47 protein-coding genes (2 of these 47 cut by a window edge) are annotated in these 57,671 nt (G+C 43.6%); 22 read left to right on the top strand and 25 right to left on the bottom strand.

The annotated features are described in order from the left end of the window. Positions 1-1,123: the start of a zinc-dependent metalloprotease gene (locus tag KYS23_RS09710; RefSeq protein ID WP_220099903.1), read on the bottom strand. It extends 1,253 nt beyond the left edge of the window; only the first 1,123 of its 2,376 coding nucleotides appear in the window; its start codon is at positions 1,121-1,123; its stop codon lies off the left edge, out of view. A gap of 432 nt (positions 1,124-1,555) precedes the next feature. On the opposite strand from KYS23_RS09710, the gene KYS23_RS09705 reads away from it, so the two are divergent. The 3 genes from KYS23_RS09705 to KYS23_RS09695 all read left to right on the top strand — a co-directional run bounded on the left by KYS23_RS09705 (position 1,556) and on the right by KYS23_RS09695 (position 4,579). Next, positions 1,556-2,764 (top strand): aminotransferase class I/II-fold pyridoxal phosphate-dependent enzyme, encoded by a 1,209-nt coding sequence (locus tag KYS23_RS09705; RefSeq protein ID WP_218418475.1) that lies wholly within the window; start codon positions 1,556-1,558, stop codon positions 2,762-2,764. 209 nt (positions 2,765-2,973) lie between these two features. Further along, complete coding sequence (locus KYS23_RS09700; protein ID WP_159531519.1) at positions 2,974-4,149, top strand: saccharopine dehydrogenase family protein; 1,176 nt, start codon at positions 2,974-2,976, stop codon at positions 4,147-4,149. 166 nt (positions 4,150-4,315) lie between these two features. Further along, positions 4,316-4,579: a DUF7218 family protein gene (locus tag KYS23_RS09695; RefSeq protein WP_159531521.1), complete on the top strand. Its 264-nt coding sequence runs from the start codon at positions 4,316-4,318 to the stop codon at positions 4,577-4,579. A 156-nt stretch (positions 4,580-4,735) separates the two neighbouring features. On the opposite strand, the gene KYS23_RS09690 is transcribed toward KYS23_RS09695, so the two are convergent. Next, the gene (locus KYS23_RS09690; protein ID WP_218418474.1) at positions 4,736-5,920 is read right to left on the bottom strand and encodes a pyridoxal phosphate-dependent aminotransferase; all 1,185 of its coding nucleotides are present in this window, start codon (positions 5,918-5,920) and stop codon (positions 4,736-4,738) included. Positions 5,921-6,530: 610 nt separating this feature from the next. Continuing rightward, on the bottom strand, positions 6,531-10,955 hold the full coding sequence (locus KYS23_RS09685) for a hypothetical protein (RefSeq protein WP_218418473.1): 4,425 nt from the start codon (positions 10,953-10,955) through the stop codon (positions 6,531-6,533). Positions 10,956-11,147: 192 nt separating this feature from the next. Between KYS23_RS09685 and KYS23_RS09680 the strand changes: the two genes are divergently transcribed. Continuing rightward, a complete protein-coding gene (locus tag KYS23_RS09680; protein ID WP_159531527.1) occupies positions 11,148-11,558 on the top strand; it encodes a hypothetical protein in 411 nt (136 codons plus the stop codon). Positions 11,559-11,684: 126 nt separating this feature from the next. Here KYS23_RS09680 and recD read toward each other — a convergent pair whose 3' ends face one another. Genes recD through recC form a run of 3 tightly spaced genes read right to left on the bottom strand, consistent with a single transcriptional unit; the run spans position 11,685 to position 21,543 of the window. Then, entirely contained in the window at positions 11,685-13,706 is a 2,022-nt protein-coding gene (recD, locus tag KYS23_RS09675; protein WP_159531529.1) for an exodeoxyribonuclease V subunit alpha, read from the bottom strand. Continuing rightward, positions 13,703-17,914 (bottom strand): UvrD-helicase domain-containing protein, encoded by a 4,212-nt coding sequence (locus tag KYS23_RS09670; RefSeq protein WP_218418472.1) that lies wholly within the window; start codon positions 17,912-17,914, stop codon positions 13,703-13,705. Before KYS23_RS09670 ends, recD begins: the two co-directional genes overlap by 4 nt. Next, a complete protein-coding gene (gene recC, locus KYS23_RS09665; protein WP_218418471.1) occupies positions 17,911-21,543 on the bottom strand; it encodes an exodeoxyribonuclease V subunit gamma in 3,633 nt (1,210 codons plus the stop codon). Before recC ends, KYS23_RS09670 begins: the two co-directional genes overlap by 4 nt. Before the next feature lie 574 nt (positions 21,544-22,117). On the opposite strand from recC, the gene KYS23_RS09660 reads away from it, so the two are divergent. Then, positions 22,118-22,771, top strand: coding sequence for a dUTP diphosphatase (locus tag KYS23_RS09660; protein ID WP_159531535.1), 654 nt, complete (start codon positions 22,118-22,120; stop codon positions 22,769-22,771). Positions 22,772-22,878: 107 nt separating this feature from the next. Here KYS23_RS09660 and KYS23_RS09655 read toward each other — a convergent pair whose 3' ends face one another. The 3 genes from KYS23_RS09655 to KYS23_RS09645 all read right to left on the bottom strand — a co-directional run bounded on the left by KYS23_RS09655 (position 22,879) and on the right by KYS23_RS09645 (position 30,427). Then, on the bottom strand, positions 22,879-24,558 hold the full coding sequence (locus tag KYS23_RS09655; protein ID WP_159531537.1) for an AMP-binding protein: 1,680 nt from the start codon (positions 24,556-24,558) through the stop codon (positions 22,879-22,881). Positions 24,559-24,825: 267 nt separating this feature from the next. Beyond that, positions 24,826-29,007, bottom strand: coding sequence for an EAL domain-containing protein (locus KYS23_RS09650; RefSeq protein WP_218418470.1), 4,182 nt, complete (start codon positions 29,005-29,007; stop codon positions 24,826-24,828). Between the two features lie 112 nt (positions 29,008-29,119). Beyond that, on the bottom strand, positions 29,120-30,427 hold the full coding sequence (locus tag KYS23_RS09645) for a ribonuclease J (protein ID WP_373996592.1): 1,308 nt from the start codon (positions 30,425-30,427) through the stop codon (positions 29,120-29,122). Between the two features lie 166 nt (positions 30,428-30,593). Between KYS23_RS09645 and KYS23_RS09640 the strand changes: the two genes are divergently transcribed. Beyond that, positions 30,594-31,250: a YceH family protein gene (locus tag KYS23_RS09640; protein ID WP_159531542.1), complete on the top strand. Its 657-nt coding sequence runs from the start codon at positions 30,594-30,596 to the stop codon at positions 31,248-31,250. Here KYS23_RS09640 and KYS23_RS09635 read toward each other — a convergent pair. The 4 genes from KYS23_RS09635 to KYS23_RS09620 all read right to left on the bottom strand — a co-directional run bounded on the left by KYS23_RS09635 (position 31,247) and on the right by KYS23_RS09620 (position 33,042). Then, positions 31,247-31,477: a DUF2789 domain-containing protein gene (locus tag KYS23_RS09635; protein ID WP_159531544.1), complete on the bottom strand. Its 231-nt coding sequence runs from the start codon at positions 31,475-31,477 to the stop codon at positions 31,247-31,249. The two genes, KYS23_RS09640 and KYS23_RS09635, sit on opposite strands and share 4 nt — an antisense overlap. A gap of 65 nt (positions 31,478-31,542) precedes the next feature. After that, positions 31,543-31,893: a DUF2750 domain-containing protein gene (locus tag KYS23_RS09630; protein ID WP_159531546.1), complete on the bottom strand. Its 351-nt coding sequence runs from the start codon at positions 31,891-31,893 to the stop codon at positions 31,543-31,545. Between the two features lie 16 nt (positions 31,894-31,909). Next, entirely contained in the window at positions 31,910-32,746 is an 837-nt protein-coding gene (locus tag KYS23_RS09625) for a LysR family transcriptional regulator (RefSeq protein WP_159531548.1), read from the bottom strand. 128 nt (positions 32,747-32,874) lie between these two features. Further along, on the bottom strand, positions 32,875-33,042 hold the full coding sequence (locus KYS23_RS09620; protein ID WP_201299263.1) for a hypothetical protein: 168 nt from the start codon (positions 33,040-33,042) through the stop codon (positions 32,875-32,877). 389 nt (positions 33,043-33,431) lie between these two features. On the opposite strand from KYS23_RS09620, the gene KYS23_RS09615 reads away from it, so the two are divergent. Together KYS23_RS09615 and KYS23_RS09610 are read left to right on the top strand one after the other, a co-directional pair. After that, on the top strand, positions 33,432-33,791 hold the full coding sequence (locus KYS23_RS09615; RefSeq protein WP_218418469.1) for a MaoP family protein: 360 nt from the start codon (positions 33,432-33,434) through the stop codon (positions 33,789-33,791). A gap of 266 nt (positions 33,792-34,057) precedes the next feature. Continuing rightward, complete coding sequence (locus tag KYS23_RS09610) at positions 34,058-34,801, top strand: PRC-barrel domain-containing protein (RefSeq protein WP_218418468.1); 744 nt, start codon at positions 34,058-34,060, stop codon at positions 34,799-34,801. Positions 34,802-34,841: 40 nt separating this feature from the next. Here KYS23_RS09610 and KYS23_RS09605 read toward each other — a convergent pair whose 3' ends face one another. Continuing rightward, positions 34,842-35,183, bottom strand: a complete 342-nt coding sequence (locus KYS23_RS09605; protein WP_159531554.1) for an ArsR/SmtB family transcription factor — start codon at positions 35,181-35,183, stop codon at positions 34,842-34,844. Between the two features lie 187 nt (positions 35,184-35,370). On the opposite strand from KYS23_RS09605, the gene KYS23_RS09600 reads away from it, so the two are divergent. Together KYS23_RS09600 and KYS23_RS09595 are read left to right on the top strand one after the other, a co-directional pair. Beyond that, positions 35,371-35,721 carry a rhodanese-like domain-containing protein gene (locus KYS23_RS09600; RefSeq protein ID WP_159531556.1) on the top strand — a complete coding sequence of 117 codons (351 nt, stop codon included), beginning with the start codon at positions 35,371-35,373 and terminating at the stop codon, positions 35,719-35,721. A 73-nt stretch (positions 35,722-35,794) separates the two neighbouring features. Continuing rightward, on the top strand, positions 35,795-36,730 hold the full coding sequence (locus tag KYS23_RS09595; RefSeq protein WP_159531558.1) for a LysR family transcriptional regulator: 936 nt from the start codon (positions 35,795-35,797) through the stop codon (positions 36,728-36,730). A 72-nt stretch (positions 36,731-36,802) separates the two neighbouring features. Here KYS23_RS09595 and KYS23_RS09590 read toward each other — a convergent pair whose 3' ends face one another. Next, positions 36,803-37,408: an exopolysaccharide biosynthesis protein gene (locus KYS23_RS09590; protein WP_159531559.1), complete on the bottom strand. Its 606-nt coding sequence runs from the start codon at positions 37,406-37,408 to the stop codon at positions 36,803-36,805. A 577-nt stretch (positions 37,409-37,985) separates the two neighbouring features. Between KYS23_RS09590 and KYS23_RS09585 the strand changes: the two genes are divergently transcribed. The 9 genes from KYS23_RS09585 (at position 37,986) to KYS23_RS09545 (ending at position 45,648) form a co-directional block, all read left to right on the top strand. Continuing rightward, the gene (locus tag KYS23_RS09585; protein WP_218418467.1) at positions 37,986-39,317 is read left to right on the top strand and encodes a sigma-54-dependent transcriptional regulator; all 1,332 of its coding nucleotides are present in this window, start codon (positions 37,986-37,988) and stop codon (positions 39,315-39,317) included. A gap of 17 nt (positions 39,318-39,334) precedes the next feature. After that, entirely contained in the window at positions 39,335-39,559 is a 225-nt protein-coding gene (locus KYS23_RS09580; protein ID WP_057791242.1) for a hypothetical protein, read from the top strand. Between the two features lie 4 nt (positions 39,560-39,563). Further along, positions 39,564-41,078 carry a sensor histidine kinase gene (locus KYS23_RS09575; protein ID WP_159531563.1) on the top strand — a complete coding sequence of 505 codons (1,515 nt, stop codon included), beginning with the start codon at positions 39,564-39,566 and terminating at the stop codon, positions 41,076-41,078. Continuing rightward, positions 41,068-41,520, top strand: a complete 453-nt coding sequence (locus tag KYS23_RS09570) for a response regulator (RefSeq protein WP_013783668.1) — start codon at positions 41,068-41,070, stop codon at positions 41,518-41,520. The genes KYS23_RS09575 and KYS23_RS09570 overlap by 11 nt, the downstream gene beginning before the upstream one ends. Positions 41,521-41,678: 158 nt before the next feature. Beyond that, entirely contained in the window at positions 41,679-43,664 is a 1,986-nt protein-coding gene (locus KYS23_RS09565) for a response regulator (RefSeq protein WP_159531565.1), read from the top strand. A 254-nt stretch (positions 43,665-43,918) separates the two neighbouring features. Next, entirely contained in the window at positions 43,919-44,236 is a 318-nt protein-coding gene (locus tag KYS23_RS09560; protein WP_159531567.1) for a DUF883 domain-containing protein, read from the top strand. A gap of 3 nt (positions 44,237-44,239) precedes the next feature. Beyond that, positions 44,240-44,752, top strand: a complete 513-nt coding sequence (locus KYS23_RS09555; protein WP_218418466.1) for a hypothetical protein — start codon at positions 44,240-44,242, stop codon at positions 44,750-44,752. 56 nt (positions 44,753-44,808) lie between these two features. Continuing rightward, positions 44,809-45,066, top strand: coding sequence for a hypothetical protein (locus KYS23_RS09550; RefSeq protein WP_159531571.1), 258 nt, complete (start codon positions 44,809-44,811; stop codon positions 45,064-45,066). 30 nt (positions 45,067-45,096) lie between these two features. Next, on the top strand, positions 45,097-45,648 hold the full coding sequence (locus tag KYS23_RS09545) for a CC0125/CC1285 family lipoprotein (protein ID WP_218418465.1): 552 nt from the start codon (positions 45,097-45,099) through the stop codon (positions 45,646-45,648). An 80-nt stretch (positions 45,649-45,728) separates the two neighbouring features. Here the strand turns inward: KYS23_RS09545 and yfbR are convergent, their stop codons facing one another. After that, entirely contained in the window at positions 45,729-46,382 is a 654-nt protein-coding gene (gene yfbR, locus KYS23_RS09540; RefSeq protein WP_159531575.1) for a 5'-deoxynucleotidase, read from the bottom strand. Between the two features lie 254 nt (positions 46,383-46,636). Between yfbR and KYS23_RS09535 the strand changes: the two genes are divergently transcribed. Both KYS23_RS09535 and KYS23_RS09530 read left to right on the top strand, forming a co-directional pair. Beyond that, entirely contained in the window at positions 46,637-46,813 is a 177-nt protein-coding gene (locus tag KYS23_RS09535; protein ID WP_041452796.1) for a DUF1328 domain-containing protein, read from the top strand. 54 nt (positions 46,814-46,867) lie between these two features. Beyond that, positions 46,868-47,062: a hypothetical protein gene (locus tag KYS23_RS09530; RefSeq protein WP_083820183.1), complete on the top strand. Its 195-nt coding sequence runs from the start codon at positions 46,868-46,870 to the stop codon at positions 47,060-47,062. A 50-nt stretch (positions 47,063-47,112) separates the two neighbouring features. On the opposite strand, the gene KYS23_RS09525 is transcribed toward KYS23_RS09530, so the two are convergent. The 7 genes from KYS23_RS09525 to KYS23_RS09495 all read right to left on the bottom strand — a co-directional run bounded on the left by KYS23_RS09525 (position 47,113) and on the right by KYS23_RS09495 (position 55,602). Further along, entirely contained in the window at positions 47,113-47,328 is a 216-nt protein-coding gene (locus KYS23_RS09525; RefSeq protein WP_159531577.1) for a hypothetical protein, read from the bottom strand. Position 47,329: 1 nt separating this feature from the next. Further along, positions 47,330-50,299: a DUF349 domain-containing protein gene (locus KYS23_RS09520; RefSeq protein ID WP_218418464.1), complete on the bottom strand. Its 2,970-nt coding sequence runs from the start codon at positions 50,297-50,299 to the stop codon at positions 47,330-47,332. Then, positions 50,289-50,582 (bottom strand): YeaC family protein, encoded by a 294-nt coding sequence (locus tag KYS23_RS09515; RefSeq protein ID WP_159531581.1) that lies wholly within the window; start codon positions 50,580-50,582, stop codon positions 50,289-50,291. The genes KYS23_RS09520 and KYS23_RS09515 overlap by 11 nt, the downstream gene beginning before the upstream one ends. Beyond that, entirely contained in the window at positions 50,579-50,908 is a 330-nt protein-coding gene (locus KYS23_RS09510; protein ID WP_013783656.1) for a M48 family metalloprotease, read from the bottom strand. Before KYS23_RS09510 ends, KYS23_RS09515 begins: the two co-directional genes overlap by 4 nt. 198 nt (positions 50,909-51,106) lie before the next feature. Continuing rightward, entirely contained in the window at positions 51,107-52,765 is a 1,659-nt protein-coding gene (locus KYS23_RS09505) for an alanine/glycine:cation symporter family protein (RefSeq protein WP_218418463.1), read from the bottom strand. Between the two features lie 102 nt (positions 52,766-52,867). After that, entirely contained in the window at positions 52,868-53,998 is a 1,131-nt protein-coding gene (locus tag KYS23_RS09500; protein WP_218418462.1) for a M14 family metallopeptidase, read from the bottom strand. Positions 53,999-54,156: 158 nt separating this feature from the next. Beyond that, positions 54,157-55,602: a glyceraldehyde-3-phosphate dehydrogenase gene (locus KYS23_RS09495; RefSeq protein ID WP_218418461.1), complete on the bottom strand. Its 1,446-nt coding sequence runs from the start codon at positions 55,600-55,602 to the stop codon at positions 54,157-54,159. 147 nt (positions 55,603-55,749) lie between these two features. Between KYS23_RS09495 and KYS23_RS09490 the strand changes: the two genes are divergently transcribed. After that, positions 55,750-56,619: a DUF2989 domain-containing protein gene (locus KYS23_RS09490; protein WP_232370638.1), complete on the top strand. Its 870-nt coding sequence runs from the start codon at positions 55,750-55,752 to the stop codon at positions 56,617-56,619. A gap of 180 nt (positions 56,620-56,799) precedes the next feature. On the opposite strand, the gene msrB is transcribed toward KYS23_RS09490, so the two are convergent. Further along, positions 56,800-57,198, bottom strand: a complete 399-nt coding sequence (gene msrB, locus KYS23_RS09485) for a peptide-methionine (R)-S-oxide reductase MsrB (RefSeq protein ID WP_159531591.1) — start codon at positions 57,196-57,198, stop codon at positions 56,800-56,802. 87 nt (positions 57,199-57,285) lie between these two features. Next, a protein-coding gene (gene gndA, locus KYS23_RS09480) for an NADP-dependent phosphogluconate dehydrogenase (RefSeq protein ID WP_159531593.1) crosses the window boundary here: on the bottom strand, positions 57,286-57,671 show its 3' end. Its footprint extends 1,168 nt past the window's final position; 386 of the gene's 1,554 nt are visible here — the last part of the coding sequence; the start codon falls outside the window, past its right edge; its stop codon occupies positions 57,286-57,288.

Raw genomic sequence — 57,671 nt, 5'->3', positions numbered from 1 at the left:
CGATTAAATAATCTTGGCGAACACGTAACGAACCTAATGTTACGTGACCTTTAATAATTTCGCCTGTACGAGGGTCGACCACCGATGAACCATAAGACCAACCTCGGGTAGCCCGATGTACCCAGTTAATCACGTTGTAACGGACATCCATGGGATCGGCATCTTGGGGCAATACTTTCACCTGAAAGGCATTTTTATAGCCTGCTGCTTCGAAAGCTTGGTTCCACCAGCTGGCCCCTTCTTTTAATGAAGACATCACCGGCTCTGGAATACCTGGGTCTAAATAATAAACAATAGGTTCAACCGCTTCGCTTATAGGCGCATGTGGCGATACCTTGGCTAGACGGTGGCGTGTAATAAAGCGCTGCTCCGTAGGCTCATTAATTGCCGTAGAATAATCGAAATAGCGGAACTTCCAATAACCTGAGTAGGGATGGTAAGCACGCGGTGTATAACCATCGTCAGGCAATGCAACAAATGAATGATGAAGGTGAACAGAAAGGTTCTCAGGATCTGGCGTGACATCAGATACATAGTTGCCAGGCTTGCTGCCAGCGAATGTGACTAAGGCTTCAAGCTCGGTGTTTTTCTCAAAACCCTTTGTGCGCGGTAAATACACCCCGCTGCGGTTTTTGTCTGCTTTAAAGCTGCCTTGTTTTTTAGCTGACAAGCGATTGCCAATGCCATGAATATCGCTGAATAAAAAAGGTGTGTAGTCGATTAAATTAGCACTATCGCTTTTTGCCACTATAACAAAGCCGGCTAATACCGAACTGGCAAAGGCTTCATTAATACTTTGCTTTTCAGCTGCGCTACCATGGTCCGCGCGGTACTTAGTATTTAACTGCTTCAACATCAGCTTATTGCCAAAGCGTTCGAAGGTAATTAAGCGAGTACGCCCTAACTGGCCTCTATCTAAACCAATATCGTTAGAGCCTACGCCGTAGGGTAAGCTGCTTTGAAATAAAAACTGCTGCTCATTGTTGGGTATCGATAAATACACTTTGTCAGTTTCATCATCGTAATATACGGGGATGAGGCCTTCTTTGGCGGACATCTCTTTGGTGAATTCACTAATGGTGGGTAACGTTGCCCACACAGGTGTCGCGAAAAAAGCGGACATGACAACAACCGTTAACCACCGAATAGCGCTAAATGAGAACCACTTCTCAACCTTTGCCTTTTTATCACTTTGTTTGTTTTCGACTAACACGACTGATTTCCTTTTAAATAACGCGAGCGCTGTATTTTACTTTTTATATCATCACAACTTATACCTCTTCTACCCTATCGTAAGTGTTTGATTATGCATATGGCTATTCATCGAAAAACACCGTGTATTGCGTGAATTTTTAATGGGTAAGGTTTTAGCTTAGTCGCTGATGATTAATGCTTGTGTGTATTGCTATTAAAAGTCGCAACTTGAACCACTATTGGTCATGGCTGCTGGCTAACGCTACCTGCTTTTGCCTATTAGATATGGCGACTTTGTTGGTAATTAGGTTTGCACAGTTGATATAGTACGGGGCATTGTTACCCTACGTTGTAAGAAAGCATGTTGAAGTACGCTACTCGAGCCACCACCCTATCCCCTTTTTTAGCCATGGCCTATGGTGAAAAAGCCACTGCGCTTAGCAATCTAGGACACGATGTTATTCGGTTAAATTTGGGTGAGCCCGACTTTGGCGCGCCCACGCCGGTTGTTTACGCTATGAAGCAATCGCTAGCTCAAGCTGATTACCCGTATACTTCAGCACTAGGCTTGCCTGAACTTCGTAGCGCCATTGCCCAGTTCTATAAAACACAGCACAATGTTGATATTCCAGCTTCGCGCATTGTGGTGACCGCTGGCGCATCTGCGGCTTTGTTATTAGTCAGCGCTGCGTTGGTTGAAAACGGCGATAAGGTGATACTTGGCGATCCTTCATACCCATGTAATCGTCGATTTTTAAACACGTTTGGCGGCGAAGTTACGCTAGTGCCGACTTCTAGCGAGCAACAATTCCAGTTAACGCATGATGATGTAATGCGTCACTGGGATAGTAAAACCAAAGGCGTGCTCATTGCCAGCCCGGCTAACCCAACCGGCACCGCTATTGCGGAACGTGAATTGTATAGCATTGGTGAAACCTGTAAGCAAAACGATGGCTTTCTTATTGTTGATGAAATTTATCTCAACTTAGATTTACGTGAGGGTTCACCTTCTGCTAAAAAGCAACATGCCCCACTTAACACCGTTTTGGCGAATGAGCGCCTTCACAACAACACCATTGTGATAAATAGCTTTTCCAAATATTTCGGTATGACGGGATGGCGTTTAGGTTGGTGCGTAGTACCCGAGGGTATGACACACGTTATGGAGCGGTTAGCGCAAAACTTATTTATTTGCCCCTCTACCCTTGCCCAGCAAGCTGCGCTAGCGTGCTTTACACCAGAGTCACTTGCCCAATGCGAACAGAAAAAAGCACAATTACGCACACGTGCTACGTTTGTGCTGCAAGCCATTGCAGACATGGGCCTGAGTATTGACGCTACACCAGACGGCGCGTTTTACGCGTATATCAATATTGAACCTACGGGCCTTACCGCCATTGAATTCTGTGACCATTTATTAGAAAAAGAATATATGGCCTTAACACCTGGCGATGACTTTGGTGAACATAATGCCACCCGTTATGTAAGGCTGTCGTTTGCAACAGAGATTGGCCGGTTAAAAGAAGGCTTAACCCGTATGAAACGATTTGTTGAAACCTATATTCGCTAACCGGTATCTCGTCGCTTTTATGTATTTTGTTTTATCTATTCTGCTTTATCGAGCACTGCGTGTTTAATAACTGGTGGCGAATTGCATGTGCATTCACACCCAAATCAATACTCAATTATTACCTAAAAAAATAATTTAATGTGTATGGATTGCGTATATTGGTTGCACATAAGTTTTCCATGAAATATACAAAACAGGACACGTTATTTATGAGTGATCAACGGGAATTTGATGTAGTGATTTTTGGTGCCACAGGTTTTACCGGTAAATTAGTTGCTGAGTATTTCCAGAAGCAGTATGGCAGCGACAGTAGCGTAAAGTGGGCTATTGCCGGGCGCAACGAAGCCAAACTTGCGGATGTTAAGGCCGATTTGGGCATCAGCGACACTGTAATAAGCATTGTTGCAGATGGTGAAGACGACGCTGCATTGAATGCGCTGACTAAACGCACCTCAGTGGTACTAACCACGGTAGGGCCTTATCAAATTTACGGCGAAAAACTACTTTCTGCGTGTGTTGATACCGGCACGGGTTATACCGACTTGTGTGGTGAGCCTGCGTGGATGCACCAGATGATTAACAAGTATGAAGCCAAGGCAAAAGAAACGGGAGCCAATATTGTTTTCTCGTGCGGGTTTGACTCTGTACCTTTCGATTTGGGGGTTCACTTCTTACAAGAACACGCTAAAAAGCAAACCGGCGAAGCGATTGAATACGTAAAAGGCCGTGTAAGAAAAATGCAGGGTACGTTTTCTGGTGGTACAGCAGCCAGCTTAAAAGCCACGATGGTAGCAGCACATAAAGACAAATCGATTATGTCTGCACTGATTAATCCGTTCTCGCTTGCTGATGCTAGCCAAAGTCACCCACAGCCAGATGGCACCAAGCCCTACTACGACGAATCTTTAGGTTCGTGGGCGGCGCCATTTATTATGGCGGCTATCAATACCAAGAATGTACACCGTTCTAACTACTTGGCAAACTTCGCCTACGGCAAAACCTTTCAGTATGATGAGATGATGCTTACTGGCCCTGGCGAGAAAGGCGAAGCGATGGCGAACCATGTTGCCCAAGACAAATCATTAGGTGGCGAGGGTGGCCCTAAGCCTGGTGAAGGCCCAAGTAAAGAAGAGCGGGAAAATGGGTTTTACGATGTTATGTTTATCGGTGAAGCAACTAATGGCGATACCCTTGCGGTATCAGTAACCGGAGACAAAGACCCGGGTTATGGCTCAACCAGTAAAATGATTTCAGAATCTGCCCTTTGTCTTTGTAAAGATGTGTCACTTTCTGGCGGCTTCTTTACACCTGCATCTGCATTGGGTGATAAGTTGATTTCTCGCCTCACTGAAAAAGCAGGGCTTACGTTTACTATCGAGAAGTAAGCGGTTTTCAAATAGTACCCATTTAACAAACGCCGGCTGCTTATTGTTAAGCACCGGCGTTTTTCTATTTAATCTTTCCCCATTGCATTACCTACACTCCAATTAAACTAATAGCTCGTCTGCAAAGTATGCATATGAGAGCAAAAGTTTAATAAGGAGCACCGCCATGGCCAAGCAACACGCAGCACAGATTAAGAACGACGACACGTATGAAGCGCTTCGGGATAAAGGCTACAGCAAAGAAAAATCAGCCAGAATTGCCAACGCGCAAGCTAACGATGAGCAATCGCCCTCGAAAAAAGGCGGTGAAAGTAAAAAATATGAAGAACGTACCAAGAAAGAGCTTTACGACAACGCTAAAGAAGTAGGTATTTCAGGCCGCTCAACCATGAGTAAAAGTGAGCTTATTGATGCGCTACGACATCATTGATACTGCATTGAGGGTGCTTTACTAGAGAAAGCGTATTTTGAATTCTAATGCGTACTAGTAAAGGTAGGGTTAAAAGCCGATGGTTTTGCTGTTGACGTACCCCATAGAGGTATCAACAAAACCACCAGCATTTAGTCTTTAGATTGCGTTACAAACTTATGCTAAAACCGTTTTTAATGCTTTTACGCAAGCATCCGTTTCTTCAGGAATACCTACACTAATGCGCGACCATGTGTCGTAGCCAGGCCATGTTCGGCCAACTACTTTAATTCCTTGCGCCTTCATTAACTTTGCAAACTCGTCGTGCGGCATACCGGTATCCATATAGATAAAGTTGCCTTGCGGGTTTTTCGCATAAGCGTGGCCTAGTGACTCAGCAGCAGCTGTTAGCTTCTCACGCTCAACTTTCACTCGCGTACGCATGGTATTTAAATTTGCATGATCTTCCATGCTAGCCATGCCCGCAACTAATGCTAAGTAGTTCACCCCCCCCATACGCAACATGCCACCTAATTGCTTTGCTTGTTCAGCGGGCAGAATGGCATAACCTAAACGTTGGCCTGCCATAGCATGGATTTTAGAGAAAGTACGGCAGATAACCACATCATGCCCTTCAGCCACTAACTTTGATTGTACGTTAGCAGGATAGGCGTCTGACATTTCGATATACGCTTCATCGATAAATACCTGCGCTTTTTTAGATACCCGCTTTGCAAACGCGGTAAGCTTAGCGGCATCTACCACTGTGCCCGTCGGGTTATTGGGGTTACAAATATACACAGCAGTGGTGTCTTCAGTAACCGCAGCTTCAATTGCGTCTAAATCGAAATTCATATCCGCATCTAGCGGAACGTAAGTGACGTCAGCGCCCATGAATTCGGCCCCACGAGGCACACCCTCGTATGTAGCCATAGACGTTACCAATTTATTGCCGTTCTTCGTAATCCAATCGGCGTAGCCAAATAAGATGGGAGAAGAACCATTGGTAACAATAATTTGATCTTCAGATACCCCCTCTTGTGCAGCAATTTTACTTTTAAGCACATTAACGGTTGCATCTGAGTAGCGCGCTAAGTTGAATAATTCACCTTGCATGGCATCTACCGCTTTAGCTGAAGGGCCAAAGGCGTTTTCATTAGACGATAAACGTACAAGGCCGTCACTCACATTAGGAGTAGCAGTAGGAAAATGATCCGTTTTCATACCCGCTGCGCTAAGCTCTTTAACGCTAGAGTCTACACATGCTGTTAGCGCCACTGCGCCTGCACCTATTCCTACTGACTTTAACCAATTACGACGTGATGAATTAACTGAAGGATTATTTTTTATTTCTTGTTTCATTTGCCACTATGCCTAATAAGTACACCGAACTTTAGATTAATGGGTAACAAGCGGGCATGCAAGAGAGAATTTTTAGTAACCCACTGAATTCATTGCACTTATTTAGTGCGCGCAATGCTCAAAAATGTACATCACTTATTAACTGCTACATTGAGATTTTAATTCTTCTTTAAATCAGATTTCGGACAATCCACATACAATGCGGTGAAAACCTGATATTTTGCTATAGCGGAGCATATGGTTTTGTTACGCTAGAATTTCGTCCGCTTTTTACCAAGAAAGGGTATTAGTGACGCATTTTCATCATTCACGTTTGACACTATTAGCTTAGAAATCAAAAGAAAATAGCCTATTTTAGCAGCAATGTTTTTATCATCGTGACTACAAGCCTTACTCTATTTTTTATAATCTTTCGGCTTAAAAGACGCAACTAAACATGAGTTGTAGTACCCTTTTTTGTATACTTCCCCATATTAAGCTGCTTGATCCTCAAGTTTATTAAAGCGCACCGAATACGATGAACATCATGCTACGTGTTGGTGCATTATGGTGCATATGAAGATTTAGAAAAATACGGCTTTTTCTGATCATCCTTCAGCATTTTTATTTGTCAGTCCTTAGGCAATATCTCTAATGTTCGAAGGCTCGATAAATTAGTAATTAACATGGGGAGTACACCGAGCACCGCCGCTAGCGTGGTAATGATGGAGTCGAATGCAATATTGGCACTAAAAATCACTAATAAAAATAGCAGCCCCACCAGCATAAATAATGGTGGCCGCAAGTTATGCCAAATACTAGACCGCGTTTCTGTAAGCCATGCCTCAATGTGCTTCGCAGACTCTGCACTCATGACAAACTGTCTAAAGCTCTCATTCACCAAGTGCCATCCACAATCTCGATAAATTAAGCCCCTTCGTTGTAAATGCCCAATAATTTCGGCACTTGCAGGGTTTAATTTGGCACCTTGTGCAAGCTGCAACAAAATGAGCCGTTCGTTTGTTGTACATTGCTCCCACCTCAAGCGATATGCAGGTCGTGCATGGTGAACAAAAAACTCAACGATTTGCTGGGGTGACCAGTAATCATCTAATTTCAGTGACTGTTGCCCCTCCTTTCGAGAGGAAACATTGGCACCATTTAGTGACGTTAATAGCCCATTAATATCTTCTGCTGAGCGTTTCAGTTTTATTTCTAGGTGGTAAATTAAAAACGCCTTTTGCACATCAAGTAAATCGGGCCAATGAGTAGATTCATGTGCTAGTACCGAAAAGGCGGAAGGCGATGTGGTGAGGGTATTCTTTTTACTGGCCACCCAGTAATAATGTATAGAAAAACTGCGAAGCAATTTACTCCATTGCCACAACTCGTTTTTACTCGGTAAATGCTCAAGCTCAAATGCAGGAAAGCTCTCAGCGTGGCTAATTAGCTGCATGGGTGACATTTCAGATACTAGAATTAAGTGACACTTGTGTTGTTGAAGCGTTTGAATAAGCTCGAATGCCGCATCTCGTTCGGTGTGATCAAGCAGTGCCTTATTTAGCCCTTTTAGGATAATAGTAGGCGTGTTTTCATGTTCATCTATTTTTATTATTTTATCAAAATTGGGTTCTTTCACGCGAGTGAGCCAATCTTGGATGTCACCCACTTTATTTTCAAAAATTGTGTGTTCATGCGCTAAGAATGCTTTTTCTAAGTCAGATTGGCTCAGTTGACTGATAAACTGCACCTGCATACGTTTAGAATGTTGTGGCGTAAGTTGCTTCCAAATGTACTCGCTTTCTTCCGCTTCAGAGGGAGGGCGCAAGCGGTAGCTATCAAAAATATGCTCACCTAACAGCTTGCGACTAATAAGCAAAAGGGCTGCACAAAACACACAGAATACGAAGACAGCGGTAATCACTAGTACTGGTAAAAAGTATAAGGCACTAGATGCTCGCATGAAACGTTGCGCTGAGTAGTGGAGTATTTTGTCACTGGTTGTTTTTATATCGGTACCCGCTTTAAATCGATACTCCGCTGCAGAGTCCGTTTGTAACTTTAAATTACTGACAATAGCGTTAATAAAGGTATCTGTGTTGTTGTTCAATACCGATGAATAGGCCTCTGCGTTGTCCAGTGTTACCCACTCTTCTCTTTCTAATGCTGGGAATATGCGCTTGAACGGGATCTCTGGGTTAGCAGCTGGCAGGCCTTCTCTTCGACTCAATGGATCCTGATACATTAATGCTCGATACTTCTGGCTTTCCAGTGAGACATCTTGCTGCATCTCCAACAGATGCTGATTCTGGAAGGTCGCCTGCCCTTCTAGCATGTAGCTGTTTACGCTATTCACTAATATAACGGTAGGCACAACCGCAATGAAGTAAATACATCCCGCTAAATACCAAATGTAGCTGTTCGGTACTCGACTGCTCAACTCAGACAAACTACTGGGTTTTTTATTTGATTGAACAGCAATCCCCTCTCGGACGGATTTCACCCACATTAGATAACTAGAAAGCAAAAATAGCCCGAAACCTACTAGTGGAAAGAGTAGCGAATCGTAGCTCGAATGAGATACATGACTGTTTTCAGTGTTGTTGTAAACCTCCGATAAAAGCACTAAAGACAACGTGACGAAGCACATCAACGGAATAAAAAAAGGCATTCGGATTAACAAACTAGGCCTGTTGAGGTATCGCCATGCTAAAGCCTTTAACGATAATTTTTTACCCTCCACTTCAACGGGTACAAAGATAAACTGCAAAATAATAAGCATGAAAGTTAACGTAAAAGACAAAAACGCCAACCGTGGGATCACTGCATTGATAATGCCTATGGTGAAAAGTTGCATTGCGCAGGCAGACCAAATCCACAGGGCTAACCAGCGATAGGTTTTACGATCCCCCGTTAGGGTATTTTGGTTTGACGTGGTGATATTTTCATCATCATACTGATAATGAAATAAACGCGCCCACACACCCTGCGAGCTAACATATCGGCTTATTAGTACTAAGGGAATTAATAGTGCTAGGTAAAGAATAACCGCAAGAAACACCAGCAACATGTTGATTTGTGAAGCTTCTTCTTGATTATAGAAAACCACGAGCGCCCATTCGGGTATTGCTTCATGCAATGGCCCAATTACCATGCTGTGTTCTTCTCCGCGATAATCTAACTGCAAGTGTGCGGGCTGGTTAACATCTATATTCTGCAAGTTGGACAAGGTAGTTAAAAGCTGTAAATCATGCCCATTTTCAGCCACGAAACTTTCGACTAAACTTCGTTCTTCGTTACTGTGGTAGAGCACTCTCCCCGATTGGTCAATTACGGCATACCCTATATTTTTTGGCATAACGCGCTGATTTAAACTTCTCAGCAATGTACCTATCGAGCTTATACGCTTTGTTATTTCACCTGTATCATTTTCCTCATCTCTATCGGTACGTTCGAAAACCAATTGGCTATTAAACCTGGCATCGTCAATATTACGTATTCGTTCAATAAAGAAATGCTGAGGCATCGCGCTGGCTGTTTTAAGTAACTGTTCGCAGCACACTTTTTGCCCTGTGCTTTTATAGTGTAAATCACCAATAAAATGTTTATCCAAACGCCACATATTTCCATGCCATGCACGCCTATAGTATTCCCGCTCATTCAAGCGTGTTTTTTTAAAGTTATATAGGTTTTCATGAGGACGAAAAATCATTGATGGACTGTTCTGTTTATAGCTGGTCACGACACCGCTTTTGCCAAGTAAAAACCAGTTTTCAATGAAATAAGCATTGTTGTCAGTTACTGATTGCTCGTTAATCAGCGGACAATTCAGTAAATCTGTAGGGCGAAAATTTTCATTACGATTGTTCGACGCCTTACAGCCAGAAGTGACTCCTTGTTTAGCTCTCTTAAAATAACGCGTATCTAATTGTAATAACTCCGATAACTCTTTAGCGAAATCTAAACTTATGGATTGGTGTATATGTTCTGAATCTAGCGTTTTTTGGGCAAGCCAGTATCTAAAAAAGAGCTGATCGCTTATCGCTATCGTAGCAACCCCCAGCAAAATGAATAACCCTAAAATGCATTGAGTGACATCAGAACGTGTATAGCTATAGGTGGGGGCGCAGTATTGAATTTTAAGAATAGGAAGTGTAGCGACGAGCAGTGTTAAGAATAGTACTATCCATAATGCCGTATTGTTGCCAATTTTAAGGTTATTGAGAACCACTTCTTTTTTTTCTACGAAAGCGAGCAGGTAGAGTGTTGTTGCGTTGTCTTCACCTCCAGCGTTTAAGCCAGTTATTGTAATTGGTTGCCGATAAATACGTAGATAGAGCCCCGCGATTTGCCTGTCTACAGAATCACTCGCCTTTAGTCCTATCCCACCTTCTATATTGTGGCCGGACGCTTCGCCACTTCCTTCGTTCTCACCTAATAATTCACCTACGTTCGAAAAACGAAGATCGGATAGCGCTTTTGCAAAGTTACTGTGTCTTTTTTCTGCTAAAACCTCCCCTTTTCCATCACTGATAACCAGCAATGGAAACGGGCTTAAATGTGTTGAGATTAGATCAGCGATGGGAACGGTTACCGTTTTATGCCCTACGTGAACTTTAAAAATGCGAGACTTAGCGTCGAATTCGCTGTTAGTAATAACTTTTCTGTCATCGCCTGTACTTTCTATGCCGCTACCTTCATTTCCTTCGACCTTAGGTTTTTCTCCAGTACTGTCATTATTCTTCTTTTCACTGTCAGCGGTATCTGCTATTCCAAGGTGCTTAAAGTTTTCATTCGAACTAATGCGCTTTTTAAACTCGTTGTCTTTGTCTTTCTCATTTTCTTGAGACTTAAACTCTTCTTTCACGCTTGTCAAAAGCATATCAAGAGATTGTTGTAGACCTCTACCCGCCTCGTTTAACTGGCGCAGATAACCATGGTTTTGTAGGATTTCATTCTGTTGAATTCGAAGAAAGTAGTAAGCAGAGCCCACCAAAATAGCAATAAACAAAAGTAGGCTGTAACGCTTGAGAGCTTCGTGTCTGCCTGTGTGCATAATCCATACATCCATGTCGAATTAAGATAAATAAGTATGGAACAACCAATTGAACTTGTACACTTTTTAAACAATTAATTTACGATAACTTAAGCTATGAAGAGAGTTTTAGCCCGTTTTGATCCATATCAACGCTATCTTGACTGACTTGAACCACACTACGCCTATCCTTAAACCATTATGACAACGTGTATGCTCTCGTTAGTAAATAACAGCAATACAAACCTAAACATTCGTCCCGAACATCATGGCTTGTATAAACTTAGCTTAACGCGTAATGCGGACATTGCGGTTGCGAGCAAGCCTGTCTTTGGTGCGAGTATTACTTTTCACACAGACCTACTCACGTACGACAGCTTCATTGTTAAGCCTGACAATCTATTAGGATGGGTAGATCTGGGGGGATTGGTTTATTTTACTATTTGTTCAGGTCAGCATCCCCTTGGCGTGGACAATGTGAATACTACAACCACACTACCTTCACAATTTATAAGCGCGGAAAATGGCATGCTGCGCTTCACATCAACGCTTCGCATATACCTGCTTGCGAAAACGCCCAGAGACATTCAGGAACATGGGTTGTGTTACTTCACCCCCGTGTAGTTAACGAGATATAACTACACGCAAGCAGGTTATCAAGAATGGTATACCTACAAGCGACTGCCGTTGTAATTACTAGCTTTTTATTGCCCCAATTGTTGTGAGCCTGTAACTACGAGTTGCTGCATATTATTCATTTTCTGAAAAGCACATTTTAATCGCTTCTGACAAACCTGAAAAACGCTTATCTCGCCTTTCTACCATAGCGCTAAATGTGGCGCTGTTCGCTATAATTAAACAACCTTCTTTTGCCCTTGTTAGGCCGGTGTAGACTAGCCCTCGATGAAATAGCCCTGCGGCTTTTTCACTTTCAGGTCTAGGCAGTAATAACACCACGTACTTAAACTCTGAGCCCTGCGATTTATGTATCGTCATTGCAAATACCGTTTCAAAAGCAGGAACTCGAGATAAAGAAATTGAACGTAGGACGCCGTCTTGAGTTTCAAACCAAGCCAGTAGCTTTCCATTGAGATCAGGCCAGATAATACCCACTTCGCCGTTTGATAAACGCTGTGGATGATTGTTTTTCACTATCATAATGGGCTGGCCTTGGTAGAAAATACCTTCGCGGCGTTTGATATTGTGTTTTATCGCGTCAAATACCAGTGCATTTAACCCCTCTACACCCATGTCGCCCTTTCGAACTGGGGTCAACCATCGCACACGATTGAGCAGACTAAGCGCTTCTTTGGCACTTTGCGCTTTAAAAACAGGTTCGTAGCTTTCTTGTGCTAACTTTTTTAACACGCTGGTCTTAAACCTAGTTTCAGCTTGGATATATACACCATCTTGTAGCCAGTGGCTATTCTCGCCATGACTTTGAGGCTCAGCCTTCTGGCTGGCCTCTTTTGAATGCATAGCATCTAGCGCTTGCTTGCTTCTCCCGGTCTGAATAGCGGTAGCGACTTCAGCCACCTGCCCTTTAAATCGCTGAGGCGCTTGAAGGGTATGCACCCAGGTTTTGGCATTTTCGTTAACGGGCAGTAAAGGCAGATGTGGGCACAGGGTGGCAATATGTTGACGTAGCTCGCGAGTAACTGCACCTAGGTTATTTTCAGATATACCCGTTTCGGCAAACTCTGCTTCATCGCTATCGTGTACAAGTTGCTCAAGTACGTTACCCAATTCTACAGCAGGCAGTTGATCCGCATCACCGATAAAGTACAAACGCGCATGAGGCGGCAAGGCGCGAATAATTCTAGCCATGAGCGCCAAATCGACCATGGACGCTTCATCCACAATAAGCACATCAAGCATAAGCGGGTTATGCTGATTGTAGCGTGTAGCTATGGTGTGTTCCCGTAAGCCTAGCAACCTATGCAATGTGACAGCATCAGTAGGTACACTGTTTAACAGATTATCATCTACCTTACCGCGTAAGCTTTCCAAATTACTCACGATAGACTCGGTCATGCGCTGCTGCGCTTTACCGGTTGGAGCCGCTAGCACAATTCGCTCATTCTGATTACACGCTTGAAGCGCTAATAGCAGCCTGAGTACTGTGTAGGTTTTCCCCGTGCCCGGACCACCGTTAATAACGCTAAATTGTTGCACTAAACTTTTCGCCACAGCGACTTGTTGCCAATCTTGCTCATCCATGGCGTTGGTTGGAAACATGGCTGGCCATAGGGCTTTAACCCTTGATAGCCCATCTTCACTTAGCGCTGTGATATGAGTTCGATTAGCAATGCTGGCGGCAATCTCCTGTTCGAAATTATAGTAGCGCCGGCTATACAACTTGCCTGTTTGATAGACAAATAGATCAGTAATTTTGTTATTCTTGTCATCCGTTTCACTGTCCAGTGCCTTTTTAATCACACTGATCATTTCGGTAAGACCTGGAAATGCATAGCCTAATTTATGTGGTGACGTATCGGTATCTGATTCGGTAGATTCAGATACCGTGTTGGACTTTGTTTCTAACTCAGGGTCAAGCTCAGGCTCAACGAACAGCCTAGTTCCCGCGACTTCAGTGAGTAACAAGCAACTATGGCCGCTGCGCTGCATAAATGACAATGCCACCAACAAGTGTAACCAGACAACCTGTTCAGCGTCGGTTAGCCTTTCGCAATGCGCAAACTCCAGTGCCACAAAGCGGTCGATAGCTTCAATCCCGAAAAGTTGTTCTACGTACTCGTTACTATCTATCATAAGTCCAACTCCCCTTGCACAGCATCGGGCGACGGGTCATTTGAGGCTTCTTCATTTGAATGTTTGTCGGCCAAAGGCTTTTCGGCTGAAGGCTTCTCGTTTGAAGTCTCTTCGCCTAAAAATAAGCGATCCAAAGCCTCTAGCGTTCCGGAATCTATGGGCGTGAAAAAGACGCCCTCCCCGTTCGTATTGCTCGGGTGCATTCCTCGTAAATACAAATAATACACGCCACCAAAATGTGCTTCGGGCGTATAATCGACAATGGCATTCTTTAAGTATCTGTGTAGTGCTAAGCAATAGATTAAATACTGCAAGTCATATAGATGGTGCTGATTATTGGCGTTTAATGCTTGAGGCATATAATGCGATACGCTATCGCCTAACCACGTAGATTTATAATCGGCAACATAGTACTTACCATCATGCGTAAATATTAAGTCGATAAACCCGTGCATCATGCCTTCAAGGGCCGACACCATTAACGAGGGAACAACCTCTGCTGTAGGTAAACCGGTAGCAGTTTCTGAGTTGTTACCTACCGCAAGCTGTTTCGCCACTGACTTTCTGTGTTCAAACAATATGTATTTTAGTTCGCTCCATTTACTTTCGTTCATGGGAAAATAGAATTCTGCTTCCCGAAGGGTTTGCGGCAGCGAAAGGTCCGATAAAGTAAGCTGGCTTTGGGAGTCACTTAGCAAGTGGCTTGTAGGCGTAGGCATAGAAAGCGGTGTAGCCAGTACTTCATCTAACCACGAATACAAATCTGCTGTACGTGCTGTTTCTAAGCCGAATCGAACGGCGAGTTCAGCACCACTTTCACTCCAGTCAGGCGCAGAAAAATCGTTTAGCTCAAGTAAGTCATGCAGTAAATTACCTGCACTCGCCCCTTTCTGTAAGGTAAAGCGTATTTGATCTGCATGTGGCGCAGCTGTTTTTGTATCTGACTTTGTATTGCCCTGTTTAGCCGCGTGCAATGGCGTTGCCGTTTCCTCAATTTCCGTATTTCCTGCCGCCATGCACTGGGTAACTACCTCACCAAACGTACCAGCAAAACCATCATTAGATGTTATCTCTTCGTCTCGTACCGTCTGCATAACTGGAATGCTGGGTACTGCAAAAGAAACGCCTTGTGCCGCTGACATAACCGTCATGCGGCTAATAGCCGAGAAAGAATATAACCGCCAATCTTCGCTGCTAGTACCTGCAAACGTTAACGTACTTAAGGGCACAACCGTTTCCGTGTTGTCAAAGCTTGAATACTGTTGAGCCAAGGGATCGGCGCAAATGTGGGTGGCATGAGCTTGCGGTTCACTGGCAATGGCGTCTAACACGGTGCCCCAATCACGACCTTCATCGTCATTGATATTGAGTGCATGGGCCAAGGCGCTTTTTTCATGTCCGTCTAATGGCAATACGCCCATATAACAACGATGCGCTGCACGGGTAACGGCTACATAAGCTAATCGCATTTCTTCTGCGTCACCCTCTTTACGTACTCGTTCGATTGCTGCATTAGTGCGCCCTAATTGCAGCTGCAATTCTTGGCTCTGTTCATCGTAATAGGTGAATATTTGCGAGTACGACTTTCCACTCTTCGCTGGGTCTCGGTAACCTGTAGCAAAGGGAACAAATACAATGGGGTACTCTAAGCCCTTAGACCCGTGCTGGGTAACCAAGCGTATTAACTGGCTGTCACTTTCAAGTCTTAGCGTCATTTCTTCATCACTTTCAGGCTGATGAATTTGCTTGTGCAGCCAATCAAGTAATTGCTCTGGGCGCTGATGAGTTGCCCCCGCCTTCTCTAACGTTTCCGCTAGATGTTGGTAATTAGTAAGCGCGCGCTCTACTTCTGAACCATATGGCGTGTAGTTCTCTTGCATTAAGTGCAACAATACGCTCATGCAGCCTTTTTGTTGCCACATATCACGCAGTGAAGTGACCTTGTCGTAAGCCTCATCCCATAGCGCATCGTCTTCGTGATACAACAAATTAACTAGGGTTTGCGGTGTATAACCCCATAGCGGTGATGCCAAACTTGAGGCGACCTTGCTAGTATCTGTGTTGTGCCACACACCATTGAGTAGGCGCAGCACATCTTTAGCCTCAGGGGAGGCAAATAAATTACTTCTATCGCTTAAATACACGCAGGCCAAGCCTTGTTGCTGTAATACATATTTAATGACGGAAGCTTCATTACGGTTTTTTACCAGTATGGCAATATCGGCAGGTTTAACCGGTCTAGCGGGTTTTGTGGGATCCTTTTCATCGACAAAAGTCACCTCGTTAAACAAGCGGTAAATCTCTTGCGCTATCCATTGTGCTAAACCACGGCGCAGCGTATTCGCATCACTTTTTTCATCTAAACTAAAACTCACGTAATTCATTGCATCACGTTCGTCATTAGAATCGTTAAGTGGGTGGGTTGCTGCCGCAGCTTTGGACGTAAATTCAACCGGATTGTATTGAATATTAAAACCGAACACATCTCTCGGGCTAGGCGCTAGCGCAATGGCATCCTGCGTGCTTTGTGTTTGTGAGATGGGCGCTGCTGGAACTGGCGCGCCGTAAAACAAACGGTTATAGGCCTTCACCATGCCGGCGACCGAACGCCAGTTGGTATTCATTACCCACCGATAATCGGCCTGCTGCCCTGCTTTTAAATAAGTAAAAATGTCGCCGCCCCTGAAGCGATAAATCGCTTGTTTGGGGTCGCCAATCATCAGAAGTGCATTTTCGCTTTTTGATTTGCTCGTGTCTGGTTCAAAGCCAGCCCCAGAACCTTGGTTACTATCTAAGCTTACGTCAATACCTAAGCTAGCTTTAATGTCAGCGCCGGCTTCGTGATTTTTACTGTTATTAACCTGTGCTTTTGGATAAACCGCATCTAAAATAGCGTATTGCTTGGCGTCGGTATCTTGAAACTCATCAATTAACGCAACGGGGAATTTCTTCCTAAGCTCAGGTACTAAGCTATTATTAGGCTTAACCACTTCATCGGCGAGCATACGAATAAGGTCGTCAAAGTCGATAACCCCTAGTTGTTGCTTTTGCGCCGCCACATTGCTTTTAATAAAGCTAATAGCATGGTTAACCAAGGTAAATACAGGAATTTTATCGAGGTTGTCCTGCTTGTCTTTACAGGCAGTTGAAATGGCATCGGCAAAGCCTTTAATAGGCGCAAGTATTTCTTTTACCCCAGACTTATTTCTACCAAACCGACGACCATCAAGAAAGGCAGCGCCCTCTGGCGGTAGCGGCTCATATTCACCACTTTCAAGCCAAGACTTAAGTGCAGCAAGTTCAGGCGTACGCAGCGCTTTATGATCAGGCTTTTTAAGTAGTTGATCGTAAATAAGCGCTTCGTTATCAACAATATTATTATAATGAAACGTAAACTGTGCAGGCGCAGTACTTTCGTTTTCGTGAAGGCCAGCGATAAACGCCTTTTCTATGGTTTCCTCATCTAGCAAAACCGGCGTAAGCGTGCTTCTTACGCTTGAGGAGAATTCATTTAATAGGCTCTCTGGCACATGCCAGCCTTGTTCCGCCAATAACATGAAGTCGTCTTCATTTTGGGAGACTTTTCTTATCCAATCCTGTGCCGCCTGCAAATACAGATCTGCAGTGTCTTTACTTAAATTCAACGCCATTGCAAAACCACTATTAAACGCTAATTGCCCAATCACATGCTGGCAAAAGCCATGAATAGTGAAGACAGACGCATCATCAAGTTCTAATTGCGCAGCTTTTAGCAGGGCCAAACTGTCTTTGGGTGAACAGGCTCTATAGAGATGGGCATAGACAGGGTCGGTGCTGTTTAATAGCGCAGCTAGGTCAGCATTTTCATTTAAATCGTCTTTGTCATTACTAGCGCTATCACGACCAGCACCATCATCACCAGCACTATCATCACCAGCACTGGCACTACCTGTATTAGTGTCATCAACGCCTAAACACGCTTCCCAGAACGCGGTGGCTTCTCGCAGCGTTTTGGCCACACGGCCTTTGATTTCTTCGGTGGCCGCTTTGGTGAAGGTCATCACCAAAATCTCTTTTACGTTAAGCTTTTTCTCTAACAATAAGCGTAAGTACAAACGCGTGATGTTGTAGGTTTTACCTGTGCCCGCACTGGCTTCAATTAAATGCCTTCCTTTTAGCGGCATGGCGGGCACATTTAGTAATTGCGAAGCACTTGTAGACAAGCTCATAACTGCTCCTGTGATGAAATGTTAGCCACCAACGCAAACAATAAAAAAGCCTGTGTGGTTGGCATATCATGCCAACTCACGCCATCAGGAAATAACCATTTAACATAAGGGTTACTAGCGATATCAGCAGTAAATTGCCCTGATGACTGAAGCCAATTTTTGAGTAGGCGCTGGGCATCATCACTGGCAAAAAATGCACGTATATCGGTTATTAGCGAGTTGCCGGGTTCATCTGTGTCTTTGGTATCAATAGTATTTTCAGAATCAAGACCACCTTGCTTATCCACACCTTCCCTATCATCTAACCCTTGGGCGTCTAGACTTGCCAGAAATGTGGGTAAGGTGACTTTGTTTGCCAGAAGGGTTCCGGGGGATTTTTTTGTGCCACTGACTACGGCACTCATTAATGAACTATATACGGGCGTTGGTGCGCTCAATATGTCAACAAACAATGATTCAATACTCAGCAAAATTTGGCAGGCTGTGTTTTTATCTACTGACGGAAAGCTACGCTTCATTAGCTTGGTTTCACCTTTTACCCAATCGCAGTAAAAGATATCTAGCGGATATTGTGTATAGGGTGTTACTTCCTCGTTTGCGCTAAACACAAGCTGTGTCATAAAGTAACCTAACGCTCTAATGTCATTCACCTTGCCTGCGCACGGCTGCATCAAGCTGTTTCCACCTTCAAGCGCACTGGCGGTAAACGTAAAGTGGTTGCCTGCAAATTGCGCCCGTTTGGGTTCAGCATCATGTGGTCCCATCGCTTGGGTAAGGGCTACCGCGCTTTCCTTCCACAACTCAAGCTCCTCTAGCGCCACCGGGTTATTGGGAATGTCACCACGAAGCGCGGCGAATTGCACTACCCTATCGCTATGCTGGAGGGTTGCCGCATTAGCATCATCGAAGAAAGCACTGGAAGAAAACATAGCATCGAGTACTTGGTACCGCACTAGTGCGTTGGTTTCAAAAGGTTCGCTATTGTCTAGCAAGGTTACCGATTGGGATAAGTCAACGCCTAACCGCTGCTGAGAAAAGAACTCAAGAGGATCTCTAAACGCTCGAGCCACCTGCATACACTGAAAGCTCGCGTTTTCAGGGGAGCTGTCTACTGCCAGAGGCGCGAGTGAATGTTCTTTTTGCCTAGTTTCTTCACTGCTTTTTTCGCTGCTTTCTTCGCTTTTGTCAATGTTGGGGCCACTCGTAGCAGCGTCACGTAATGATTGGGCTAGACGCAACCAGCCCGTCTCATAGCTGGGGAGTGTGCCGGTAAAAGCACTTTCACTAAACGGATGCAATGGTGCATGTTTTAAATAATGACCCATATTTACCTGATAGCCCGTGTCTAACATATCGAGAAATTCGCCTAACACTAGGCTGGGCTGCCGCTCACTGTTATTTTTTACATCGTTACCTTGGTAGCTTAAATATAGGCTTTCTCTGGCCGAAATAATCGCTTCTAAAAAAAGATACCTGTCTTCTAAACGACGCGAACGATCGCCCACTCTTCTATCAGGCCCCGCCATTAAATCGAGCCCTAACGGTGTAGACTTACGAGGAAACTCGCTGTCGTTAAGCCCTAATATGCACACTTTTTTAAACGGGATACTACGCATAGGTAGCATGGAGCATACCGTGACTTGCCCCGTCATAAAGTGGTTACCTGCATCGGGAGACGAAAATCGGCTTAACAGTAATTCCCGCACCTGACGTAAACTTAAATCGTAGGTATATTCGGCTTCTTCACATCGAGCAGCCAAATCAGCGGCAACTTTAGCAATAAGATCCCAGCTGTGTTCTTGTTCTTTGGTTGGTGTAAAGCAGGTATCACGCAGGGCTAATAAATCGGCACCCCATGCATTCGGGCTTCGCGGGGTATTAAGCTCAGTGGCAAATCTGCCTAGTAACTCAATAACATGGATAAGCTTACCAAGCGTTACCGTCGACTGTCCTTCCACATCAGGAATAGTTAGCATGTCGTCAATAACACCTTCACTATCTGGCGTTAACATACCTAACAATAAACGCCTAATTCCCCACCACCAGCTGTAAGTATTTTCATGGGTGGCCCCTGCCGACACATTGGCTTTATGGCTGCCATCCAACCCCCAATGAATATGAGCTTGCTTAAGCCATACGGTCATTTGATCGATATCGTCTTGAGCAATACTGAAGCACTTTTGTACCGCATCAAGTTGTAAGTAGTCGACAATATCCGATACACCGAATCGGCTGTCAGGCAAATGGAGTAGCGTCATGTAAGCGGCAATAAGGGGTTCTGCATCCATGGGGCTTCTATCTGCGATAGAGCACGGCAAGCGAACAGGCCCATTGCCCGCTAGGGGTTTGGTACCCACCCGATGAAATACGGTATCAACAAAGGGGGCATAATTTTCTATCGCGGGGCACATTACCAGCACATCGGATGGCGTACGAGATGAGTCCTGTGATAACCAGTGCAGTAAATGATCGTGCAGTACCTGCACTTCACGTAACGCTGAATGGGTACACATAATGGTAACACTGTCATCAGCGTTTTCGGCAGAGCCTGTTTCTGTGCTTCCTTTACTTCCTATAGTGCCAACGTGCGTTGCGGGTAAAGCTTCTAATATATCGTTGTGAATTCGGTTTAAAAGTAACGTTTCACCAGTTTCACTATCAGCAGGAATCGGCGCGTCGAAGGCACTGACTTCAAAGGTGTCTAAATCGGTAAGCAAATTAAAAAGCTCCCTCCCCTGCTGCCCTAAGTTGCCTAACAACGAGTTGCTTTGATCTTGCTGCATCCATTTCTCTAACCCGTCCATACGCAGCTGCCTTGCCAGTTCACTATCGCTTTTCGCATCGCCCCAGTAATTAACACTTGGGTTCAAATGAAAAATATGAATATCGATGTGCGCCGCTAATGCATCGAAAAAGGCAATCAACTGCGGTGCCATGGTGTTGATTGCAAACACCACGATACGGTTGGGTAATTCGCTATCACCACTTTTTAGATGATCGCCGTTATTTAACGCAGTCAGGGTAAGTTGGTGCAGTCGTGCAGGATGTAAAGGTTCTTGCTTGGCAAGGTGACGCCATATTTCGCTTTGCCAAATTTCAGATTCATCATTGGTTTTACGCTGGCTTTCTTCCCATGCAAACAACCAATCTGGACGATATAACAAATATTGCTCGTACACATCGGCCAGCGCCGTTGCCAATTGCAACCGTTGTACGCCCTGCTCTTGCTCACTTCCCGCTTGTAACCAGTATTTATTAACTTGCTCGAACGCTGCCATCGATTGTAGAGATGTCTCTTGTCCTGATGCCTCTAGTCCCGATGCCTCTAGTAAAAGGGCATCAATGCGCCATACGAGGACTTCACGTCGATAAGGCGATTGCTTAGGTACTTTATCTTTACCCAACACCAGCCTTGCCGTGTTCCACATAAATCTAACCGGCAAAGGAAAATCAAGATTCATCGCCACGCCCTGCTCTTTAGCAAGTTGCATACTTACCCAGTGCTGCATACCTGGGCTTTCGACTAATATCGTTTCAGGCGTAAAAACACCATTGGGTTGATGCTTAATTAGCGTAGTAAGGAGGAAGCTGAGGTGTTCAAGTTTGTTCGATGGATAAAGCGCGAGCAATCGGAAAATCCTTTGTCGTATTCAGCGGGCGTTATGATAATGAGTGTATCGTAATTCAATGAATAGGTAAGCTGAAATTAATTAGATTTAAGCGAAATTATTATATCGTATGGGGCTAAGTAGATGACTAGAAGGGATAGACAATAGAAAGAAAAAAACCCATACAGGCCTCAGGACACGAAAAACCTGTATGGGTAAGGTTTACGGGTTACCCAGTAGCAACGTGAATAAGCGTTGCCTGGCGCTCATTCACGTTAGCGCTACTGCATAACACAGTTAACAAAATTGATTTTGCAGGTTAAGTGCCAACTTTTATTTCTAATGAAAACAGAAACTTAGATTACCCTTTAATTTATATAAGTCTTTCCTTAGGTTACTAATGGTGCAGGTGCACCATTTATGTACCATGAAATCATTCCGTGTCGCTCTTTAAACCTGCAACAGAATTAAGCTAAATAAGTCTTGAATAAACATTCACTGACTCTTCGCATTGCAGTACAATTTCGTCAATAACAAATCAGGCGTAGCGCAACCTAGTGCTTGATTTAATAAAGACACCGTTTTAGGAATAATAATGCTTACACAACAACAACTTGCCACCATGCTTGCACTACAAGACAAAATGAACACAAAAGTTAACCCCGATTGGATTAACGCCGGTTACGGTTATTTGCGAGCAGCTATGGTGGAATCCGTTGAAGCTATTGAGCACCACGGCTGGAAATGGTGGAAAGCACAGCAAAAAGACTTACCACAACTGCAAATGGAATTGGTCGATATTTGGCACTTTGCTCTATCTGCCTGCATCATCGATTCAGAGGGTGAGGTAAGTACTGCCGCTGAAAGTATTGCCGCACAATTGGCCTTAGGCGATGCTATCGTGACGTTCGACGGTAAAGACTACCAACCAAAACAACAATCGTTACTAGATAACTTAGAATTGATGACCGGGCTTTGTGCTGCTAAACGTTTTAGTGTGCCACTTTTCATGGAAATTGTTGAGCAGTGCGATATGCATGCTGATGAACTCTATCGCCAGTACGTAGGTAAAAACGTTCTGAATTTCTTCCGCCAAGATAACGGTTATAAAGAAGGCACATACAAAAAAGAGTGGCAAGGCCGCGAAGACAATGAACATTTAGTTGAGGTTATGAATGCCTTAAATCTGTCAGATGCCAGTTTCAGTGACAACGTGTATAAAGGGCTACAAGCACGATACACTGCGTAACGTAAACGACTTTGTGCTAGTTACTCTTTACCTAACAGCACCTACAAAAAAGCCGAGCTTAGTCATGTGCTCGGCTTTATTATTATTTACGCTGCTAAACCGATAAGTTAAGCATCTACCCATACTAGTTTTTCTTTGTATTCACCTTGAATTACGCCGTCAAAACGCTCTTCAAGCACGTGACGTTTTACCTTAAGTGTAGGGGTAAGTAAGTCGTTCTCAATACTCCACTCATTTTTCATAATAACTACGCGATCCATAACTTGGTGGCTTTCTAGCTTCGCATTGATATGTTCAAAAGTCTTTTTAAGGCTAGCTTCAACACTGGTCTTATCATGCTTCTGTGCATCTTCACTCAGAACTAACAACGCGACAGGTTGAGGAAGGTTATTCCCCGTTACACAAACCTGTTCTACGATAGGGTTTTCCATAAATTTAGCTTCAATTGGTGCGGGCGCTACGTATTTGCCCTTGGCTGTTTTGAAAATATCTTTCAATCGGCCGGTAATCTTAACGTAACCGTCTGCATCAATAACGCCTTTATCACCCGTGCGAAGATACTTATCATCAGTAAAAACTTCTGCTGTTTTATCTGGCTCTAGGTAGTACTCCAGCATATTACAAGGCGCTTTAACTTGAATCTCGCCTTCTTCTGAAATACGAACATCTACACCATGATAAGCTTTTCCAATACAGCCAATTTTGTCGTGACGGAAAGGCACGCTGCTAGTGCCGTAGGCACTGTTTTCCGTCATACCCCAACCTTCTGAGATATAAACGCCAATTTTAGCGAACCATTCGATAACAGCAGGCGCTAATGGTGCTGAACCACTGGCCCATAATCGCGCGCTGTCGATACCAATACCTTTACGTACTTTCTTCGCTACCAACTTATTAATAAGGGGAATTTTCAGTAAGGTATCGAGTTTTTTCTGTGGCATTTTAGCCAATACGCCCATCTGGAACTTAGTCCAAAGACGTGGCACTGAAATAAACAAGGTAGGCTCACAATGAAGCACATCACGTTGGAACGACGATAGCGTTTCAACAAAATGGATTTTGCCACCACTGTAATAGCTGGCTAATTCAACCAGAACCCGTTCGGTAATGTGAGCAAGGGGAAGGTAACTCAAAATCCGATCGGTACTGTCAACGCTAAGTTGCTCCAAGGATTTTTGCGCCGCCCAACAGATAGAGTAGTAACTGTGCACTACCCCCTTCGGCTGACCCGTACTGCCCGATGTATAGATAATAGTCATGATACTATTCATATCTTGAACAGGAGAATCATCTATTGGCGAACAATCGATAAACGCTTTCCATTGTTGCTTGGTATCAATATTCGGATAAGGGAACGCGACGGTATTATATTCGGCTGGGATAGACGCTACTTGCTCTGCAGTATTATCTAACTTACCTACGAACAATAATTGAACGTCGGCGTGCTTGAGAACATATTGAACTGTGTCAGGGCCGGCAGTAGAGAAAATGGGCACTGAGATGTGCCCTGCCATCATAATACCTAAATCGGTAATAAACCATTCTGCACAGTTTTTTGAGAAAATACCGATACGGCTGCCCGTCGGCAACGCCATTTCTTCAAGTCGTTTCGCTACGCGACGAGCAAGGTTACCCACCTGCTTCCACGTATAATTTTGATATTCACCATTAACAGGTTGAGTAAGGAAAACGTCGTCCCCACTGGTTTGCTCCCAGTGGTACAACATACTTAATGGCGATTTAATCACTTCAGTGCTGTTTGCGTTTGCTGTCATGTCTAGCGGCATAGGTCACTCATATGTTGTTATAATGTAGCTTATTTTTACAATCATTTCACAGATCTCTAATAAGCCTTATTTTCAGATGAATAACAAGCTTTTTAAACGGACGTTTACATTTCATGCGATGAATGACGTGGCGTAGCGCCTGAAATTTAGATTTCTTATAGTTCAGACTTAACTTCTATGATGATCTAATACGCGTCATTTTTAATCAAACATCCGTTATTCCAGCACTTTAGGAATTCCTCGGTATACTCTAATCGCAGAATTCACTCACCATTGTTTGTTCAGGTAAGGGGATAGTTCGCTGCTAGGCATAGGTTTAGCGTAAAAGTAGCCCTGATGTAATACACAGCCTTTCTCAGACAAACTTAATGCCTGCTCTTGAGTTTCAACCCCCTCAGCAACACTCAGCATATTTAAGCTACTAGCGAGGGTAATTGTGGTGGTAACCAACGCGTCGTTAGCATTACCGGGTGCCATATCGTTAACGAAACTCTTGTCTATTTTAAGTACTGATAGTGGGTAACGCTTAAGATAACTTAACGACGAATAGCCCGTACCAAAATCATCTAACGCTAGAATGAAACCTGCATCAACGAAGCGTTCAATTTGACGCAGCGCATTGTCACTATCATCCATCAATACCCCTTCCGTAATTTCAAAACGAAACGCTTCTTTTGGCAAATTGAATTCTTTTAGTAACGAAAAAACACCCTCTAAATCAAATTCAGTTTTAAAATGAAGGGCAGATAAATTGATTGAAACGAAGCCTCTAAAGCCATCCTCATACCACATAGCGAGGTCTGCGGCAGCCCTACGCATCGCCGCTCGAGTCACTTCGATGATATACCTCAGCTCTTCTAATACTGGAATAAAGACGTCTGGGTAAATGGGATTACCATCTAGCTCACCACGCAGTAATAGCTCAACCCCTATGGTGTTTTTTTCGCAGGTATTAATGATTGGCTGGTAATGGTTGAAGAAACTGTCTTCAGAATAAGCCCGTTTTATAAGGTTTTCTGTGATGAGCCTATGTTTGGCCCTATCATTCATATCTTTTGTGAAATATGTGAAGCCACTAAGCGTATCTTTCTTTGCAGAATACATGGCCACATCGGCTTGCTTAATAAGCTCGGCGGGCTCTGTGGCATCATCGGGGTAAAAGGCAATACCCACACTGCAAGATACACGTAGCACTTCATTGGCCAGCGAAATTGGTGTTTCTACCGACTCAATTAACTGTGCCACAAAAGAGGTTAGCCCGTCCGTGGTTTCCATGTCTTCAATGACAATCACAAACTCATCGCCGCCCAAGCGAGCTACGGTGCCTGCATCAGATGCCAAATTGCGCATTCGATTAGCCACCACCTTAAGTAGCTTATCGCCATAATCATGGCCTAGTGAATCGTTAATGCCTTTAAAGCGGTCTAAATCAACAAATAACACTGCAACATGGGTATTTTGTTGACGCGCCCCAGCAATGGCATGCTCTAATCTGTCCAGTAGCAAACTGCGGTTAACTAAGCCCGTCAGGCCATCGTAATTAGCAAGCTTTAACAATTTGCGTTCCGCATTTTTTTGCTCAGTAATGTCGGACACCACGAGCAAATAATGGTCAGGTTGCTCGCCCATTTCGTTACCTTTAACAGCACTAATGTCTATAAGTACGTCGTACTGCTTCGTGTCAGCGCCTTCAATGACCGCTTCGTCTTTCCAAAACTCTCCCCCTTTAAGATCAGAGAGCTTGCCAGATAGCTGCCATTCCAATGTAGGGTAACGGGTAAATAGCCTGTCAATTTGCTTTGCTAACGATTCTTTAGTGTTGAAATTAAATACGTTTTCAAATGCGGGATTTGCAGCCACTGGCACTTTATTTTTATCAAAAATAAGCACCCAGTCTCGGGTTTGGCGAAATGCATCGTTGAAAAGTAACGCTTGCTGCTGCGCTTTTTGGAGTCGAAATAGATGACGCTGTCGTGATACCACGTACGCAATGATAACCAGTAGTATCAAGGTGAAATACGCTGCATAGGCGAAGGGCGAACGCCATGGCACATAAGGCATATCAAACGTCAAAGTCGCCGGTAAAACGTTATATTCTACACTGCTGGCAAGTGGCCCCACTGTAAAGTGATAACGACCTGGCTCCAAGTTAGTTAGGGTGATTTTATCGTCTTCTGACACGCCCTCGCTGATAACTTGATTGTAGCGTAATAAGGTGTAGTGATACTTTGCTTTACCCACTCCATTCATCGACAAGGATGAAAAATGGATAGTCATTCCGTAATCTTGATAATCCAAACTGATATTCTGCCCGTTTAGATTGCCTAATGGGAGTGGAAGCTCACGAGAATCGACACTGACATCAGTAATGGCAGTTTGTCTTGAAACCAGGTTCGAGTTACTACCGATTTGTTTGAGTAAAGCAGGAGAGAAAACCACAACACCTGATGTTGAACCATAGGCGAGTCGCCCATCAATGAGCTCAAGTGATGCGCCTTGATTAAACTCTGACACTGATAACTCTCGGCCATAAATAAAGTTTTGTACTTGAGCTGAGGCTGGTGAGTAACGATGCAATCCAGAATGCGAGCTAAACCAAATATCCCCATTACTGTCTTTTTGTAGACCGTAAACGATATTGGAGAGCAACAAGTTACTCTCGTTTAACTTATAAAGCGGCTCAAAAGTGTCGGCATCTACCCCGAATAACCCATAACCACTAAAAGCTAACCACAGCACACCTGTGTTATCGATAACCCATGACGTTATCGACCGTTCATTGGCTCGTTGCTTTTCTGAAAAGCGATAGACCAGTTCATGCGCTAAGGTAACAGGGTCAACCAGCCATAGTCCGCCAACCATGGCGAGAAACAACCGGTTGTCGTGATAAGAGGACGCACCTAAAAAGCCTATGGAAAAATTGATATCGAAGATATCCTCGTCCAAATCGATAATATCTAATTTTTGCGCTTCTAAGTTGTAGCGGTAGTAATGATTCCCAACAAAATATAAGTCGCCATCGGCACCTAAAGTAATGCTGGAGTTCCAGGCATTGAACACATCGTTATCAGAAGATGATTGCAGTGGAGGCATGGATAACTTTCCAGTACTGGGGTCGAATAACCGGATACCCATGTAAGTTTGCACATACAACCTGCCATCGCCCGTTGGTACTAACTTTTCAACCAGCCACTCTCTTTCGGCCACAAATTCACTATCAGAAGTAATGAATTGTTCAGATGTGCGCGTTACGAGGTTAAATCGATTCAGCCCATTTTCGGTTCCGATCCACAACACGTCTTTATCAGTTTGGGTTAAAGACCAAACCACACTGTCGCTTAGCGTTGTGCTTTTGTCATTTCGATTGTTTTGAATAGCGTAAATTTCGGCGCTTTTCACCCCAAAATACAGTGCCCCCGCATAGACCGAACTTAACCAAAGATTACCGGCATAATCGGTTTCAATATCAACAATGCGCTTGTTAGAAAGCTCTGTTCTGCCGTTATGAGGCTCAAGAATGTGTTCACTCACCCACTTATTTTGGCTAAGCTGTAATTCAAATAGGCCTTCGTTGGTGCCAAACCAAAATGCGTTGTCATCACGTTGCTCCATCGTCCAGACATTGCGGCTTTTGACTACCAGCTGAAACCCCGACGACTTGCCGCTAACAACATGAGATAACAATTCGGCTTTCGTGGTTTGAAATAACCCATTAACGGTACCTACCCAAATTCGGCCTTGTGTGTCATGCAGTAAAAACTTAGTATTTAGGTTATCCACATCGGGCTCAACGCCGTTTAGGTAACTAACGGAAATGGCTTCTGCATCAGCAATGGATAAATCAAGGGCATCCAATCCATCACTGGTGGCCAGTAACAGCCAATTGTCCACGACGATAATGTCTCGGATGAAATGCCGTTGAGCAATCAGTTCTTCACTTAGCGTGAATATCGACTCGTAAGACATGGTGTTAGTATCAAAGCGAACGACCTGTTCAGGCATGGCAATGAATAACGTGGTTTCATTTTGCCAAAAAAATTGACTCACATCCTGCAACCAATCTTCTTGGGTTGAAAAAGGCAACGCCACTTGTTTCGTGATGACTTGGGTGTTGAAATCAAGACGGTAAACACCCGATGCGTACGTGCTTATCCACAACGCTTTGTCAGTTTCCAGGCTAATCTTGTTTATTGAAGCATTAACGAAGAGGTCGTTAGGGCCTTTTATGATTTTGGTTCTAACACCATCCCAACGCGCCACGCCGCCATCAGTAGCTATCCACACAAAGCCATCCTTATCAATAGCGATGTCGTTAACTACGTCTTGTGGAAGCCCATTTTTAGTGGATAGCGATTGGAATACGGGATTTGAAAGACGGGGGGGCTCAGCGTAGCTAACAGTGCTAACGAAACAGACAGCAAACAAAACTGAGATTAGGTACCAGCGCATGACAACTCGCATGAATGAATCGTTATTATTATTTTTTATAGTGTATCAGAATGTTTGAGTAAATTGCAGTCAGTACCATTAAGTTACTAAGACGCTCGTCCGTTTCACTTTATTAGTCTTGTTGTACAGGAACTCGCCCAGTATTAATAACTTGCCGTCGGATGCTCGGTTGAGGTGCTAAGCGATACAAGTCACCGTTTTGCCCCACATAGTGTTTTTTTACACCACATTCCTTGGCAATCATCGCGTGTGCTTTAAGGTGCTCCTCTTCGCCGTGCACAGGAATAGCAATTTGAGGTTTCACCCAGTGATACATGAGTTTGAGTTCTTCGGCACACGGATGCCCGCTTGCATGAATGGGCAATTGACTCTCTTCACTCATTATTACCTTAACGCCTCTAGCACTAAGCACACTGTTTACCCGCTTGATGCTATCCTCATTGCCCGGTATCGCAATAGCGGAATAAATCACGGTATCGCCTTTGTCTAATTGCAAATGAGGGTGACTGTCATTAGCCATTCGAGAAAGGGCCGTATTTTTCTCACCCTGACTGCCTGTTGCCACCGCGAGTACTTCATTTGGTGGTAAGTACCCTAAGTGAAACGCATCTGCCACAGGCAAATCTACAGGCCAAATGTCTTGCTGGCGGGCAATGCTGTACATATTGATGAGTGAGCGCCCGTATAACGCAATGTAGCGCCCAGTTTTTTGGGCAACCCTTGCAAGGGTAATTAGCCGCGCTATGTTACTACCAAAACACGTTACGACTACTCTGCCCTTCAGTGGTTTAATTGTACTTAACAAACCATCATAGCAATTGCGTTCAGAGATTGAGAAACCCGGTTTTGTTGCATTGGTAGAATCCCCCACCATGGCAAGAATATTTTCGTTCCCTAAGGCGCGGTAAGTATTACTGTCAAAAGGCTTACCGGTAATAGGCTGCGCGTCTATTTTCCAATCGGCAGTATGCAAAACCGTGCCCGCTGATGTGGCTATTTTTAATGCATAAGGCTCGGGCAACGAATGGGTTACCGATAACCAACTTACATTAAATGGCCCCAGTGTCAGCGTTTGCTCAGTGGCAATCTCTACTATAGGCACTTTATTGACTAATTTTGTTTGTGCCAGTTTGCGGCGTAACACTTCGGCAGTAAACGAGGTGGTGTAGATGGGGCACTGAAAACGCGCCCATAGATACGGCAATGCGCCAACGTGATCTTCATGAGCATGGGTAATTACAATCCCCGCGATGTTTTCTTTTTGCGCTGCAATAAAGGAGGGATCTGGTGCCACTACCCTATGATGAGTTTGCTTATTTGTGCCAGAATAGCGATAAGGAGGAATAAGAGGTTCGTCGAACGACACCCCGCAATCTACCATTAACCACTTGCCGTCATGCCCATACAGGTTCAGGTTCATGCCTATTTCGCCCGTTCCCCCTAAGGGCAAAAACCAAAGTTCCTCTTTTTTCGGCGTTATCAAACCTTAACCACTCCTTTAACTGCTTGCAGGTTAGAATATAAAACTTCCATGAGAGTTGTTACTATACTTTCATACGTAAATACTTAAAGACCGAATATCTGTCATGACCACGACTTTATCTGATATGGAAGCACGTGTTATTGGTGTATTGCTTGAAAAGTCAGTCACTACGCCAGAACAATACCCTTTGTCACTTAATGCGCTGACCAATGGGTGTAACCAAAAAAGTAACCGATTGCCCGTGACCCAGTTAACTGAAGACGAGGTAATCAAAATTCTTGATGGGTTGAAAGGCAAACGAATTGTTCAAGCTTCGTCTGGTTACGGTAGCCGTGTGGACAAGTACTCTCATCGTTTTTGCAATACCGAATTTGGCGATATAAAACTGAGTGATCATCAACAGGCCATTATTACTGAACTTTTGCTACGTGGTCCGCAAACACCCGGTGAACTGAGGGGGCGGTGCCAGCGATTAGCTCAGTTTGCCGATATCAGTGATGTAGAGGCAACCATCAGCAGCTTACTTGCTTACCAGCCCGATGCGCTTATTTACTCATTACCAAGAGAGTCAGGTAAAAGAGAGATACGCTATAACCACACATTTTGTCAGCTAGATGAGAACGAGAATAATAACAGTGGCAGTGAAAGCAAAAACGAAAACACTGATACTGTTGAAACACTAAAAGCGGCTCTACTGCAAGTAAAAGCCACCCTTGCCGATTTAGAATCGAGAATTAATGACTTAGCATCTGGCGACTAGTGCAAACGTACGTTAAGTTGGTCAATAACTTCAGCCCAATCAGCGTCGTCTTCGATAGCCGTTTTCAAGAAATCCGCTTGGCTTTCAGACCAAAACGGCGCTTCGAAAATATGTTGGCGCTTATTTAAGCCTTTGTGCGTTTCAATAAAACTTTCTATCGCTTCATCGCTACTAGCTAGCCCTAACTGTTCAAACAAACTGCTCATAGTCGGTTGTTCAGTAAACATGGTAGCTCCTCTTCAATCATGATAATCCGTTAATATTGAAACGCTAAAAGCAAATGATGGGATCATTAAATTTGCTGTGCAAATTCCTCTGGTTCCATCACTTCACCTTCTTCTCCTGGTACCGGACAAACCATAACCGTAAGATTGTCTTGCGTCATGCCGCCCACCCATTTGTTAAGAAAGTCTTTGGTAGAGATTTCCATCGCTTCACAGTCTGACCAATCTTCAGTTGCCCATAGCAAAGCAAGAGATGATTCTGGCCATACAGGAATGCCATCTTCATCGTCTGTCGTTAACATCACGCAACCATGCTCATCTTTAAGAATGAAAAGCTTGCCCGAGGTTTTAATTAATTCAACGCTGGCTTCTAAGCGTTCGAACGCGTTCATTTGTAATAATGGGTGTTGAGTTGTCATAATTTTCTCTTTGCTATTAGGCTGGGTGTATGGCCGATACACTGGTAATTAAGGCTTCAAGCCCCACACGCCTGACTTGTTTCATGGTGTGAAGATAAACTTTCATCGTTATACCTTCTAAAGGCTGTATTAGTGAAATTGCGATAGTTGGATCAAGTTGATTTACCGTTCCTTCAGGGAGTACAGCAACGCCACCTTCATATTGTAGGTTATTTAGGGCTAAGTTGAGTGAGTTCGTCCGCAGTTTAGCATCACGAAGCTGAGGGTATAACGTAAGCAATAGATCTCTGGCTTTGCTGCCCCAATCAATGGCCACAAACTCTGCCGCGTCTACCACATTACCGCCTTCGCCGATTCGGTATAACCCTAATTGTTTTTCCAGTAACACTTCACTTTTAACTTCTTCTGACTTTAGCGGCTCTGTTGAAAAAGCTAAGTCAGTCACCCGCTCGTGTAATTGACGAGATAAGCCATCGAGGGAGAGTACTTCTGCTTTAACTGACCAATCGGGAAAGGTATTGTGAAGGTGACTCAAGGTGGTTGGCAACATTAATTCACTGGCTAACTGCGTTGCACCGCACACTACATATTCAGAAGATTGAATTTGTAGCTCTTGCTTAGCTTCATTAAGCGTACTGCAAAGTTGGCGTGCATACGGCAACAGCTTTTCACCCGATTGGGTTAGCTGAATACTATTGCGCTGGCGTATGAATAGCGTGGTATGAAAATATTCTTCTAGCAACTTGATCCGCGCACTTACCGCAGATTGCGTTAGATAAAGATTTTCAGCTGCTTTGCCAAAATGTCGGGTTTTTGCAACTTCAATAAATGTGGTGAGAAAGCGTATATCCATGCTTCTTACAAAACCGATAAATAAGTGATTGTAAACTGTCACAGATAATACGGCATGTAAACACAAAAGCACAGCAGCGCAATGCTATAAAAGCAGTGCGCTGTATTTATTTTCAACTAAGAAGCGTATTAACTGCCTTCGTGCATCAAACGGCGCTGTTTCTCTCGACGTTGTAAGTCACGATTTTGTTTGTTCTTTACGCTTTGGTGGCGCTTAGCGCTCACCTTCTTGGTGTGAAAGTCTTCCTCTTCTACCGAGTCCAATTCTTCACTTTGGTAACGATAGTCTTTACTCATGTCTATCTCTAGGTTATTGCCACTTCGTCATTATTGTCTTGGCACCAAAAATAGAAAACGAATTTTTATCATCGTTGCGACAATAATTTTTTATAGTGGGTTTCGCTCACGTATTTCGCATTATCCCCTCAATTCACCTACGCCCAGGCACCTCTTCAATGCTGAATCAAAAAAACAGCAAAATTACATTATATTCATAACCTTATATAAAATTAAAAGAAAAAATCTTTACACACACACACTTTTTTACACCCCACAAACTCGTACATATTTACACTTTATATTTTCCAACAAAATTTTTTATTGATAAGGAAAAAATGTTTTGTTTTATGTTCTGATTCTTTTGTCTTAAAAGTTCGCTTGAAGACAACTCAATGCTGGGTACAACCATGAAAAATTTATCAATCCGCGTTTCTCAAAAACCTTTTATAGATAGACAAAAATTTCCTTATGGCTTTCGAAAATCTGGCGATTTCAGTATTGGTGAGGCAGATATACTAACCGGTTATGGAAAAACCCTGCTGGCACTGGAATGTGGAGAGTTAGCACCAGAGACGGATGATGAGCGCCATTTTCTAGACTTTATTAATGGTAAAGTGGAAGCTGACAATACTGTTGAGCGCACTTGGGGCAAGTATGTACGCTTGTCTCGAGGCAAGAAACATTTCTATACACTGCATAGCAGCGCCGCGAGTAACCAATCTGATTACGATGAAGATTACAGTGATGAAGCATTCGATGTAGCCTAATTACAACTCAACATCGCCTCAACCAGCTTGGTGCCAATCGGGCTGGTTGATTTTATTTGTGATATGCCCCGTTATTCCCCACTTTGTTGATCCATATCTAGATTGCGCTCGAACAAATCTTTGCATATTTGTAATGTTCAAACAGATGGTTCTATATTAATAACTTAGCATTGTGAAATTGCTATTTTACGCAAACCACGCTGTTGAAAAATAGTAGAACAATATCTAATGAATTACCCAAGCCACAAGGCAAAGGAGGCGCAGCGATGATTGTGTCATATAAACAGATTAAACATTTTTCAATTCATGCTACCGATAAGGACATAGGCGGCGTACGAGATATATTGTTTGACGATAAAGATTTCGTCGTGAGGTATGTGGTTGCCGATACGAATACATGGCTTCCCCTTAGCAGGAAAGTGGTGATATCACCTATTTCGGTCACACGCTTGGATCAAGAAGAAGAAACCGTGGATGTTTCCATGACTGCAGACACGCTTAAAAACAGCCCATCAATTGACGAACATAAACCTGTTTCAAGAGAATTTGAAGAAACATTATTTCGTTACTTTGGTTATGGTTATTACTGGATAGGCCCTGGCGCTTGGGGCGATTTCGCTCATCCCAATCAACTAGCCGATCCTGAGTTAACGGCCATGGGTAAAGAAGAACTAGAAAATAAACCTGAAAATCACTTACGGGCTTGCGGAGAAGTCAGTGGTTACGAAGTGGCAACCCAAGATGATAATGTAGGACATATTAGCGATTTCGTGTTTGATACTGAGGGGTGGCAGATTCAGTTGTTAGTGGTTGATACAAATAACTGGCTTCCTGGTGGTAAAAAGCTTGCAGTACTGCCCTCTGACATCAGGAAAATTGATTGGTCTTCTCACAATGTCTCTGTCGACCTAACCCACGAGGGATTGATGGCTAGACCGGAAGTTGACCTTGATAAATTGAGTGACGCTGCATATGTAGAGGCATTGGTGGCAAACGCTAAACTTGTCTAGCTGGACGAGTACAATTCGAACAAGAGCGATTAACTATCAGTTAAGTTAAGTCGTTCTGAGCGCAAAAGAACTTGTGGAGCAAGCCTATGGTTTGCTTCACCCTTTCATCGGCCAATCGATAATAAATGGTTTGTCCGTCTCGGCGTGTGGCCACCATTTTAGATTCTCTTAATAGTGCTAGATGCTGTGAAATTACTGGCTGTGAAACGTCTACATGGTCTAACATTTGAGTAACAGATAACTCTTTGTCCATTAAAGAACACAACACCATTAAACGGGTTTTATTTGCCAACTGCTTAAGATAAAGCTCAGCTTCCATTGTATATTGAGCCATTTCGCTCATATTCACAGATAAATCATCAACGGCTAAATTATCAGTCATAACAACTCACTTATAAAGTTACGTAAACAGGCTACCACCCTGCCACCTTATACTAAAGTATACTACTATAGCGGTGAACGCCAAAACTCAATGTCACTTTTTTATAAAAATATAATAAAAGCAGAAGGTAGAAAATATAGCGCATTCCTTATATAGTAAACTTATTATTATTCTTCAAGGTGCCTCAATGTTAATTGATATCAGTACTAGAATCGCCAATATCCCTTTCCCCATTCGTTGTATAACGGCTAAAGAAGCAATGCAGGAAATATCTTCTAATCATGGGTTATTACTAGATGTTCGTGAACCCGCAGAGGCAGCTTCTAGCCCTGTAGAAGCTGCGTTAAATATTCCTCGTGGCGTACTTGAGATGAAAGTTATCGAAAAATGTAAAGATGCCAAATTTCCAATCTATATTCATTGCGCCTCAGGCATTCGTGCTAAGTTAGCTGCCGAACAGCTAATGAACATGGGGTATGACAACGTGAGCGTGGTAACGTGTTCAATTAGCGATATTAAGCAAGCCACCGACGCATAAGCGCTGACAGCCTCTGGCCGCTTGTGGTATAACCGCGCTATACTGTGACAGAATAATCGATTAGAGCTCGCGGATGTTAAAATCTACGTTAGAACAGTGGCGCATGTTTAAGGCAGTGGTTGATGCGGGAGGCTTCAATCAAGCTGCCGCATTAGTGCACAAGAGCCAATCTAGTGTGCATCACGCAGTTCAAAAGTTAGAAAACGCCATTGGCGTTGTGCTGTTTGAAAACAGTGGGCGTAAAGTAAAACTCTCTCCTCAAGGCGAGTTAATGTATCGGCGAGCGGCGTTTGTATTAAATGAAGCTCAGAAGTTAGAAGCTGTAGCGGCTAGCTTACAAGCGGGAACCGAAACCCTTCTTCGCATCGCTGTTGATATCATTTTCCCATCAGACTTACTTTATAATGTATTGAGCAAAGTGTCTGAAGAATTTCCTCTTCTACGTATCGAGATTGAAGAAACCGTGTTAAGCGGCGCTAACTCCTTGCTTGATAGTGGCAATGTCGATATCGCGATTTCACCTTTCCCCTACCCCGGCGGATTCAGTGAAGATTTATGCGAGATAGACTTTGCCGCTGTAGCGCATGTCGATCATCCTTTGCACGCTCTCGACCGTGCGTTAACACTAGAAGATTTGAAGTCGCATCGTCAAATTGTAGTAAGGGATTCATCGGCTGAACGTAAAGTTGATGCAGGTTGGCTTGGCGCTGAGCAACGCTGGACGGTTAGCCACATTAGAACGTCAGTAGATATGATTTCTCAAGGACTTGGATTTGCTTGGTTACCTATCGCTATCATTAAAAAAGAATTAGAAGAAGGGCTATTGCTGCCACTACCTCTTGATAGCAGCAGCGGTTTACGCCGCGCTATGCTTTATCTCACATTCGAAGATGGCGATGGTCTAGGGCCCGCAGCGAGAAGCTTTATCGGTGAACTTCGATACCAATCGATGCAGCTTCCTTCTGCTGATGGCATGCTTGAACAATGCGTAGAGTCTTTACAGCGGTAGCTTAAGCAGTGGCAACCTGTTAGCGCCGAATTATACTTAATTTTTTGTTCTGTAATTGAAAGCTGAGTTCGCCTATCCAATACCTAGCGCTAATTGTTGGCCCCCATACAAAAAGCCAAATAGGGCAATGGACAATCCAAATAGTGCTACCGCACCGTCATCTGTTGCCATACCTATAGCCATAATCAATACTGCAAACGCCGGTATTAACCCCATGAACGGCACTAACTCTAATGGCACCATCATCAATCCACAAGCCGCGCAGCTCAGCGCAATGAGAGAACGAAACACAGGTTGACGCATAAAAAACCAGCGTGGCATTAAGAAACGATCAAACCTTACCGCCACGGGTTTCATTTTATTAACCAAAAATTCTATTCGCTCAGCATCCATTTCAATTTTCATAATGGTAGCGGGAAGCCACGGGTGACGTCGACCGAGTAAAATTTGCATTGCTATCAGTAAAATTGTCACACCGGTAATGGTGGGCACACCGGGGATGGCTCCTATGGGCGTTGCCGCAATAAACGCAGGCAAAGCTAACATGGGTCCAAACCCCCTTTTTTCCATGGCATTCCAAAACTCGGAAAACGCCATAACATCAGTTGTGTTTTTAGGCTGCATCTTTCCCAACAACTCATAAAGTGTCATTGATCTTGCACCGGTTTCCTTAAACATTTTCATTCCCTATATATGGCTAAGACAACTGCCTTATTTCCATCGAAACCTATGCGTCTTGGGTGATAGCGAAGCGCAATACGCTTTGGTTATTCCATCAATAAATAAACTTGTTGAGCAATATCACCGTACACACCGCTTATACTTAACGCTGACTACAGGTAAAAATCTGAGATAAATTTTTCAGAAATTTGGACATAAGCGCTGAGTTTTCGCATTCGGTTACAGAGCTACAATGCGAATGACAATGCGATAATTGTGCCATTGGAGTTGGTCGCTGTTTCAATCTGTGCTTTTTTGGTAGCAAACGGCACAATCTGTGCTTTATCAGGTAAAGATATGTCGGTGTGCGGATTATATTTAGCTAGCCATCGTTTAATTTAATGCGTGGAACGCATCGTAACGCTAGCTAAAAGATATTGCTGCATTGTTCAACCAAAGTTGAGTATGAATGCGACAAGGTCTACGTTTGAATGTAATAATGCACAAATAATTATAAAATCTGGTCAATTCACCTACCCAAGTCACTTAGTGTAGCTATCAGGAAGTGGTTGGTCATTACAGAAGGGATATTCAAGTGTTAACTGTTTTACTTGTAGATGATGATGCCGAGTTTACCGAGGTGGCCTGCACTATTATTGAGTTTCTCGGTCACGAAGTACTAACCGCAGCCACATTAGGCGAAGCGCGAGACTGGTTAAAGAAAGAAACTTTCGATCATGTATTACTTGATTTCATGTTGCCAGATGGCAGCGGCGCGCACTTGTTCGATGAACTTAACGCCCTTCCTAAACGCCCACGTATTACCCTTATTACCGGACACCCATCGGTAAAAGGTGTCATTAAAGGCTTATGTGGCCCCAATATTGATTACCTTGTTAAACCTATTCAACGTGAAGACATTGAAGCGGTATTAACGGGGAAACCTAAAGTTGCTGAAGATACCAGCGAAAAAATCGAAAAGCATTTCGACTTACTTATTGGCGAGTCTGCGCCAATGAAAGAACTCTACAAACTAATTGAAAGAGTGAGCAGAACGAGCGCTAACGTCATGCTGCTTGGCGAAAGTGGTGTAGGTAAAGAGGTAGTGGCAGCCGCCATTCACCGCGCCTCTCAAAGTGAAGGGCCTTATGTCGTCACTAACTGTGGTGCCTTTTCAAAAGAACTGATTGGTAGCGAATTATTTGGCCATGAAAAAGGCGCCTTTACTGGTGCAGTTGGCCGTAAAGAAGGAGTTTTTGAACAAGCTGAAGGCGGGTGTTTATTCTTAGATGAAATCACTGAAATGCCTATCGACATGCAGCCTAACTTACTACGCGTGTTGGAAAATAAAGTGGTTATTCGTGTTGGCGGTACTAAAACCATACCGGTTAATTGCCGCGTAGTGTCAGCCACCAACCGAACCATGGAAGAAATTGCACAAAGCAAAGTGCTACGTGAAGATATCTACTTCAGACTCGCGGTGTTTCCAATCACCATACCCACTTTGCGCGAACGCAAAGAAGACATTCCTCTATTAGCTAAAACCTTTATTGAAGAATTTAATAAAGACAATGGTTCTGAATTTAGTTGGCAAGAAAGTCAGCTAAACACCTTACAAGCCTATGATTGGCCGGGTAACGTGCGTGAATTAAGGCACTTTGTTCACCGTGCAGCCATTATGAGCGACTCGACAAAACAAGTGATAGAGCTTCCTAAAACCATAGAGTCGCCTTTTGCTAAAAAGCAAAGTACAGCGCCAGCACTTCAAGCTGGACGTACTATTGAGGATGTTGAAAAGGAACTTATTTACGCCACGCTTGAGAAAGTAAATGGAAATAAGACCATGGCCGCTGACATGCTCGGGATAAGTACTAAGACCCTATACAATCGACTTCACGCGTATGGCGATTTGGTCAAAGAAGACTAATAAGGCAGGAAAAAGTTATGACAGAAGATGAGTTTGCCCGATTGAGCACCTATGTACACGATGCACGCAAACCCCTGAATCGCATTTCTATGCAAGCTGAATTGGTAAAAATGGCGCTTAATGGCGAAGTTCCCGCCCAAAAAGCGATGGCAGCATTGGATAAAATAATTTCCAGTGCAAAAGATTGCAGTGACTCCCTTTCTGAAATGACTTCAGATTTTGGCGACACATTATTGGATTGATGTAATGCTTAACAAAGTTTTGTCTTCGCTATACAGCTGGGTGATCATGGTGGTATTCGTGATTGCTATTATTACTGCGAATTCATTTTATGTGGTTCAAACCCTTGATGACTTGTCAGCCCTTGAAGCGCGTTTGTTTACCACAAGCCGCGTGATAAGTGCGGTGAACAAGTTGCATGTGGCCGTGTTGCGCGCCGAATCTGGCACACGAGGTTTCCTTCTTACCGAAGACGAAGCCTACCTTGAGGAATACACCGAAACCTTAAACAATTTCACTGCGTTAGCAGACGAAGTTGAAGTAAGTGCGTTAGCATCCGACCTGCCGCAACAGTCGCAACGAATTGAAAAATTACTCGCCCTTACCCGCGTTAAAATAAATGGTATGGTCCGGATTGTAGAGCTGGTAAGAGTAGGTGATTTAAATCAAGCCTTCACCTTGCTTGAAAGTGATAGGGGCCTTGATTTATACAACGATTTTGAGAACATGTTCGAACGCATTGATTCGTCTGAAAGAGATATCCAAGGCACGCACCTAGCAAGCTTAATGAAGCTAAGGCGTGACTCGGTGAATACACTATTAATCTCTTCCGGTACCACTCTATTTCTTATTATCTCAATCTTCTTGTTGTTAAAAGCCAACATTCGAGAAAATGAAAAGCATAAAGATACCCTTGTTGACGTTAATGAAGACCTAGAACATAAAATTTCAGAACGAACTCAGGAACTACGAATTTACTCAGATGAATTAGCCCGCAGTAACCGAGAGCTTGAAGACTTTGCCTTTGTGGCGTCTCACGATCTTCAAGAGCCGCTTCGTAAAATTCGCGCATTCGGTAACCGATTAGACTCTGGCTACAAAGATGTAATGGATGAACGTGGACAAGACTTTCTTGCCCGTATGCTTAATGCGGCAGAGCGTATGTCTATGTTGATTTCTGACCTTTTGTCTTTTTCTCGGGTTTCTACACGAGGCAAAGATTTCGAGCAAGTGAATGTCGGTGAAGTTATCGATGGTGTACTAGGTGATTTAGAAATAGCCATCGAAGAAAAAGGTGCCAATGTTGTTGTGCAGGATATTCCAACTATTCGCGCAGACAAATCACAAATTGATCAGCTGTTTCTAAATTTGTTATCTAACGCTCTGAAATTTCAAACCGCTGACAAAGAGCCTCTTATTGAAATTACAGCTACAACGCCAAGTGAAGCTGACATGAAAGACATATTGTTAGCTGACGAGTATGACTGGATTAAAATTCAAATTTCAGACAACGGCATTGGCTTTGAACAAAGTTTTGCAGAAAAGATTTTTGCCCCATTTCAACGCTTACACGGAAGAAGCGAATACAAAGGAACGGGGATTGGCCTAGCGGTATGCCGACGCATTGTTGAACGTCACAATGGACAAATTTCGGCAAAAAGCTCGCCAGGAAAAGGGGCAACCTTTACTATCCTTCTGCCAACAAACAGTGAGCCTTTTGGCTCTCTAAATAATAATGGAGATACCACACATGACGCGTAAACAAACCCAACCAATTAATATTCTTATGGCAGATGACGATGAGGACGATCGTCTATTAACCGTTGACGCATTGAAAGAAAGCCGTGTGTTAAACAACTTATTTTGTGTTGAAGATGGCGTGGAGTTACTCGAATTTTTACGCCACGAAGGTAAATATACAGATGCGAGCAAAGCGCCCCGCCCCAGTTTAATTCTGTTAGACCTCAACATGCCACGTAAAGACGGCAGAGAAGCGTTACAAGAATTGAAAACCGATCCTAAATTACGTGGCATCCCAGTGGTCATTCTGACTACATCTAAAGAAGAAGAAGACATGCTTCGTGGATATGACTTGGGCTGTGCTTCCTATATCACTAAACCTGTGAACTTCGAAGGACTCGTCGAGCTAATGCGCGCACTAGGTCGCTACTGGATTGAATTTGTAGAATTGCCACACGATTAATTGAATCATATTTATTCGATTCAAGCTGTTATGAGTCAATATTTTGGGCTCAGTAAATTGTTACTCATGTTGTACGGCGCTAACCATTAGGGCCGCTATGTTTGAAAGCGCTAGCTATTCAGCGCTAAGTTACGACCAAATGTTTTATGGAGCGCACAGTGACCGAAGTTATCCGGGTTTTACTGATTGAAGATGACGAAGATGATTATTTCCTAACATCGGATTATTTACTTCAATACGAAGAACCCCGTTTTCAGCTTACCTGGGTGACCAACAGTGCCGACGCCATAGACGCGTTACAACGTCGTAATTTCGACTTGTGCCTGCTCGACTATCTGCTTGGCGCAGAAAACGCCGTAGATGTGTTGGAAGTGCTGAAATCGAATCAGTTTAACCTTCCGGTGGTTATTTTAACCGGTCAGTCAGACTCTCAGGTTGACGAATTGGTTATGCGAGCAGGTGCAGCCGATTACCTGCAAAAAACAGAAATTGAGTCACCGCGTTTCATGCGAACCATTCGCTATGCCATGGTGCGACGAGAGATAGAAAACGAGCGATTAGAAAGACACAAAGTAGAACAACAGAACAAAGCGAAAGATAAATTTTTGGCTCACTTAGGCCACGAACTTCGCACCCCGCTTACGTCTATTTTAGGTTACACAGAGCTGCTATTAGATGACAAAGGTAATGACCCTTTAGCGCAAGAGCTTTCTATTATTTACTCTAATGGAAAGCACTTACTTGGCCTGTTAAATGACCTTCTAGATATGTCTCGCATTATGGCTGACAAACTTGAACTTAATATCAAAGAGGTACATTTAGGCCCGTTCCTTACTGATATCCACTCGTTAATGCGATTAGCAGCGAAAGATAAAGATCTTGTTTTCGATGTAATCGCAGAAACCAAGATACCTGAAGTGATTGAAACTGACCCTACTCGTTTGCGTCAGGTATTAATCAACTTAGTCAGTAACGCTGTGAAATTTACCGATACAGGAGCCATTACCGTCACGGTAGAAGTTCGCCCTCCAGCGCCTGGTAAAATCAACGAACGGTTACACTTTATTGTTGAAGATACCGGCATTGGCATGCCACCAGATAAGCTAGAGAAAATCTTTCAGCCTTTTGAGCAAATCGAAGATATTATGCGTGCAAACCATGGCGGAGCTGGTTTAGGTTTAGCAATAAGCCGTGAACTCGTTGCTAAGCTAGGCGGAAGTATTAATGTAGATTCCGTTTTTGGCAAAGGCAGTCGCTTTTCGTTCTCCATCGATCCCGGTGACATTAGCAAACAAAGTCGTGCTCATCTTGCGCTTAAGCCACCTAGCAGGGCTGAAGCCAGTAATTTGGATTTACAAGTTACTGGCAAGGTGTTGATTGTTGATGATATTCGTGAGATTCGCCGCTTAACAGGGCACTTGGTTAGTCAATGTCATGCAACTGTAGCGTATGCTGAAAACGGGGTTAAAGCGTTGGAGGCTGTTTTACAAGCCGAGGAAGATAACGACCCCTTCCATTTAGTGTTAATGGATATCCACATGCCAGTAATGAATGGCATTGAAGCCCTTCATGCAATAAGACGGCATAAGAGCAACGTACCTGTTGTGGCAGTCACAGCCGCTAGCCGTAAAGGATTAAAACAATCTCTAATGGATGATGGGTTTGACAATGTTATTGGAAAACCTATTGAACGGGCTGCCCTTACTGAGGTGCTAGACCAATATTTAGTGCGGTCTCAAGGACCAGCCGTGTCGAAAATAGAAACCGTTAAAACAGTAACTCAAAGTACTCAAGCTCAACCCACCTCTAAAAAGGTATTAGTGATAGAAGACGATGAGGACGCAGCTGAGTTATTACAATTATTTTTGGTACATCAAGGCCATGATGTTATTACGGCAAATACGGGCGCAGATGCTATTGAGCGTATGAACGAAGTGGTATTTGACCATGTGTTAATGGATTTAACTCTTCCCGACTATCACGGGTATGACTTAGCGGCCGAGTTGAACCAAATTCAGCCCAAGGCGAAGTTGGTTATTGTCAGTGGAAACGAGCCGGATAAAGATACAATGAAGCACTTAGGTGTTAGCCAGTCGCTGCTAAAGCCGGTGAGCAAAGAAGATTTAATAAGTGTGGTGTCTTAAAAAGACGCCAAAAGATACTGTTAGCTGCCTTCTTGTAGCTAACTTGCCCTCACACGATTTGTAGAATTCTTATCGATTACGAAATTATTACACGGCCTACCTTGCAACTCTTACGTTGAATTAAAATTCAGCCTCCCCCTCAAAACACGAAATAGAATAAAATAGATTAAAAACAACAAGTTAAATATTATGTGTATCTTGGTACAAGCGTTGCAACTCTCTATATGCAATCTAGCAAAATTAAGGAGAGTACTATGGCAACACAAACTACTACGCCAAAAGCAGCGAAAGTGAATAGCGTAACCGAGCCTAGTCACCCAGTCACGGATCAGTTAAAAGAAACACTTCATTCGTCAGTTGATAAACTGGCTGATAGTGCAGCCGTAGCTGAGGACAATATTCGTAACACGGCAAGCCGCTCTGCGGACAATATGTCTGAACGAAAACGTTTAGCTGAGCAAAAATGGCAGTCATCTGGTGTACGCAAGTATGCTATCGAGAACCCGTTAGCAACTGCTGGTATGGCTTTCGCAGCAGGTATGTTAGTTACTTCATTATTTCGCAAGAAATAAAGCATGCAGCCTTTACCAGATTTTCGTAGTGCCACATACACGCTGAGCAGCGAAAATCCGTTTCGCCTGACTTCTCCGAGAAGTCAGGCGACATTTCGCATTCCCCGGCAAAGTTCACAAGGCGCGTCATCCGAGTCGTCTAACAACAATCCCCCAGACATTACCTTTGAAGAGGCGCTGGCTTCTTTTAAAGCGCTTTACGCACAGAAAAAATATCAAGGCTTTGCATTAATCGACCTGATTAACGCTGAACTTCAACTCATTACCAAGTCGATTTTTGTCAGCATTTTTGGCGCACTTACCGCATTTGCATTAGGTGGCTTTTGCTGGATTTTACTCAATTCGTGTATTGGGTTAGCGATGCACCATGCCGGCATGCCTGCATTACTTATTATGGTTATATTGTTACTGGTTAATAGCGTATTAAGTGTCGTTGCATTTATACATGCACAAAGTGCATTTCGTTTTATTAATCTAAAGCGGCTTACCACATTAATGCAGTCTTTAACCAAGTAGCAGCAAACTCGTTACGGGATTGCCGTCAATCAGCGTAAAACTAAGGAGCACTTATCATGAATATTTTTCTGAAAAAGAACTTAGAGGATATCAGGCAGTGCCAGCATAATTATTTAGCCCAAAAACATCATGCTGAAGAATCATTTGAAGAGGCTAAGCGAGATTGTCGTCTGCTTATGGGCAAACCTGAAGTATTATTGGGTATTGTTGCCGCTGGGGTTTACAAAGGTATAAATACTGACGCTCCAAAGAGCAAAAGAAATCAAGCTATTATGACTTTTGTGCGCACCACCGCACTTTCGTTCCTAAAATAATAGTCACTACAATTAATACTAGGAATTACCATGCGCTTACCAATAAAAATGAAAATAGCGGCTTTAGCATGCAGTTTATTTGTTACCGCTTGCACCACTACACCTGTTGCCTCGCCAACACCCTACAAATCTGCGGTCACTAAAGAAGGCTATGGGTATTCTAGCGTTCAACTAACCGACAATGAATACCGAGTATTATTTAAAGCAACAGATCGCACACCAGCAGATGTCATTCAGCAATACGCATTGCGCCGGGCCGCTGAACTCGCTAACAAACATAATTATGAATGGTTAACTATTGTCAAAACCGACGTTGATAAAAAACCTGTCATGGCCAGAGCAGTGACCCACAGTACAGATGAACCCCAACCATTTGCGACCAACCAGCAATGCACTATGTCTGGTTGTACCGAGGTGGCACAGCCTGCACCGGGTCAAGGGCAAAACACGGTAACGCAGACACAGATTAATGACGTTTACTTCTCCATTCTGGTCAGAATGAGCAATACCCAGGGCAGTTTAGGCAAAAACGCGATGTCTGTTACAGAAATTCTCTCTGACCAAGTAGATAACGTTAAGTAAGCGTGATTCAAACAGAAATAATTTTTGATGAAATGACCGCCAAATGGCGGTCGTTTTGTTTACAACGCACATTGCTTTATTTAACTTTGCTCAGAATCTAAATGCAATGTGTTGGCTCGCTCCACCCAATCAAGATCTTTGGTTTGTTCATCCAAGGTCCCCTTGGCATCTTCTAAGAAGACTTTACAAAAGTAATCTACTGACTGAAACCTCTCTCGGTATTGTTTCAATTGCACTTCCATTTCATACATAGCGTTTGAAAACTCTGAATTGGATTTTGACAACTCATAATCACATTTTAGATACGCACATAACACGTCAGCGGCTTTAGCAAGCCGTACATGAATATCATCTTTATCTTGTTCTATTAAAGGCTGGTAGCGCTTCTGTAAAGGCTCAGGTAAGGTTTGTATCAGCATAGCCTCAAACCTACGCTCCAGCTTTTTAATTGCCGCAGTAGTTTCAGGGTCGTGGTACTTCACAGGGCTTGGAATGTCACTCATGCCTGCAATCTCGCTGCCTTCATGGAAAATAGCCATAGCAGCGACTCGGTCGGGGTTAACATCCTCATTGAACACATCCGCTGCTATAGCGCCTAGCATGTGAGCGACCATAGAGGCTTCGTAGATGTGTGTAGATAACATTTCTTCTTGAAATTGTGCCATTAAAGGCCATCGTTTCACGTTTCTTGCCCGTTGCATTAAACCTATAAATGCGGAGTGAGTTTTTGCCATTTCGCGCCCTTTAGCATAACGATAGTAAAAATTGATAGTAGCATTTGCAGATCGGGAATGCTGCCTTGCTTACTATGCCCCCCGCCATGTAAAAAGTGCAAATGCTCTGTAAACCTTGTTTAGCCGACGAAGACATTACCAGCCAAAAGCAGTGAAATTCAATATCAAATACATATAAATCATGCACTTAACATTCAGGCACGGAGTTCGCATTAATAACTATGTCAGTAACGGAGCAAAAAGAGGATTTAGCTATGTTAGGTTGGGCAATTACTTTTTTCATTATCGCCATTATTGCAGCAGTTTTTGGTTTTGGCGGCATCGCAGGTGCAGCAACAGGTATCGCACAATTTTTATTCTTTGTGTTTATCGCCTTACTAGTGATTTCACTAGTCGCGAATGCCTTACGCGGTCGGTCACCACGAGCATAGATTTACCACACATTTAGATATTTTTAGATACTTTTAGGAAACAGGAGAATGGACATGATCTCACAGAAATCATTATTGAAACTTTTAGCAGCTGGTACATTTGCACTTACACTTGCGGCATGCGGTGATAACAATGCAGAAGATGCAGGCGAAGAGCTAGACGAGATTGTTACAGATGCAGGCAACGCGGTAGAAGATGCTTGTGAAGATGTTAAAGAAGGCGCAGACGCCGAAGATAAAGACTGTTAATACTCGCTTTATCACAGAAAAAGCTGATGGACGTTGTCCATCAGCTTTTTTTATACTTCTTCCCCGCCAAGCTCTCGCGCTAAGTCGTCTAAATCAGATAACGTACTATCAAATTCAGCTACCGCATACCGGTAAGATACCAACACGTGACGATCAGTGCGGCCAAACTTCACGACAAGCGAATCAACATCCATGTGTTTAACCGTGTTGATAAACCGATACGCCGTCATCTCGCTGGCAAAACCAAATTCAACTTGGCTTTTCATCTTAAGCAACTACCTCTGGATTGTTATCCAATACATTCACTACCCGTTCAAGTAAATGCGTTTCTTGGTCATCAACTTTCCCATGCGCAATCCAATCTTCTAACAACTGCGCAGGAGACAGGCTCTCGCCCTTCTCGAGTTTCGCTGTCATCATGGTTAGCTGCACATTGGTTCGCATGCTGCTATCGCTCTTAGGGCTAGGTATATCAGTAGCGGCTTCTAACGCCACGGTTAGCCAATGACGACTTTGTTGAACAGGTGTAGGCTTAGACAGTGCAGACTTCCATCGCTTTCCTAGCATGTCAGCGTCGTCATCACTGATGTTAGTAATATCGCCTGCCCGCAAGCTTTCACTTAACACCGAAATAACCGATTGAGCACGCTGTTGTACTTGACGCACATGACGCTGCTGCGCACGTGTTAGCTGTTGTTTTTGAATACCGGCTATTTTCTTATCAAGTTTTACACGCATAGCACCAGGCAAGTCTTTCGCACGCGATTCGATATCCTGTATTGAAGTAGCAATCGTCGATTCATCAGATTCCGAGTCAATAGCATTCAATTGAGTAAAAAGGGTATTAAAGGTTTCATCAAATGCTGATGACTGTGCCTTACGTTGTTCTTTTAGGCGACCGAACAATGCGTCATTTGCTAGGCGAAACTCACGCCACAATCGGCTTTCATCACGCTTACCGGCATGGCCTATGGCTTTCCAACTGTGTTGAAGCTGCTGCGCGGTTTCAGTGGCGCTAGCAATATCTTCCTCTGCTAACAGCGCTGATGCTTGCGCAACGAGTTGCTGCTTCGCTTTTTTATTCATCGCATGCCACTGGTTCACTTTGGTTTGCAGCGGGCTGATGGTTTTGTTCCACCGTTGCTTTAACGACTCGTATTCACGCTTTTCAACCTGACCACACTCATGCCACTGCTTAACGGTTCTATCGAACAGTTTAGCCAGCACCGCTTCGTCCTGTGACAAATCGATGGCAGCAACTTGTTCAATTAATGACTGACGAGCTTTAAGCGCTTTCTCACGCTCAGCATCCAATGCAGCGTAATGTTCGCGACAAGGCTGAAACGCAAGTTCTAAAGCGGCGTCGAAAGCACTTTGTAGTGTGTTATCGTCGCTGCCAGCGCCTAGCGAAAGCCACTGCTGACGTAGATAACGAATGGCTTCCCCGCGCTGTTTTATATCTTCGACGGGAGTTGAAGCTAATGTCTGCGCTTCCTCTACCAGTGCAGGTTTTCTAGGTGCCGCGATATAATCTTGCCAGCCTTCAAGGTGAGCGATATCTTCGGCAGTTTTCTCAAAACGCTTAGCCAATTGTTTCTTAACATTTTCAGGCATAGATTCGAAGGTTGCAGATAGCTTTTCAAACTTGGTAATAGCCCCGCGGTACTTACCTTGAGCAATTAAGTTATCCACTACACTGATTTGCTTTCTGCACTGGCGAAGCGCGTGATCTACTTCTGCTTTTTTAGCTTGTTTTTTCTGACTGAAAACACGCGAAGCTGCATGCCAGCGCTTATTAATGGCGCTTGGTACTGAAATAAGTTCATTGCGTAAGTCGTGATACTTTTCACTTAACGCTTTAAATTCGGCTTCGATTGATTCTGGGGCTTTATGGCTAACCTCATCATTTTGATGGGTGCCATTTTGAACAGCGTCTCCTTCAATAGATACACTTTCAGTTGTATCAGTGCTTGCAGCTTCGGGCAATTCAGCAGTTTGTTCTGTTAGCCCTTTCTCTTTATCGTCTTGTGCACTTTTTGTCGATTCAGAAGGCGTGCCTGCCGTCTGTTGTTGCCTAGATTCTTCTGCTAGTGATTCCACCTGAGACAAGCAAATCAGAAGCTTTTGACCGTACTGCTGTTGCATCGAAAAGGCTTCTAAACTCTTGTTTAACGAAGCTATTCCAGTACGAACTTCTTCAAGCAGTTTGGCGCTGCCCCCTATTGAAGCCATATGATCTGCGCTTACTTCTAATGCGCGTACCGATTCATTCACTACCGCTACATCAGCAAGGGTAGCCTCACATAAACGCTCACCATAAAGCCAATTAACTTGTGTGGTAGCATGCGATAAATGCTGCTTACAAAGGGCTTCAATCTCGGCTTTTTCTTTTGCTGCTTTTTGCGCTTCCCACTCAGGTCGAATACGCGATAAGTGACGAGATACCTTTTCGCTAATGCGCGCGAATTTAGCGTCTACCGCCGTCTTATCGTCTGAACTCAATATCGATGAATCTGTCATTAAGTCATTATATTCACTTAACAATTCAGCTTGGCGCTTGTCAATATCTTCAACATCTGATTTATCAACCAGCGCTTGATATTTAGACAAACACAGAGTAACGCGTCGCATTAATTCAATAGGCTTTTCGGCTTGCGCTTTCAATACTTGAAGCTTTGTAGCTATAGCGGCGTGAATAGCACTATCTCTGCATTTTTTCTCCAGCTTCTGTAGCACACTACTATCTTCAATTGTGCCCAAAATAGCTTGTTGCAATGCGTTATCTGCATGATGAAGAAAAATGGTTTGGGTAAAAGCTGGCTTATCGACTTTGTGAAGCAACGTCATCACAAGAATATTATCTGCCAATAAACTTGGGTCGTTAACCAATACAGTCTGAATTAATTCACCATTGGCACTTTCACGCAAAAATGACGCTTTTTCATTCGCGTTTATGGTTACATCACCCTGTCCCATCAAGGCTGCTTCTACCGTGCGTTCAGCAATTTTTTTCACCTTCGCATGATGGGCGCTTTGTGACATTTTAAGCCACAATACAAACGTATTTAACTTGCTAAGGGCTGCAAGGCTAACATCAGCATTGGCATCGTTAAACGCAAGTTCGTGTAAAATAGTTTTGTCTGTTGGCTTTTCGGGCGACAGGCTTTTAATGGCTTCCAGTCGTTTTTCGGGATTCTGACTGGTGTGAGAAGGAGCAAAGAACCGACTAAATATCATCCTGTTTAAACCGCGCTATAGTGTTGTTATCATCTTCTTGCTTGGAAAGTGCACGTTTAAAATCTGATTTACTTTTATGCACTATTTCGCCGCTTTCATTAACCGTCATATGTTCCGACGATTTCTCAATTTTTGCTTGATACAGCATAACTGCTTGTATACAGCTGGCTTTCTGATCTTCACTTAACGGCGTACCATCAAGCCATTTACCGGTTTCCACGGATTGACGCAGGCGTTCGTACACCTCTGGCGTCATACTATTTAGTAATACTTCTATATTCATGAACGGAATCGTTTAATAAGTACAATTCTTACGCGGTTGACAAGATACCACACGAAGCCTGCAATACTGGCTACAATAGCGAGATTATGTTGCAAGTCGCCAGGTCTTGTTCCGCCCCAATACATAAAACCGAATCCCGCCACAAATATGATCATGGCAATAAGCGATTGATTTTGAATGCTCTGTAACTTTTTGAATTTTTGTAGATTTTTCTTACGTTCAATATCTTCTGAGGAAGCATCGCCTATTTTGAAATCACAATGCGGGCATATTTTTGCTTTGTCAGACGTTTTTTTATTGCACGATGGGCAGTCAACGAGTGCCATAATTTGCTCCTGTAGGAATGATGCGGAAATAACCAGGTAGCATTGGTTTTAGAGGTGAGTATTTTACGTATTGAAATGCGTATTGCAAAGCCTATTCAAAGGCAGATGAGCATTAATATAATTTAATTGAATTTGTGGTGTGAAAGCCAAAGTTAAAAGGCTACCACGTTGGCTTACACACCACGTTCACGTTAGCGATTATTTTTTGTGTCTAGACCAATAATCGTTAACGGTTTCTTTCATTTCTTTACTGAGCAGCACAATACCAAATAGGTTAGGTAAAGTCATTACCACAATGGCCACTGCCGACAGTGCCCATACCAGGGTGGTATCAGAAAAAGCAGCCCATACAAAGCCAGCTACGTAAATAACGCGATATGGCATCACCGAGCGGGGACCAAGCAAGTACGTCATCGCCCTGTCACCATAATACGACCACGCAATAGCCGTTGAGAACGCAAACAGCATAAGCCCGATAGACACTATGTATTGCCCAAAGTTACCAAAATACCCGCGTGTAAAGGCAATGGTCGTTAGTGCTGCTGAGTGCACCAATGATTTACCGCTCACCTCTAGGTTGTCTCGTACGGGTTTACCATCTTCAATTTTTAATGTTCCGGTAAACAAGTCTTCGCTGCCAATGTTGTATTTAACATCCTCGGCAACTGAGCGTGAATTTAACAAGGTAAAGCCATCGCTAACCGCAGTGCCGTTCACCACAGTGATACTCCCTGTATACGCTTTTATCTCGTTACCTTCGACATCGTTTAGGTAACCGTAAAGCTTATCAACATCGGCTTGATCGCTATCGTCATATTGGCCTTGAACGAAGAACATGTCAGAACGATCGAATACGTTTTCATGTTTTTCTTTCCATACACCAGAAGACAAGATAACCAAACCAGTAACTGTACAGATAATGATGGTATCGATGAAAGGTTCAAGTAACGACACCATACCTTCTGATGCTGGCTCTTTTGTTTTCGCCGCAGCATGCGCAATTGGCGCAGAACCTTGACCCGCTTCGTTCGAGAACAAACCACGGTTCACACCACGGTTAAATGCATAAGCAAGTGACGCGCCTAAGAAGCCCCCAGCTGCTGCAGACCCTGTAAATGCATCTTTAATTACTGCGGTGAAAGAAGGAATAATATTCTCAACGTTCGCGAAGATTACCGCTAACGCACCAATAAGGTAAATAACCGCCATTACCGGCACTACCCGCGCAGTAAAGGCGGCAATGCGTTGAATACCACCAAGGATAACGAGCGCAAGCAAAATACCTAACACGCTACCTACTACCCATGGCTCAAAACCAAACGTAGCTTCAATACTTTGTGCAATGCCATTACTTTGCGGCAGGTTCCCGGTACCGAATGAACTCACCACAGTGGCAATGGCAAAAGCTACCGCTAACCACTTCATGTTTAAGCGTCTGTCCATGTAATACATGGGACCACCCGCCATGGTGCCATCTTCGGTTTTCACACGGTATTTGTGAGAAAGGGTAACTTCAACGAATTTCGTGGTCATACCTAAAAAGGCGGTGACCCACATCCAAAATAATGCTGCTGGGCCCCCTAAGAATATGGCGAATGCCACACCACTGATGTTACCGGTACCCACTGTACCTGATAACGCGGTGGTGAGTGCGCGGAAATGGGTGGTATCCCCTGGGTCGCTCTCTTTATCGAACTTGCCCGTTACCACTTGCCATGCATGTTTGAAAAAACGAATTTGAGGAAATTTAAGGTAGATAGTGAAGAACAGACCTACACCGAGCAATACGTAAGGAAACCACCCTGCGCCGCCTAAAAAACCATCCAGTATGACGAGAAAACTATATAACCCTTCCAAGGTATCACCCCTTTATTATCTTGTTGTTATGATTTCTATTATTGTATTTATTAATAAAGCCCCGTTGAAAAGGGGCTTTTTTTGTAATGCTAATTTAACGTATTAACCATTTAACTTCTTTACTACGGCATTTACGGCAATAAGTAAATCCTCGCCTAGCTGTCTGCTGCGCTGAACAGACCAGCCATAGATTTCATCTGGTACATCAGCATTGTCTTTGAACGGCATTTCAACAGTGTAAGACATACAGTTAAATTTCTCACCCACTGCGTTTGCTGCCACGGTTAGGTTCCCCTCACCTGGCGCATCTTTATCGTATCCAAACTCGTCCTGAAACTCTGGCGTTGCATTTAATAACGTATCTTTAAACGTATTTTCTAGCACTTTAATTTCATCAGAATAACTTGGATTACCTTCACAGCCTGCCACAAAATTGTACGGCAGTGCTTCATCACCGTGCAAATCGACAAACATATCTACGCCAATTTTTTCCATCGCATCCATGACATAAAGCACTTCTGGGCTTTTGTCAGCACTTGGGGTTGCCCACTCACGGTTTAAATTGGTGCCTACCGCATTGGTACGTAAATGACCGCGTGCGCTACCGTCAGGATTCATATTGGGTACTACATAGAACACAGCGTTATCCAGCAATTGTCGCGCCAGTCCGTCTTGCTCATCTAGCAAACGGTAGATGAGGCCTTCCGCACACCACTCGGCCATGCTCTCACCTGGGTGCTGCCTGGCAGTAACCCATACTTTCTTTTTATTAGGAGCTTCTTCGCCAATCACTAGCATGGACATATCGCGGCCATCTAGGGTTAAGCCTAAAAAGCGATGCTCACATAGCAAGGACATTTGCGCATCGTGCACTAGGTCAAGATGCCTTTCGTAGCTATAAGGAATGAAGTAAGCGAAATAAACGCTAGGCTGTTCGAGTGTTAGAGAGAATGTGAGGTTATCGCCATCAAACTCGCTGGGAATACGAAACCATGTTTGGCGATCGTATGATGCAAGCACATTGTAGCCTTTCCAGCCATCTGGATAGGCAGACTTTGCCAAGTCAGTAATGGTCATTGTATGAGTAACAAACGACTCGCCAACTAAGCGAAAGTGAAACCATTGAGCAAATTCAGATTGGTTATCTTTTGGAATGGCAAGACGGATGTCTTCAACCGATTCAGCGCTCAACACGTCAATGTTGCCGCTATCGAATTGACTAGAAATATGCATAAACTGTCGTTTCTCTTCTTAATTTTAGCGGTAATTTAGCATAGTCAGCAATAGAAATACTATGTGCCGATGCGCTATTTATGCCACTTGAAGGCACGGTTTTGTTTACACAAATAAAAAACCGACCCTAAGCGGTCGGTTTTTATTCAAATTGAATATTAAAGCGGCAATGTTGGGAAGCTCATCCCTGCCATATCGCGGATAACACGCATTACCTGACAGCTATAACCAAACTCATTATCGTACCAAACATAAAGAGTAAGGCGTTTGTCTGCCACAATAGTCGCTTGTGAATCTACTACTGACGCTGCACGTGAGCCTACTAAGTCAGTAGAGACAATCTCTTTGCTCGCCGTGTAATCGATTTGGTGCTGTAAGGTAGAAAAAAGTGCAGCATCCCGTAAAAATTCATTCACTGCTACTCTATCTGTGCCTTTCGCTAAGTTAAGGTTCAAAATAGCCAGTGAAACATTCGGCGTAGGCACGCGAATAGCGTTACCAGTTAGCTTGCCAGCAAGCTTAGGGTAAGCCTTTGATACCGCTTTTGCTGCGCCTGTTTCGGTAATAACCATATTAAGTGGCGCACTACGACCACGTCTGTCACCCTTATGATAGTTATCAATTAAGTTTTGGTCATTGGTGTATGAATGCACCGTTTCAACATGACCGTCTTCAATACCGTATTCTTCGTCGAGTGCTTTAAGCACGGGCGTTATCGCATTGGTAGTACAACTTGCGGCTGAAAGAATTGTGTCGTCTGGCGTGATCTCTTCATGGTTTACCCCATGAACGATGTTTTTAATATCACCTTTACCTGGTGCCGTTAGTACTGCTTTAGACGCACCTTTCGTTTTCAGGTGCAAACCTAAACCATCGCGGTCACGCCAAATACCCGTGTTATCAACAATAATAGCGTTATCGATACCATATTGCGTGTAATCAACTTCGTCAGGGCTATTGGCGTAAATCACTTGAATAAACGAGCCGTTTGCTTTTAATGCATTGCGCTCATGATCAATTGAGATACTGCCATTAAATGGCCCGTGCACTGAGTCACGGCGAAGCAAGCTAGCTCGCTTTTCTAAGTCGCCATCGCGCCCACCACGCACCACAATGGCGCGTAAACGTAACTTGTTATTTTTACCTTGGCGCTCTATTAACAAACGCGCTAATAAACGACCTATACGACCAAAGCCATAAAGTACAACGTCTTGAGGCTTCTGATCGTCCTCTTTATCAATAACGTCGCCTAACTTCTCACTTAAAAATGCATGTAAGTCGTCGTTGTCTACCGCCGAACCGTAATTAAAATCAAAAGCCAGCTTACCAATATCAATTTGAGCAGGGGCAATCTGCATTTCGCTCAGCGCAAGTAAAATTGGGAAACTCTCCCGAAGTCGCAATTTTACTCCCTCGTGCAAGCGCACTTTGCGATGCGCTTTAATCACATCAGTCGCACTGGCATTTAATAAAGAGCGGCCATAAACTGAAATTTCTACTGCGCTATTTCGGTATAGCTTACCGATAAGGGGCAACATCATTTCCGCGTATTCCTGACGCTCTTGCCAGCTGCTTTGTAATTCCTGCTCAAACTGTTGGTTCATGTTTTTGCCTTTATCGACGTAAATTAACGGTATGTGACACGTCAGTTTTTTAATATTTTAGGGTACACTAGGTGAAGATTTCGTCTGACGGTGACGAGCAGTATCTTAAAGAAACAAACAAGGATGACCAAATTGTTGATAAATTTCATGAAATCACAAAACCGGCCTGTTCGAGGCACTTTATTTAGTAATTTTCCAACAGGTTATAAAAATGTTATCGCTACGCTTTCTATGACCGTTATGTTGTCTGGGTGTAGCGATTGGTTCGAACCCACTATTAGTGAAATTTGCAAAACCAACAGTGAGATGTGTTTAGATTTAAGCCTAGATGCTCGGTGTCGCCACGAACGTGCCGATATCATAAGGTTAAGATACAACCACCAAGCAGATACCTCAGAAGCGTTCAAATACCCATTACTATTAGCGTTTGAAGATTACTTGGTCTGTGTGGAAGAAGTTCAGCATATTGAACACGTGAAACGTAAAGGCAAAGAAGCCACCCGCCTTAAGGGTGTGATTACAGCGCAACGTGAATTAAACCGTTTAGCGCGTGAGACTAAGCGCTCTCTCGACCCTTACCTTTCTTACTACCATTGGTCTCGCCATAACGATAAAGAAGCATTTCACCGGTTTGAACGCTATGCTGCTAGTAACAGAGTAAAAGATCCTGAGTTGCTAATTTCTTTGGCCTCGGCGCAAATTAAAACCGATCCTCAGCGCACTATTGATACCTTGTATAAAGCGCTAAGCCTATACACGGATGCTGATGACATAGACAGTGCACTTTATCTGTCGTTGGTGTCGTTAGGTATGGATAAAGAAAACTACAGAATGGCTTATGTATGGCTAGGTGTAAGCGAATACTTCGACGAAAAAATTCCCTCAGCTAGGCGGGAATCAATCGGCCAAAAGTTTAATCTACCGGTTGATATTTTAGACAGCGTAGTACGTGATATTGTCTCTGCCCTTGATAATAGCCAATTCGATGCGAACGCGCTTAAGCTAAATAGACTGTAATAATGAAAATGAATTACATTTTTTAGGTATTAAATAAGTGCTAAAAAAATAAAAAATCCGCCGAATATAGGCGGATTTTTTTATTTTTTACGTTAAGGCAGTCACAACTGTATGTTTTTTGTTCGACTGTTTACCTTGTGAAAGACACTCTACTCAAAGTAATAACTACAGCGCTCGAGCCTAGCCTTTTACCACAACATCACCGTTACCTTTGAACGTTAATGAAATTGAATTAACGCAATAGCGCTGGCCGCTGGGTTCAGGTCCATCTGGAAACACGTGACCGAGATGGGAATCACATTGTTTGCAAAATATTTCCACACGGTGCATACCGTGCGTATTGTCATCTCGGTAACCAACATTGTCGTTTTCAAGTTGTGCAAAGAAAGAGGGCCAGCCACAACCAGCATCAAACTTAGTGTGTGATGAAAACAATTCGGCGCCACAGCACTTACAAACATAGGTTCCTTCTCGGGCTTCATCTAACAATGCCCCGGTAAAAGGTCGCTCTGTCCCTGCATTGCGGCATACTCGGTATTCTGCTTCAGACAGCGTATCTTGCCATTTTTGCTCAGACATAGTTTCTCCTAACAATCAGCCCTCAAAAAAGAAAAAAGGTGCACCTGAAGAATCTGGCACACCTTTCAAATTAGTGTAAAGCCCGTATTAGCGTTTTATAGAAGTTTGCGGGCGTTGGGGATCACTCCATTCTAAGTGATACTTTTTACCCGCAGGCTTATCTACACGCTGGTAAGTATGGGCACCGAAAAAGTCTCGTTGGCCTTGTAGCAAGTTAGCCGGTAATACTGCGGTGCGATATGAATCATAGTAGCTTAATGATGACATCATAGCGGGACACGGCACACCAGCAATAGTCGCTTGCGCAATTGACTGACGCCAATCAGATTGGAATTGAGAAATTTGGTTTGCAAAGAAGGGGTCCATCAGCAAGTTCGACAACTCTTCGTTGTTTTCATAAGCCTTAGAAATAGACTGTAAGAATACGGCTCGGATAATACAGCCTGCGCGCCAAATTTTTGCTATTTCACCAA

This window comes from Alteromonas lipotrueae, from assembly GCF_019249255.1.
Lineage (GTDB): Bacteria > Pseudomonadota > Gammaproteobacteria > Enterobacterales > Alteromonadaceae > Alteromonas > Alteromonas lipotrueae.
Note: the sequence above shows the minus strand (reverse complement) of the source record. Positions and strands in the feature narration are given on the sequence as shown.

Coding starts and splice junctions, on each gene's coding strand:
- KYS23_RS09705 (WP_218418475.1), top strand. CDS start 1,556: ATGTTGAAGTACGCTACTCGAGCCACCACCCTATCCCCTTTTTTAGCC.
- KYS23_RS09700 (WP_159531519.1), top strand. CDS start 2,974: ATGAGTGATCAACGGGAATTTGATGTAGTGATTTTTGGTGCCACAGGT.
- KYS23_RS09695 (WP_159531521.1), top strand. CDS start 4,316: ATGGCCAAGCAACACGCAGCACAGATTAAGAACGACGACACGTATGAA.
- KYS23_RS09690 (WP_218418474.1), bottom strand. CDS start 5,920: ATGAAACAAGAAATAAAAAATAATCCTTCAGTTAATTCATCACGTCGT.
- KYS23_RS09685 (WP_218418473.1), bottom strand. CDS start 10,955: ATGCACACAGGCAGACACGAAGCTCTCAAGCGTTACAGCCTACTTTTG.
- KYS23_RS09680 (WP_159531527.1), top strand. CDS start 11,148: ATGCTCTCGTTAGTAAATAACAGCAATACAAACCTAAACATTCGTCCC.
- recD (WP_159531529.1), bottom strand. CDS start 13,706: ATGATAGATAGTAACGAGTACGTAGAACAACTTTTCGGGATTGAAGCT.
- KYS23_RS09670 (WP_218418472.1), bottom strand. CDS start 17,914: ATGAGCTTGTCTACAAGTGCTTCGCAATTACTAAATGTGCCCGCCATG.
- KYS23_RS09660 (WP_159531535.1), top strand. CDS start 22,118: ATGCTTACACAACAACAACTTGCCACCATGCTTGCACTACAAGACAAA.
- KYS23_RS09655 (WP_159531537.1), bottom strand. CDS start 24,558: ATGCCGCTAGACATGACAGCAAACGCAAACAGCACTGAAGTGATTAAA.
- KYS23_RS09650 (WP_218418470.1), bottom strand. CDS start 29,007: ATGCGCTGGTACCTAATCTCAGTTTTGTTTGCTGTCTGTTTCGTTAGC.
- KYS23_RS09645 (WP_373996592.1), bottom strand. CDS start 30,427: ATGAACCTGAACCTGTATGGGCATGACGGCAAGTGGTTAATGGTAGAT.
- KYS23_RS09640 (WP_159531542.1), top strand. CDS start 30,594: ATGACCACGACTTTATCTGATATGGAAGCACGTGTTATTGGTGTATTG.
- KYS23_RS09635 (WP_159531544.1), bottom strand. CDS start 31,477: ATGTTTACTGAACAACCGACTATGAGCAGTTTGTTTGAACAGTTAGGG.
- KYS23_RS09630 (WP_159531546.1), bottom strand. CDS start 31,893: ATGACAACTCAACACCCATTATTACAAATGAACGCGTTCGAACGCTTA.
- KYS23_RS09625 (WP_159531548.1), bottom strand. CDS start 32,746: ATGGATATACGCTTTCTCACCACATTTATTGAAGTTGCAAAAACCCGA.
- KYS23_RS09620 (WP_201299263.1), bottom strand. CDS start 33,042: ATGAGTAAAGACTATCGTTACCAAAGTGAAGAATTGGACTCGGTAGAA.
- KYS23_RS09615 (WP_218418469.1), top strand. CDS start 33,432: ATGAAAAATTTATCAATCCGCGTTTCTCAAAAACCTTTTATAGATAGA.
- KYS23_RS09610 (WP_218418468.1), top strand. CDS start 34,058: ATGATTGTGTCATATAAACAGATTAAACATTTTTCAATTCATGCTACC.
- KYS23_RS09605 (WP_159531554.1), bottom strand. CDS start 35,183: ATGACTGATAATTTAGCCGTTGATGATTTATCTGTGAATATGAGCGAA.
- KYS23_RS09600 (WP_159531556.1), top strand. CDS start 35,371: ATGTTAATTGATATCAGTACTAGAATCGCCAATATCCCTTTCCCCATT.
- KYS23_RS09595 (WP_159531558.1), top strand. CDS start 35,795: ATGTTAAAATCTACGTTAGAACAGTGGCGCATGTTTAAGGCAGTGGTT.
- KYS23_RS09590 (WP_159531559.1), bottom strand. CDS start 37,408: ATGTTTAAGGAAACCGGTGCAAGATCAATGACACTTTATGAGTTGTTG.
- KYS23_RS09580 (WP_057791242.1), top strand. CDS start 39,335: ATGACAGAAGATGAGTTTGCCCGATTGAGCACCTATGTACACGATGCA.
- KYS23_RS09575 (WP_159531563.1), top strand. CDS start 39,564: ATGCTTAACAAAGTTTTGTCTTCGCTATACAGCTGGGTGATCATGGTG.
- KYS23_RS09570 (WP_013783668.1), top strand. CDS start 41,068: ATGACGCGTAAACAAACCCAACCAATTAATATTCTTATGGCAGATGAC.
- KYS23_RS09560 (WP_159531567.1), top strand. CDS start 43,919: ATGGCAACACAAACTACTACGCCAAAAGCAGCGAAAGTGAATAGCGTA.
- KYS23_RS09555 (WP_218418466.1), top strand. CDS start 44,240: ATGCAGCCTTTACCAGATTTTCGTAGTGCCACATACACGCTGAGCAGC.
- KYS23_RS09550 (WP_159531571.1), top strand. CDS start 44,809: ATGAATATTTTTCTGAAAAAGAACTTAGAGGATATCAGGCAGTGCCAG.
- KYS23_RS09545 (WP_218418465.1), top strand. CDS start 45,097: ATGCGCTTACCAATAAAAATGAAAATAGCGGCTTTAGCATGCAGTTTA.
- yfbR (WP_159531575.1), bottom strand. CDS start 46,382: ATGGCAAAAACTCACTCCGCATTTATAGGTTTAATGCAACGGGCAAGA.
- KYS23_RS09535 (WP_041452796.1), top strand. CDS start 46,637: ATGTTAGGTTGGGCAATTACTTTTTTCATTATCGCCATTATTGCAGCA.
- KYS23_RS09530 (WP_083820183.1), top strand. CDS start 46,868: ATGATCTCACAGAAATCATTATTGAAACTTTTAGCAGCTGGTACATTT.
- KYS23_RS09525 (WP_159531577.1), bottom strand. CDS start 47,328: ATGAAAAGCCAAGTTGAATTTGGTTTTGCCAGCGAGATGACGGCGTAT.
- KYS23_RS09520 (WP_218418464.1), bottom strand. CDS start 50,299: ATGATATTTAGTCGGTTCTTTGCTCCTTCTCACACCAGTCAGAATCCC.
- KYS23_RS09515 (WP_159531581.1), bottom strand. CDS start 50,582: ATGAATATAGAAGTATTACTAAATAGTATGACGCCAGAGGTGTACGAA.
- KYS23_RS09510 (WP_013783656.1), bottom strand. CDS start 50,908: ATGGCACTCGTTGACTGCCCATCGTGCAATAAAAAAACGTCTGACAAA.
- KYS23_RS09500 (WP_218418462.1), bottom strand. CDS start 53,998: ATGCATATTTCTAGTCAATTCGATAGCGGCAACATTGACGTGTTGAGC.
- KYS23_RS09495 (WP_218418461.1), bottom strand. CDS start 55,602: ATGAACCAACAGTTTGAGCAGGAATTACAAAGCAGCTGGCAAGAGCGT.
- KYS23_RS09490 (WP_232370638.1), top strand. CDS start 55,750: ATGAAATCACAAAACCGGCCTGTTCGAGGCACTTTATTTAGTAATTTT.
- msrB (WP_159531591.1), bottom strand. CDS start 57,198: ATGTCTGAGCAAAAATGGCAAGATACGCTGTCTGAAGCAGAATACCGA.